49 protein-coding genes and 3 pseudogenes (1 of these 52 only partly in view) are annotated in these 57,336 nt (G+C 66.3%); 30 read left to right on the forward strand and 22 right to left on the reverse strand.

All coding sequences use genetic code 11. The annotated features are described in order from the left end of the window. From R4I43_RS21515 to R4I43_RS21550, 8 genes are all read left to right on the forward strand, one after another. A partial coding sequence (locus R4I43_RS21515) for a class I SAM-dependent methyltransferase (RefSeq protein ID WP_324267478.1) occupies window positions 1-728 on the forward strand: 728 nt, incomplete at its 5' end. Then, entirely contained in the window at window positions 725-1,564 is an 840-nt protein-coding gene (locus tag R4I43_RS21520; RefSeq protein WP_324267479.1) for a class I SAM-dependent methyltransferase, read from the forward strand. The genes R4I43_RS21515 and R4I43_RS21520, both read left to right, overlap by 4 nt. After that, window positions 1,561-3,597 (forward strand): glycosyltransferase, encoded by a 2,037-nt coding sequence (locus R4I43_RS21525; RefSeq protein WP_324267480.1) that lies wholly within the window; start codon window positions 1,561-1,563, stop codon window positions 3,595-3,597. The genes R4I43_RS21520 and R4I43_RS21525 overlap by 4 nt, the downstream gene beginning before the upstream one ends. Further along, on the forward strand, window positions 3,594-4,886 hold the full coding sequence (locus R4I43_RS21530) for an O-antigen ligase family protein (RefSeq protein ID WP_324267481.1): 1,293 nt from the start codon (window positions 3,594-3,596) through the stop codon (window positions 4,884-4,886). The genes R4I43_RS21525 and R4I43_RS21530 overlap by 4 nt, the downstream gene beginning before the upstream one ends. Beyond that, window positions 4,883-5,860 (forward strand): glycosyltransferase family 2 protein, encoded by a 978-nt coding sequence (locus tag R4I43_RS21535; RefSeq protein ID WP_324267482.1) that lies wholly within the window; start codon window positions 4,883-4,885, stop codon window positions 5,858-5,860. The genes R4I43_RS21530 and R4I43_RS21535 overlap by 4 nt, the downstream gene beginning before the upstream one ends. Window positions 5,861-5,872: 12 nt before the next feature. Then, on the forward strand, window positions 5,873-7,108 hold the full coding sequence (locus R4I43_RS21540; RefSeq protein WP_324267483.1) for a glycosyltransferase family 4 protein: 1,236 nt from the start codon (window positions 5,873-5,875) through the stop codon (window positions 7,106-7,108). Window positions 7,109-7,170: 62 nt separating this feature from the next. Continuing rightward, a complete protein-coding gene (locus tag R4I43_RS21545; RefSeq protein ID WP_324267484.1) occupies window positions 7,171-8,499 on the forward strand; it encodes a polysaccharide biosynthesis tyrosine autokinase in 1,329 nt (442 codons plus the stop codon). A 286-nt stretch (window positions 8,500-8,785) separates the two neighbouring features. Next, on the forward strand, window positions 8,786-8,929 hold the full coding sequence (locus R4I43_RS21550; protein WP_324267485.1) for a hypothetical protein: 144 nt from the start codon (window positions 8,786-8,788) through the stop codon (window positions 8,927-8,929). Window positions 8,930-9,001: 72 nt separating this feature from the next. On the opposite strand, the gene R4I43_RS21555 is transcribed toward R4I43_RS21550, so the two are convergent. Then, entirely contained in the window at window positions 9,002-9,589 is a 588-nt protein-coding gene (locus R4I43_RS21555) for a DUF1097 domain-containing protein (protein WP_324267486.1), read from the reverse strand. Window positions 9,590-10,346: 757 nt separating this feature from the next. Here R4I43_RS21555 and R4I43_RS21560 point away from each other — a divergent pair. The 4 genes from R4I43_RS21560 (at window position 10,347) to R4I43_RS21575 (ending at window position 15,258) form a co-directional block, all read left to right on the forward strand. Then, the gene (locus R4I43_RS21560) at window positions 10,347-11,108 is read left to right on the forward strand and encodes a 3-oxoacyl-ACP reductase (protein ID WP_324267487.1); all 762 of its coding nucleotides are present in this window, start codon (window positions 10,347-10,349) and stop codon (window positions 11,106-11,108) included. 1,012 nt (window positions 11,109-12,120) lie between these two features. Continuing rightward, window positions 12,121-13,092 (forward strand): ice-binding family protein, encoded by a 972-nt coding sequence (locus tag R4I43_RS21565; RefSeq protein WP_324267488.1) that lies wholly within the window; start codon window positions 12,121-12,123, stop codon window positions 13,090-13,092. 242 nt (window positions 13,093-13,334) lie between these two features. After that, window positions 13,335-14,090 (forward strand): DUF5819 family protein, encoded by a 756-nt coding sequence (locus R4I43_RS21570; protein ID WP_324267489.1) that lies wholly within the window; start codon window positions 13,335-13,337, stop codon window positions 14,088-14,090. Further along, window positions 14,080-15,258 carry an HTTM domain-containing protein gene (locus tag R4I43_RS21575; protein WP_324267490.1) on the forward strand — a complete coding sequence of 393 codons (1,179 nt, stop codon included), beginning with the start codon at window positions 14,080-14,082 and terminating at the stop codon, window positions 15,256-15,258. Before R4I43_RS21570 ends, R4I43_RS21575 begins: the two co-directional genes overlap by 11 nt. 209 nt (window positions 15,259-15,467) lie before the next feature. On the opposite strand, the gene R4I43_RS21580 is transcribed toward R4I43_RS21575, so the two are convergent. Both R4I43_RS21580 and R4I43_RS21585 read right to left on the reverse strand, forming a co-directional pair. Then, window positions 15,468-16,058 carry a TetR/AcrR family transcriptional regulator gene (locus R4I43_RS21580; RefSeq protein ID WP_324267491.1) on the reverse strand — a complete coding sequence of 197 codons (591 nt, stop codon included), beginning with the start codon at window positions 16,056-16,058 and terminating at the stop codon, window positions 15,468-15,470. Window positions 16,059-16,110: 52 nt separating this feature from the next. Further along, the gene (locus R4I43_RS21585; protein ID WP_407691291.1) at window positions 16,111-17,430 is read right to left on the reverse strand and encodes a pyridoxal phosphate-dependent decarboxylase family protein; all 1,320 of its coding nucleotides are present in this window, start codon (window positions 17,428-17,430) and stop codon (window positions 16,111-16,113) included. Between the two features lie 447 nt (window positions 17,431-17,877). On the opposite strand from R4I43_RS21585, the gene R4I43_RS21590 reads away from it, so the two are divergent. After that, entirely contained in the window at window positions 17,878-18,096 is a 219-nt protein-coding gene (locus R4I43_RS21590; protein ID WP_324267493.1) for a hypothetical protein, read from the forward strand. Between the two features lie 244 nt (window positions 18,097-18,340). Here the strand turns inward: R4I43_RS21590 and R4I43_RS21595 are convergent, their stop codons facing one another. Next, on the reverse strand, window positions 18,341-18,631 hold the full coding sequence (locus R4I43_RS21595) for a YrhK family protein (protein ID WP_324267494.1): 291 nt from the start codon (window positions 18,629-18,631) through the stop codon (window positions 18,341-18,343). 382 nt (window positions 18,632-19,013) lie between these two features. Between R4I43_RS21595 and lysX the strand changes: the two genes are divergently transcribed. Then, entirely contained in the window at window positions 19,014-22,307 is a 3,294-nt protein-coding gene (lysX, locus tag R4I43_RS21600) for a bifunctional lysylphosphatidylglycerol synthetase/lysine--tRNA ligase LysX (protein ID WP_324267495.1), read from the forward strand. 23 nt (window positions 22,308-22,330) lie between these two features. On the opposite strand, the gene R4I43_RS21605 is transcribed toward lysX, so the two are convergent. Next, window positions 22,331-23,395: an alpha/beta hydrolase gene (locus R4I43_RS21605; RefSeq protein WP_324267496.1), complete on the reverse strand. Its 1,065-nt coding sequence runs from the start codon at window positions 23,393-23,395 to the stop codon at window positions 22,331-22,333. 319 nt (window positions 23,396-23,714) lie between these two features. Here R4I43_RS21605 and R4I43_RS21610 point away from each other — a divergent pair, with 319 nt between their 5' ends. Beyond that, window positions 23,715-24,872: an alpha/beta hydrolase gene (locus R4I43_RS21610; RefSeq protein ID WP_324267497.1), complete on the forward strand. Its 1,158-nt coding sequence runs from the start codon at window positions 23,715-23,717 to the stop codon at window positions 24,870-24,872. A 13-nt stretch (window positions 24,873-24,885) separates the two neighbouring features. Here R4I43_RS21610 and R4I43_RS21615 read toward each other — a convergent pair. From R4I43_RS21615 to R4I43_RS21625, 4 genes and pseudogenes are all read right to left on the reverse strand, one after another. Then, a pseudogene (locus tag R4I43_RS21615) lies at window positions 24,886-25,410 on the reverse strand (IS110 family transposase); the annotation flags it as partial. 301 nt (window positions 25,411-25,711) lie between these two features. Further along, window positions 25,712-26,401, reverse strand: a complete 690-nt coding sequence (gene ku / locus R4I43_RS21620; protein WP_324267499.1) for a non-homologous end joining protein Ku — start codon at window positions 26,399-26,401, stop codon at window positions 25,712-25,714. Then, window positions 26,400-26,513: pseudogene (locus tag R4I43_RS34355) on the reverse strand (Ku protein); the annotation flags it as partial. The gene ku and the pseudogene R4I43_RS34355, both read right to left, overlap by 2 nt. 348 nt (window positions 26,514-26,861) lie before the next feature. Next, window positions 26,862-27,647 carry a TIGR03084 family metal-binding protein gene (locus tag R4I43_RS21625; RefSeq protein WP_324267500.1) on the reverse strand — a complete coding sequence of 262 codons (786 nt, stop codon included), beginning with the start codon at window positions 27,645-27,647 and terminating at the stop codon, window positions 26,862-26,864. Window positions 27,648-27,995: 348 nt separating this feature from the next. Here R4I43_RS21625 and R4I43_RS21630 point away from each other — a divergent pair, with 348 nt between their 5' ends. The 4 genes from R4I43_RS21630 (at window position 27,996) to R4I43_RS21640 (ending at window position 32,580) form a co-directional block, all read left to right on the forward strand. After that, window positions 27,996-29,426, forward strand: coding sequence for an amidase (locus R4I43_RS21630; protein ID WP_324267501.1), 1,431 nt, complete (start codon window positions 27,996-27,998; stop codon window positions 29,424-29,426). A 153-nt stretch (window positions 29,427-29,579) separates the two neighbouring features. Further along, complete coding sequence (locus R4I43_RS21635; RefSeq protein WP_324267502.1) at window positions 29,580-31,109, forward strand: class I adenylate-forming enzyme family protein; 1,530 nt, start codon at window positions 29,580-29,582, stop codon at window positions 31,107-31,109. A gap of 4 nt (window positions 31,110-31,113) precedes the next feature. Further along, a complete protein-coding gene (locus R4I43_RS34360) occupies window positions 31,114-31,320 on the forward strand; it encodes a diguanylate cyclase domain-containing protein (RefSeq protein WP_407691284.1) in 207 nt (68 codons plus the stop codon). Between the two features lie 240 nt (window positions 31,321-31,560). Continuing rightward, window positions 31,561-32,580 (forward strand): helix-turn-helix transcriptional regulator, encoded by a 1,020-nt coding sequence (locus R4I43_RS21640; RefSeq protein WP_324267503.1) that lies wholly within the window; start codon window positions 31,561-31,563, stop codon window positions 32,578-32,580. A gap of 96 nt (window positions 32,581-32,676) precedes the next feature. Here the strand turns inward: R4I43_RS21640 and R4I43_RS21645 are convergent. Next, window positions 32,677-33,461: pseudogene (locus tag R4I43_RS21645) on the reverse strand (integrase core domain-containing protein). Window positions 33,462-33,546: 85 nt separating this feature from the next. Next, window positions 33,547-34,008, reverse strand: coding sequence for a nuclear transport factor 2 family protein (locus tag R4I43_RS21650; protein ID WP_324267504.1), 462 nt, complete (start codon window positions 34,006-34,008; stop codon window positions 33,547-33,549). An 87-nt stretch (window positions 34,009-34,095) separates the two neighbouring features. Here R4I43_RS21650 and R4I43_RS21655 point away from each other — a divergent pair, with 87 nt between their 5' ends. Both R4I43_RS21655 and R4I43_RS34365 read left to right on the forward strand, forming a co-directional pair. Next, the gene (locus R4I43_RS21655; protein WP_324267505.1) at window positions 34,096-34,662 is read left to right on the forward strand and encodes a TetR/AcrR family transcriptional regulator; all 567 of its coding nucleotides are present in this window, start codon (window positions 34,096-34,098) and stop codon (window positions 34,660-34,662) included. 51 nt (window positions 34,663-34,713) lie between these two features. Then, window positions 34,714-35,025: a helix-turn-helix transcriptional regulator gene (locus tag R4I43_RS34365; RefSeq protein WP_407691285.1), complete on the forward strand. Its 312-nt coding sequence runs from the start codon at window positions 34,714-34,716 to the stop codon at window positions 35,023-35,025. Window positions 35,026-35,399: 374 nt separating this feature from the next. Here R4I43_RS34365 and R4I43_RS21660 read toward each other — a convergent pair whose 3' ends face one another. Then, a complete protein-coding gene (locus R4I43_RS21660; RefSeq protein ID WP_324267506.1) occupies window positions 35,400-36,335 on the reverse strand; it encodes an AraC family transcriptional regulator in 936 nt (311 codons plus the stop codon). Window positions 36,336-36,591: 256 nt separating this feature from the next. On the opposite strand from R4I43_RS21660, the gene R4I43_RS21665 reads away from it, so the two are divergent. The 5 genes from R4I43_RS21665 (at window position 36,592) to R4I43_RS21685 (ending at window position 40,816) form a co-directional block, all read left to right on the forward strand. After that, window positions 36,592-37,080 (forward strand): alpha/beta fold hydrolase, encoded by a 489-nt coding sequence (locus tag R4I43_RS21665; RefSeq protein ID WP_324267507.1) that lies wholly within the window; start codon window positions 36,592-36,594, stop codon window positions 37,078-37,080. A gap of 81 nt (window positions 37,081-37,161) precedes the next feature. Beyond that, window positions 37,162-38,346, forward strand: a complete 1,185-nt coding sequence (locus tag R4I43_RS21670; protein ID WP_324267508.1) for an MBL fold metallo-hydrolase — start codon at window positions 37,162-37,164, stop codon at window positions 38,344-38,346. A gap of 20 nt (window positions 38,347-38,366) precedes the next feature. Further along, complete coding sequence (locus R4I43_RS21675) at window positions 38,367-39,098, forward strand: NAD-dependent epimerase/dehydratase family protein (RefSeq protein ID WP_324267509.1); 732 nt, start codon at window positions 38,367-38,369, stop codon at window positions 39,096-39,098. A gap of 285 nt (window positions 39,099-39,383) precedes the next feature. Next, window positions 39,384-39,896 carry a sigma-70 family RNA polymerase sigma factor gene (locus tag R4I43_RS21680; protein WP_324267510.1) on the forward strand — a complete coding sequence of 171 codons (513 nt, stop codon included), beginning with the start codon at window positions 39,384-39,386 and terminating at the stop codon, window positions 39,894-39,896. 350 nt (window positions 39,897-40,246) lie between these two features. Next, window positions 40,247-40,816, forward strand: coding sequence for a TetR/AcrR family transcriptional regulator (locus R4I43_RS21685; RefSeq protein WP_324267511.1), 570 nt, complete (start codon window positions 40,247-40,249; stop codon window positions 40,814-40,816). A gap of 286 nt (window positions 40,817-41,102) precedes the next feature. Here the strand turns inward: R4I43_RS21685 and R4I43_RS34370 are convergent, their stop codons facing one another. Next, a complete protein-coding gene (locus tag R4I43_RS34370; RefSeq protein ID WP_407691286.1) occupies window positions 41,103-41,357 on the reverse strand; it encodes a TetR/AcrR family transcriptional regulator in 255 nt (84 codons plus the stop codon). A 131-nt stretch (window positions 41,358-41,488) separates the two neighbouring features. Here R4I43_RS34370 and R4I43_RS21690 point away from each other — a divergent pair, with 131 nt between their 5' ends. Together R4I43_RS21690 and R4I43_RS21695 are read left to right on the forward strand one after the other, a co-directional pair. After that, the gene (locus R4I43_RS21690) at window positions 41,489-42,304 is read left to right on the forward strand and encodes an oxidoreductase (RefSeq protein ID WP_324267512.1); all 816 of its coding nucleotides are present in this window, start codon (window positions 41,489-41,491) and stop codon (window positions 42,302-42,304) included. Window positions 42,305-42,370: 66 nt separating this feature from the next. Next, on the forward strand, window positions 42,371-42,883 hold the full coding sequence (locus tag R4I43_RS21695; protein WP_324267513.1) for a nuclear transport factor 2 family protein: 513 nt from the start codon (window positions 42,371-42,373) through the stop codon (window positions 42,881-42,883). 779 nt (window positions 42,884-43,662) lie between these two features. Here R4I43_RS21695 and R4I43_RS21700 read toward each other — a convergent pair. From R4I43_RS21700 to R4I43_RS21720, 5 genes are all read right to left on the reverse strand, one after another. After that, the gene (locus R4I43_RS21700; RefSeq protein ID WP_324267514.1) at window positions 43,663-44,766 is read right to left on the reverse strand and encodes a PDR/VanB family oxidoreductase; all 1,104 of its coding nucleotides are present in this window, start codon (window positions 44,764-44,766) and stop codon (window positions 43,663-43,665) included. Window positions 44,767-44,789: 23 nt separating this feature from the next. Next, window positions 44,790-45,701 (reverse strand): metal-dependent hydrolase, encoded by a 912-nt coding sequence (locus R4I43_RS21705; RefSeq protein ID WP_324267515.1) that lies wholly within the window; start codon window positions 45,699-45,701, stop codon window positions 44,790-44,792. A 42-nt stretch (window positions 45,702-45,743) separates the two neighbouring features. Beyond that, window positions 45,744-46,610: an alpha/beta fold hydrolase gene (locus tag R4I43_RS21710; protein ID WP_324267516.1), complete on the reverse strand. Its 867-nt coding sequence runs from the start codon at window positions 46,608-46,610 to the stop codon at window positions 45,744-45,746. 80 nt (window positions 46,611-46,690) lie between these two features. Further along, window positions 46,691-47,827, reverse strand: coding sequence for an MBL fold metallo-hydrolase (locus tag R4I43_RS21715; protein ID WP_324267517.1), 1,137 nt, complete (start codon window positions 47,825-47,827; stop codon window positions 46,691-46,693). Window positions 47,828-47,831: 4 nt separating this feature from the next. Next, complete coding sequence (locus R4I43_RS21720) at window positions 47,832-48,743, reverse strand: SDR family oxidoreductase (RefSeq protein WP_407691287.1); 912 nt, start codon at window positions 48,741-48,743, stop codon at window positions 47,832-47,834. A gap of 151 nt (window positions 48,744-48,894) precedes the next feature. On the opposite strand from R4I43_RS21720, the gene R4I43_RS21725 reads away from it, so the two are divergent. Then, on the forward strand, window positions 48,895-49,536 hold the full coding sequence (locus tag R4I43_RS21725; protein ID WP_324267519.1) for a TetR/AcrR family transcriptional regulator: 642 nt from the start codon (window positions 48,895-48,897) through the stop codon (window positions 49,534-49,536). 584 nt (window positions 49,537-50,120) lie between these two features. Here R4I43_RS21725 and R4I43_RS21730 read toward each other — a convergent pair. From R4I43_RS21730 to R4I43_RS21740, 3 genes are read right to left on the reverse strand one after another with little or no spacing between them, the layout of a single operon-like run. Next, window positions 50,121-52,550: an alpha-L-rhamnosidase-related protein gene (locus R4I43_RS21730; RefSeq protein WP_324267520.1), complete on the reverse strand. Its 2,430-nt coding sequence runs from the start codon at window positions 52,548-52,550 to the stop codon at window positions 50,121-50,123. Next, window positions 52,547-53,941, reverse strand: coding sequence for a sulfatase family protein (locus tag R4I43_RS21735; protein ID WP_324267521.1), 1,395 nt, complete (start codon window positions 53,939-53,941; stop codon window positions 52,547-52,549). Before R4I43_RS21735 ends, R4I43_RS21730 begins: the two co-directional genes overlap by 4 nt. Continuing rightward, window positions 53,938-55,212 carry an MFS transporter gene (locus R4I43_RS21740; RefSeq protein ID WP_324267522.1) on the reverse strand — a complete coding sequence of 425 codons (1,275 nt, stop codon included), beginning with the start codon at window positions 55,210-55,212 and terminating at the stop codon, window positions 53,938-53,940. The genes R4I43_RS21735 and R4I43_RS21740 overlap by 4 nt, the downstream gene beginning before the upstream one ends. Before the next feature lie 177 nt (window positions 55,213-55,389). On the opposite strand from R4I43_RS21740, the gene R4I43_RS21745 reads away from it, so the two are divergent. Next, window positions 55,390-56,379, forward strand: a complete 990-nt coding sequence (locus R4I43_RS21745) for a LacI family DNA-binding transcriptional regulator (protein ID WP_324267523.1) — start codon at window positions 55,390-55,392, stop codon at window positions 56,377-56,379. Between the two features lie 5 nt (window positions 56,380-56,384). Here R4I43_RS21745 and R4I43_RS21750 read toward each other — a convergent pair whose 3' ends face one another. Further along, on the reverse strand, window positions 56,385-57,336 hold the 3' portion of the coding sequence (locus R4I43_RS21750; protein WP_324267524.1) for a PDR/VanB family oxidoreductase. 11 nt of this gene lie beyond the right edge of the window; only the last 952 of its 963 coding nucleotides appear in the window; its start codon lies beyond the right edge, outside the window — the gene reads right to left on this strand; the stop codon is at window positions 56,385-56,387.

Below are 57,336 nucleotides of genomic sequence, written 5' to 3' on the forward strand. Positions count from 1 at the left end.
GGCGTTATGAGGCGGGGCGTCGGTTGCGGTGGTTGCTGTCGGCGACACGTCCGCGGTCGATTGTGGAGGCTGGATCAGCGGGTGGGTTCTTTCTGGAGCAGGCCCGGCGCGCTGGCATCCAGGTTGAGGGCGTCGAGCCCTCAGAAGTCTGCGTGCGTTTCGCCCGAGAGGAGTCCGGTCTCCCGGTACGGCAGGGAACTTTCGAAACATCGCTCCCGGAGAGTCCCGTGGACGCGGTGTGCGCTTTCCACGTTCTCGAACATGTCGAGGATCCCCATGCCTTCCTCAGTGCCGCACGTCGCGCGCTGGTACCGGGCGGATGGCTCGCTCTGGAAGTGCCGAACATCGCCTCCCGCAGTGCCGCGCGTCAGGGCAGTTCTTGGCACGCGCTGCAGCCTGCGTTTCACCGCTGGCACTTCTCGCCGCAGTCCCTACTACGCCTGGTGAAAGACCACGGATTCAACACCAGACACAACGACACCGTTTCTGTCAGCTACTACCTGAAGCCGCGTTACTGGCTGAGCCCACGAGGCGCTTTGATGCTGGTCAAGGAGTGGGCTGGTAGCGGCAATCCTCTGAGGGCGCATCCCCAGCGTTTCGACCTCCTCAGAATTCTGGCTCAACTGCCGGCCAGCAGCTCAGCCCATGCCGCGAGTCAACGCACTCCTGTCGCAGCCAGGGTGAAACAACCCAGCAAACAGCCGGTATTTCGATCGGAGAAGCGATGACCAAGCCTCGAGCGCAGACCTGCTCGCTGTGCACGCAGTCCGAAGGAAGTGAAGCAGTCTTCGAGGGTCAACTGTACCGCTGTCAATCCTGCGGGTTCTCCTGGACCGCACATCCGGAACGCGTGGTGCAGGACGACCTCTTCGATGCCGGCTACTACAACCAGTACTTTGCCCGTGCGAACCAATGGCGTTATGAGGCGGGGCGTCGGTTGCGGTGGTTGCTGTCGGCGACACGTCCGCGGTCGATTGTGGAGGCTGGATCAGCGGGTGGGTTCTTTCTGGAGCAGGCCCGGCGCGCTGGCATCCAGGTTGAGGGCGTCGAGCCCTCAGAAGTCTGCGTGCGTTTCGCCCGAGAGGAGTCCGGTCTCCCGGTACGGCAGGGAACTTTCGAAACATCGCTCCCGGAGAGTCCCGTGGACGCGGTGTGCGCTTTCCACGTTCTCGAACATGTCGAGGATCCCCATGCCTTCCTCAGTGCCGCACGTCGCGCGCTGGTACCGGGCGGATGGCTCGCTCTGGAAGTGCCGAACATCGCCTCCCGCAGTGCCGCGCGTCAGGGCAGTTCTTGGCACGCGCTGCAGCCTGCGTTTCACCGCTGGCACTTCTCGCCGCAGTCCCTACTACGCCTGGTGAAAGACCACGGATTCAACACCAGACACAACGACACCGTCTCGGCTCGGTACTACATGCGGCCATCCCACTGGATACGTCCCCGTGGCCTGTTGACTCTGCTCGACGACTGTGCTGTCAGCGGTTACCCACGAATCGTCACCCGACAGCACGGTGACTACCTTCGCCTGCTCGCCCAACTCCCGGAGAGCCAGGCGCTGTCATGACCTCCGTCGATGTGTCCGTGCTGTTGGTGAACTGGAATACCTGCGCCGAGACCCGACGCTGTCTGGCTTCGCTTCCGGATGCCGTCACTGAGGGCCTGCACTACGAGGTGATCGTCGTCGACAACGGATCGACCGACGGATCGCTTGACATGCTGGCGGCATACAGGGACATCGTGTTGATCCGCAATAGCGATAACGTGGGTTTCGCGGCGGCGGTGAATCAGGCCTACGCGCACGCGAACGGTGAGCTGATCCTGCTGTTGAACAGTGACGTGCGCTTTCGACCGGGAGCTCTGGCTGCGCTCGTGCGATTCCTCCGCGATCGGCCTGAAGCAGCTGGTGTCGCTCCCCTCTATCTAGATTCACACGGCGCGGTGCAACAGCACTACATGCGCCTGCCCACGTTTCGCAGCGCGCTCGCGTTGGGCACCGCGTTGCGGTTTCTGCCGGGATTCCGGCACGTTTGGCGCGCGCATGTGATGGAGGGAGTGGACTTCTCGAAAACACAACCGGTGCCTCAGCCTTCGGCGAGTTGTCTGCTGTTGCGCCGCGGCGTGCTGGACCCCGAGCGAGTTTTTGACGAGCGTTTTCCCTTGTATTTCAACGATGTCCTGCTTGCGCGTACTCTCGCTGACGCCGGTCACCAGTTGTGGATGACTCCGCAGGCCGTCGTCACCCACACGCTCGGCGCCTCAACGGGGTTGCTGGGCGAGTCGAAACGCACAGCGCACCGCCTGGACGGCCTGATCCGCTACGTACGGCTCACCCAGCCCAGGCGCCGATTGCGGATCTTGCAGGCGCTGGTACTGCTCGATCGGCTAGCGCGCCGGATGTTCGGCGTACGCGGACAGCTTCGTCTGCCGGACCTCTGGGCCGCAATCCGGGGCGGCCTCGGCTCTCTTCCGGACATTGACCGCCGCGAGTGGGTCGTGATACTCAGCGGGGTTGGCTGGGAACGCTGGAGCGCCGGTGAACATCGGCAGCATGCCCTCGCCAAGACGCTCTCCGCTGGCAGACGCGTGCTGTTCGTCGATCCGCCTGCGCGGCGTCGGTGTTGGCGCCTGTCCGTTCGGCAAGTACAACCGGGCCTGTGGCATGCGATTGCTCCCAACCTGCTGCCGTGCGGCCGGTTGCTTCCTGCAGCCAACTGGATCAACCGGCGCATCGCAGCGGCACGGCTGAATCAGTGGTTGGACCGCCACCCAGGTGCGCGCCTGCTGTGGCTGGACGAGGACCTGAGCACCCCCGTTGCCGGTCGGCTCGGTGAACGGGCGCTCGTCTACGACGTGTCTGATCTGGACTGGACCTTCGCCCGCCCATGGAACCGATGGCACCACCGCCGCGAGATGCACAAGGCGGTCAACGCCGCTGACTTGGTCCTGACGTCCTCATCGGTGCTGCCGCGCTGGCTGCCGCCATCTCAGTATCCACCGGTGACCGTACCCAATGGCTGTGACCCCGCGCGGTTCTGCCCCGAAGGGCGAGTGACCGAAAGCGTCTCCAAACTCTCCGGGCCACGACTCGGATACGCCGGCGCCATCGATACCCGCTGCTTCGATGGAGAACTGATCGCGGAGGTGGCTCGTCGTCGTCCGGACTGGACGTTCGTGCTGACAGGGCCATCGACGCGGGCCGGACGCGCTCCATTGGCGAATCTGGGAAACGTGCACTTGCTGGGATCGAAGCACTTCGACGACGTGCCCGCGGTGCTACGGGCTTGTGATGTCTGCCTGATCCCGTACCGGCTGGGTGGGCTCGTTGACTATGTCCACCCGAAGAAGCTGTATGAGTACCTCGCTCTTGGAAAGCCCGTGGTGGCTACTGCTTTGCCAGCACTGGCCGAACAAGAAGACGTCGTCCATCTCGCGGATACCCCGGAGCGGTTCATCGTTGCTATCGATAAGGCACTCACCTCCAGTCGATCCGCCGATGCTGCGAGCCAGCGGCGTGCGGTGGCGATGTCTCACAGTTGGTCGGTTCGCGGCGAGCAACTGAGAGTGCTGCTCGGTGAACTCGAGGGGAGACGACGATGAAGGGACTGATCGCCACCTCGTCGGCGGTGGCTGTTGCTGCTGCTCTCGGTGCCGGCGGCACCTATTTGATGGAGTTGCTGCCCGGTGACGTCAACGGATTCCTAGCCGGTGCCCTGGTCTGCTGCATAGCGTTCGTTTTCTGGCCGTGGGCGGTGCTCCCGGTGGGAATTGTCGGTGGCGTCATCGCGACCAAGGTGACCGGGGAAACCGACGTGGCCACGATCGTATTGGTGCACACGGGCATCTTGGTTGCCGGTTGCCTGGCGCTGCTTGCGCGCCACCTTACGTCGTCCGCTGAGGACGGACCTCGCCGCACGATCGCGGACGGGCCCATGGCACTGCTTGGTGCCGTCGTCGCGGTGGCCGCGCTCTACGGGCTTGCCCGTGGCAATGCGGCCCAGTCGGTTCTGATCGCCACTTACCACATCGGTATCATCCCTGCCTACTTCTTCGCGGCAACCCACACGTTGACCAACCCGCATCGGCTGAAAGCGGCCGGCGTTCTCTACATTGCTGCTGCGGGGGCCCTTGCTGCGGTGGAACTGACCATGCCCGGCCGACATGGTGGCTTGCTTTCGGTGCTCGCGATCCCGATGCTGCTGATCGCCGCGAGCCGTGTGCGCGGATGGCGGCAGGGCGGGCTGATCAGCCTGATCGCCTTGTTCACCACCGACGTCATCCTCGCGTCCTATCGAGCGATGTGGTTGGCATTCGGGCTGGCGCTGCTGATCCTGCTGGTCCGAGGCACCGCCCGAGTCCGGCGCAGTGCCCTCATCGGGATCGGAACTGGAGCCCTGTTCCTGGCCACGGCTTCGGTTGCCAGTGCTGGCCTGCACCGACGCGCGGCCGTGCTTGCCGAATATGTCGATGACAGCAGCGGGTATCGGCTCTCCGAGATGTACGTGGGCTTGCGCGTGTTTTCCGACCGCCCGTTGATCGGTGAGGGCCTCGGTCAGACCACTCCGCAGGTCTACCTTCCCGATTTCATGATCACCGACGTCGGCCCGACTTATCACGTCTTCTGGGTCATGATTCTCGCCAACCTGGGTTTGATCGGCCTGGTCGTCGTGCTGTGGCCGCTGTGGCGTGCCCTGCGCGCCGGGTGGGTTGAGCGTGACGGTCACGCTCTGGCTGCGCTCGCGCTCACCTGTGGCTTCGTGGCTTCGGCCTGCCTTGCTGGCCCGACGGACGGGCATTGGGAACTCGGATTGCTGCCCGCGATCATCCTGCTGGCCCACCAGGTGTGGCCCTGTGACGACAGCTCGCACTTGATTGGAGTTCGGCCTTGACAATCGAGAGGAGAGACGACAGGCACCGCCCAGCCACCGATGGTCTGGACGCCACCGCCATTGTGGTCACTTACAACTCGCGAGACCACGTCACTCCCTGCCTTGCCGCTCTCACACGCGCCGGGGTGCTGGCTCGTGTCGTCGACAACGCCTCGACAGATGGTACGGGTGCACTGATCGCCGCCCATTTCCCCGGCGTGTCTATGGTGCTCAATCCGGTCAACATGGGGTTCGCCGCAGCCGTCAACCAGGCACTATCCGCCGTGGATACCGACATCGTGCTCCTAGTCAACCCGGACTGCGTGTTGCCGGAGCCGACCGCGCACGCCCTTGTCCACACGCTGCGAACACATCCCGATGTTGGCGTTGTCGGGCCCCGTCTGATGGACGCCGAAGGCAGGATCGCGATCAGTGCCCACCCATTCGAATCCCTGACCTCGCTACTGGCCAGTCGGTTCGGTGGTGGTCTCGTACCGGTGAGCGTGCGTCGGCTGCTGTGCGGCGAGAATAGGCGCCGCACTTACGACGCCTGCCGGCAAGTCGACACACCCGTCACAGTGGACTGGCTCTCGGGCGCGTGCCTGGCGGTGCGGACAGAACTGCTGAGGCAACTCGGTGGGCTCGACGAGCAGTACTTCATGTACTACGAGGACGAGGAACTCTGCTTGCGGGCCTGGCGGCATGGCGCACGCGTCTTGCACCTGCCCACCGTCCACGCCACGCATCTCGGGGGTGCAAGTAGCAACGACCCTGCTTGGCTGTGGCCCCACCTGTATCGCAGCCTGCTTCGGTTTTTCTCCCGGCACCGGCACCGCAGCTATCCGGCGGCGCGAGCAGCAGTGCTCCTTCGCTCCCTGATCGGCATCGGATTGTCGCTGGTACGCATGCCATGGAATTCCGGTATCGCGCGTTCCCGTGCCTGCGCATGGGCACGTGTGGCACGCATCGCTCTCACCGCATCCGTCCGCCAGTGAAAGGCAACCACCATGCACGTCCTGACAACCGTAGTTGGTCAACGCACCGAACACTGGATCGATCTGCTGACAACACTCATCGACCAGACCGGCATCGAACTCACCCTGTGTGCCGCCGACGTGTCACCGCTGGCTGCCCAATCCCTGGCCGAGCTTGACCGCGGCCGGGAACGCTTTCATTTCCACCACCTCCCCCACGTCCTGGGCGAGGGCCGCACCGGCCACATGGCGTCCGCTCTTTTCCGTCCCGGCAGCCTGCGCACCCTCCGGCAAGTACGACCGGATGTCCTCCATGTCATCGGCGAAGCCGCCTACCTGTCGACCTTCCAAGCGCTGCACCTGCGAAACCGCCACTGGCCGACGACGCCGATCACCCTGTACGCGGCGCAGAACACCATGATGCGCTTGCCATTTCCCTTCCCAAGTCTCGAGCAATACGCCTACCGCACTGTCGCCCACGCCTTCCCGATCACCCCAGCCGCGCTCGAGTTGTTGCGTGTCAAGGGCTACCAGGGACCAGCGAGCATTGTTCCGCTCGGAGTCGACACCACAGCATTCCAACCGACCCCCGCTGTCGGATCACGTCCTTTCAGCGTCGGGTTCGTCGGGCGCCTGGAACCGCACAAGGGCATCCGTGACCTGCTGCATGGTTCCGAGCTCCTGGACTGCGACCTGATCGTGGTCGGCGAGGGCAGCCTGCGCAAGGAGGTGGAACGCGCGGCGGCCCGACGCCCAGGCCGAATTCGGCTGTACTCCTGGCTTGATCACGGCGAGCTACCCTCGATCCTGGCGAGAATGGACGCACTTGTCCTTCCATCGTTGGAGGTTGTGCAACGCAATGTCGTGCCGTGGATCGGCATCCCGTTGCGAGAGCAGTTTGGCCGCGTTCTCGTTGAGGCGATGGCGTGTGGCGTGCCAGTGGTCGGCAGTGATGTCGGGGAAATTCCATATGTCGTGGAATCGGCAGGTCTGATCTATCCTGCGGGCGAAGTCTCTGCCATGGCCTGTCGACTGGCGCAGATCCGCGACGATCCCGATCTCGCTCGGCGATTGGGGGCAACCGGCCGAAGCAGGGCGGAAAAGCAATTCGCCTGGGCTGAAATCGCCAAGACCATGCACCACACGTGGCAGGAACTGGCCGTCACCGCCGAGCGTCTCAATGGTCATCACCGTCAACGCTATGTGATCAACGATAAGCGACCCGACCTTGTTCGGTTCGTGCAACCCGACGAAGGGAAAGCCCTATGAGCGTACTCTCTGACCCGGCAGTTCTCCTGCGCAGGGCAAAACGCCGGACTGGCATCGTGCTCTTGTCGACGATTGTCGGTGTCGCCGCAGGGTTCGGGGTGGCTGTTCTGATCCCACCCACTTACGAGGCCACCGGATCCGTAGTGCTTAACGGAGGCGCGGTCCGCGACCCTGTCACCGGCCAGTTTCTCGAAACCAGCCTCGCGCGGAACCTGGTGCCCACCATTGCTCGCCTGGCCGAGTCGCGCGAAGTGGGCCAGGCCGCGGCCGCCGAAGCGCGGGTGCCGACAGACATGGTGGTCGATCACGTCAGCGCCGAGTTCGAACAAGGCGTGCAGATCATCACGATCAAGGCCCATGCACCGACCGCAGCTCTGTCCGCGTCAATTGCCAACGCCGTCACCCATGCCCTCGGGCAGCACGTGGAGGAACATCCCATCGACGGGACCGGCTCGGTCGATGCGCAGCCGCTTGACCAGGCCACGCCGTCAATGCGACCAATTCTACCCAAACCCTTCCTCGACGCGTGCCTGGGAGGCCTGTTGGGATCGCTCGCTGGCATCGGTATGGCGCGCGCACGTGACCAGCTCGACGACAAGATCAGCGACATTGACGAGCTGCGGGGCGTGGCGGGTGCTCCGATACTGGCGTCCATCCCGTTCGATCGACGAGTTGCAAAGAGCCCGCTTTCTACCGATCGGCCATACGTTCCTTGGGCCGAAGCGTTTGCCCAACTGCGCACCAACTTGGAGTTCCTCGGAGTCGACTCCCGGCCCCGAATCGTCGCGGTCACCAGTGCGGCGGCTGGCGAAGGCAAGTCGATCACTTCCTGCAACCTTGCTATCGCGCTCGCCCGCGCCGGGCGTCGGGTCCTCTTGATCGAAGCCGATCTCCGACGGCCGGCGTGCTCCCGCTACCTCGGTGTGGATGGCACGGTGGGCTTGACCAACCTGCTGGCCGGCAACGTCGAGCCGGAAGAGGCGATCCAGCGATGGGGCGAGGAGGGACTGATGTTCCTTTCCTCGGGCTGGTCCGTCCCGAACCCGAGCGAGTTGCTCGCCTCCCGCAAGTGCCAGGATTTCTTGCGCGAAATGCGTGAGCAGTACGACACTGTCGTTCTGGACTTGCCATCGCTGCTGCCCACCGCCGATGCTGCCGTCCTGGCAGGCCGAGCGGACGGAGTCATCCTTCTCGCCCGGCACCGGCACACCAGGGCGAAGCAGATTCGGCGGGCTGTCGATGCCCTCACCAAGGTCAACGCACATCTGCTCGGGTGTGCCCTCAACATGGTGCCACCGCGCCAGGAGGCCAAGGGCTACGGCTATGGCTATCGCTTCGATCAAGTGCGGCGCCCAGAACACGACGAGGGGCTCCACCGCAGCCTGAACTAGATTTCCATATGATCTCGGTTGTTTCTTCGCTGGCAGACGCTTGTCTGGCGCGGTACTGGTGGCGTCTGCGCGAGGCTGCGCGAACGATTCGCCGTGGTGCTCATCATCGACACGCCACCACTGCTTGCGGTGACATGCGCTGCGGTGTTGGCAGCGCACGTCACCGGTGCCCTCCTCATTGTGCGGCACGGAGGCACTGGTCGGGACCACAGTGACTCCGCCGACGATCTCGCCCAGCGTGGTTTCACCCGTCGGAGAAGCTTGTCACCGCGGTTGGGTTCTCCGGGTGGCGGACCCGAAGAACCGCCGGGTCCGCCGGAGCACCCTGACCGACGCCGGTCTCGACCTCATCAACCGGATGGTTTCGGCCCATCTGGAGAACGAGCGGATGTTGCTCTCCAACCTGTCCGGGGACGAGAGGCATCCCTGAGGGAGTTGTTCCAGCGCCTCACTGCCGCGTGCGAGTGGTGCGGGGCGGCCGGTCGGCGGGTGCATGTGGAAGTCAGGCGTCGACGACCGTTTCGGCCGACCGGGGTGTCTGGCGGCCGAACGGCGTCATGATGGCGACGTTGAACCACCCGAGGAAGGCACCGAGCAGCCCGCCCAGCACCGCAGGCACCGAGGTGATCAGCGGCAGGAGCACGCTGTCGGCGGGCAGCGACAGGCCGCCGAAGTTCGTGTAGATCCCGATGAAGAACGTGGCCAGGCCCATGGACAGCCCGTTGAAGTAGGGGAGGCTCCCGGTGTCCTGCGCGAACGGCAGGAGTTGCATGATGTAGATGAGCGGAATCAGGGCCACCGGAAGGCCTATGAACCACGACACGTCGCCTCCCGCAACGATCGCGGCGTCGCCCACGACCGTTCCGACGAGCAGCGAGAAGATCAGTGCGATCGCCGCGCTGACGACGCCACTCAGGAATGACGGGACCACGACGCGGAGCACCGCCGGCTTCGCGCCCAGGGCGAAGTACTCGGCCCACACGATGAACGCCAGCCACAACGGCAGCGACCACGTGCCCAGCCACAGGCCGAAAGGTAGGGCGACCGCGACGGTCACCGGAACGGCCACCCACAGGGGAATGGACTTCATTGCTGCTCCTCTTGAGGATCATCTTCTTTGACCAACCTCTTGGTGCGCACTCGGCCGGGCCCGGCCGGCACGTCGCACTGCTCGTGAACGGGCGGGTACCGGGTGAGCGGGGTCGAACGGGACGGGCCCCGTTCAGGCAGCGGGGCTCTCGTAGCCGGTCAAGAAACCGTCGAGCACGTCGTTGCCAGATTTCCAGCCGTAGGCCCGGTCCGCATTCCCGCGTACGACGAAAGTGGCGTTGTTGTAGAAGATTTCGTACGTTAGGGGTCGGGAGGGGAGCTCGGTCCCGTTCGTGTCGCATGCGCGTTTGAGTAGCTTGACCCGTACGTCCGGGGGCAGCGTGGCGGGTCGCTGGGCCCGATGGGGACTTGCGCGCCCACTACACGCCTTCTGCGTGCCGAAAGTGCTGAGGCAGAGGACATTTGCTGTCCCGTTGTCTCGTCAAGTGCCCTCCTGGGACTCCTTGACGGGCGAGGCTGATGTGCTTCCTGATCAGGTCACTGGAGCCTGCGGGATAGCGTTCCAGGTTTTCCAACCTGCCGCGGAGGGCTCTTGTATGGCACCCCGCGACGAGCGGCATCCGACGCCATGCCTGGGCCTGGTCCGAGTGTGCTCACCTCACGCGACTCAGCTCGTCAACGCGATCGAGATCTCCCTCCAAGCCGGCTGAAGTCAAGTGGAAGACCCTCACTGGTGCCCGCGGGCCACGGGTACTGCGGGTGTCGATGGCTGACTTCTGACCACTACCGTGCAGGGTATGGATTTCGCCGATCAGCTTGTCGTGGTGACCGGAGGTGGACGCGGACTGGGCGCCGCGTTGGTGCGTGCGTTCGCGAGGCAGGGTGCGCGTGTCGTGATCGACTATCGCCGCAGCCGTGAGCGAGCCGAAGCGCTGGCTACCGAGCTCGGCGAGCGGGCGATCGCCGTCGCGGCCGACGTCACCGATCGAGTCCAGGTCGATGCCCTCTTCGCCACGGCACGTGAGCGTTTCGGGACTCCGGTGACGACGGTGGTCAACAACGCTCTTGCCGACTTCGCGTTCAACGGCGACGCCCGTTCGCACGCCGACGCGATCACGTGGGGTGAGTTCGCCGGGCAGTTCGAGGGCAGCGTTCGCGGTGCGCTGCACACCGCCCAGGCGGCTCTGCCGGGCATGCGGGAACTCGGTGTGGGCCGGATCATCAATGTCGGCACCAACCTGTTCCAGAATCCGGTCGTGCCTTATCACGACTACACGGCTGCGAAGGCGGCGCTGCTGTCGCTGACCCGTACCCTTGCCGCCGATCTCGGTCCTGATGGCATCACGGTCAACATGGTCTCGGGCGGGCTGCTGCGCACTACCGACGCGAGCGCCGCCACTCCCGAAGAGGTGTTCGACGCGATCGCGTCGAACACGCCGTTGCGTCGTGTTGTGACACCCGGCGAGTTCGCCGACGCGGCTCTGTTCTTCGCCTCTCCGTGGTCGCGAGCGGTCACGGGCCAGAACCTGGTGGTCGACGGTGGCTTGGTCAACGCCTGAGCGGCCTTCGTGGACGGAACCCGGACCGCGCCGGCCGACTGGCGGTGCATCCGTCCACAACGGCACAACGTGTACCGCCCGGTGCAGAGGACGGGGCCGGGACGCCCGCGAATAGCTCGCGTTCGAGTCGGCCGTGTCAGCACGTCGCGCGATCGCTCGAGCTCCGATAGCCCGCGCGGGGCGCGGTCGAAGCACTCTTCCGGCGCCCGCGGTGCTCGTCGCTGGTCGGGATGTGACCGGTGTGCTCGGGTCTTCGAGGTGGATGGTGTGGCAGGCTGCGGTGGTCGGGGTGTGCGCTGGCCGACGAGCGGGGACACGGCTCAATCGGCGGCGGGCGTGGCGATGATGTCCGCTGGACGACCGTTGCGGATCTGCCGGACTTCTTCTCGGGAGCCCAGGCAGAGGGGTACGTCCACCATCTCGGCTGATCCTGCCCGAGGGCGTCTCAGACGTGGCCGGTCAGGAGAAGCCGCGGCGTCGCCGGTACGTGTCCTTCGGGGACTGGATTCGTCGTTCGGAGTATCGCGCTCGTTGTTGGGGCGCCGAGGAGCCGATCATCGCATGAATTCGTCTCGCAACTTCCTGAACGACCTCAAGTTGCCTCCATCGCTGTCCCGGCGAGCCCGCAGCCGGTCCCGCCTGCCCCGTCGAAGATCAATTAATTCTCGCGGGTGGACAAAATGAGTGCGGCAAGGCATTCGCCTTGACTTTCACCCAACCGCGATCACTCTAATGGATCACGTTCTGGCGTTTCTCCCAGTCTGGATCTTCTCCGCTGGCTAGTCTGACCCCCGCAGCCCCTTTCTCGAGGGGCTGCGGATCAGGCTTTCAAAAACGGCGGCCCTATCCGTGGGAGTGGGCTGGTCATTTGTCATCTGAGAAGTGCCCAAAGCAACTCGAGGATGGACACAACAATCCGCGATCCCTCGCCGGAGGAGTTAGGTCCCCAATGGCATCAAATGTCTCTGGTGCGCCTCGCTGGCGCACAATTTCCGTTTCCATGGTCCTGGCGGTGCTGCTCGTCGCCGCCGCCGTGATACTGACGTCGACGAGGGCAAATGCCATTGCCACGGCCGTACCCCTGGGCACGGCGGACGACTTCGCAGTTCTCGGCGGCGCGTCGGTGACCAATACCGGTCCTTCCGTGGTTACCGGAGACCTCGGGGTAAGCCCCGGGACGTCGGTTACCGGGTTTCCGCCCGGCATTGTGAACGGGGCCATCCATTCCGCGGATGCCGTGGCCCTTCAGGCTCAGACCGACCTGACTACGGCGTACAACAATGCCGCGGGCCAAGCTCCGGATGCCAGCCTTCCCCCAGATGCCGGCGGTCTGACGCTGGCCCCGGGCGTCTACAACGCTTCCTCCACCCTCGGGCTCACGGGCACCCTCACCCTGGATGCCGGCGGCGACCCCAACGCCGTGTGGGTGATCCAGGTCGGATCCGGTTTGACGACGGCCTCGGCTAGCAGTGTGTCCCTGATCAACGGCGCGCAGCCGTGCAACGTCTTCTGGCAGATCGGAAGTTCCGCGACGCTCGGCACGGGCACCGACTTCGTGGGCAACATCATGGCTCTGACATCGATCACCGCGAACACCGGAGCAAACATCGATGGCCGAGCGCTCGCGCGGAACGGCTCCGTAACGATGGACACCAACACGATCACCCGGTCGACCTGCGGTGGTGAGACGACCGGTGGTGAGACGACCGGTGGTGAGACGACCGGTGGTGAGACGACCGGTGGTGAGACGACCGGTGGTGAGACGACCGGTGGTGAGACGACCGGTGGTGAGACGACCGGTGGTGAGACGACCGGCGGTGAGACGACCGGCGGTGAGACGACCGGCGGTGGAGACACGGGAGGCACCACGGGCGGCGGTGGTACGCCGCCGCCTCCGGAGGACAACGTGCCTGCACCTCCGGGCGGGACGCCGGAGGCTCCCCAGCCCACGCCCGTTCCGGGACATCTTCCGGTGACAGGCTGACCCCGTGCGAGAAAGGTCGTTGCCTGACCGCACCTGCTAGTTCGTTTGCTCCCGGGGCGGTCGCCTGGACGAAGGCCAGGAGCGGCGCGCGGCGGCTCACCGCCGTCGCGCGCCGCCAGGGCAAAACCCGGAGGAAGGCACTGCTCACAACCGGGGTCCACCGTGACGCCGCAAGGCGCCGTGTCCCCGGACGCGAGCGCCGACGGCGTTGGGACGCGGATGAGAAGCTCAGGAGAACTCAGATGAGGGAAGGGCCGGCCGGCCGCGTGCTGGGTGGCAGCAAGTCAGTTGCCATGACGGAACCGAGCGGTGGACTCGATGATGGAACGAACGCCACCGGCGCGGTGCAGGCTTGGGATGAGGTTGACCCTCCAAGGGCTCCAGGACCTCCACGGCGACTCCGCCTGCTGGGGGCGGCAACGGGCTTCGCGATAGCCCTGTGCCTGGCGCTGTCAGTCTTCCACGTGCTTCTGATATTTCTGCACGTGGCCCCCTCGAACACGATTTCGCGGCACTATCGCGCGGAGATCAATACCTGGATCTACCCGTACTTTGAACAGAACTGGCGGCTTTTCGCCCCGGAGCCGCAGTCAGTCACTCGGCAGATTTCGGTGAGGACCGTGCAGTCTTCTCCGGGCGGCGCCCCGCAAGTCAGTGACTGGTTCGATCTGACCGCCGTGGACAACGCTGCCGTGGAACACAACTTGTTCCCGAGCCATACCAACCAGAACATGCTGCGCCGGGCCTGGGACGCCTATCTCGACCTGCACGGCAGCGGGGATCAACCGCGTTCAGAGCGCGCCCTGATGATGCAGAAGTACTTGCGCAACATTGCGGTGGACCGGCTCACCACGCACCGGCCAGGCACGTACGGGGCCATCCAGCTGCGGGTGATCACGCGACCGATCGCAGCGCCCGGCACAGCCGGCCGCCTCCAACCGAGCTCGGCCGAAACCAGGTACCTGCCCTGGTGGAAGGTGGAACCCAATGGCGACTGAGCCGACACCACTCGCAGAATCCTCTCCGCGCACCACGGCTTCGAGGACTGGGAACGCAAGCACGCGCCGAGCTTTCGAGCGCTTCGATGCGTTCTGCACTCGTCTGGCGGAGGAAGCAACGGCCCTCCACGCGGCGGCAGTGCTGCGCATCGGGTACGGACTGCTCTACCTCGTCTTCCTGCTGAGGGAGTTCCCCCACCGTGACGAAATCTGGGGCCCCGGTTCGCCGTGGACGCCTGCTCTGGCGACCCAACTGTCCGAACAAACCGGGTGGATCAGCATCCTCACGCTGTCCGATAGCCGGGCGTACTTCGAGGTCTGCTATGCATTGGCCCTGATCACGTCCGCGCTTTTCATGCTGGGCTGGCGAACCCGGGCAGTGTCCGTCCTGTTCGCGGTGGTGGTGATCTCGTTCCACGGGAGGGCCATCTTCATGTCGGACGGAGGAGACAACCTGATCCTCCTCATGGCCATCTACCTTTGCTTCATCGCGTGCGGTCGACGGTGGTCCCTCGATGCGCGCAGGGCCCGGCTTCGGGCTTCCGGGGGCGAGGCCCGGCGTTCCACAGGAAAACCGGAGGCGTCGGACCCCTGGTGCCAGTTCCTGTCCGTCCGCCGGCAATTGACCACGGTGCTGCACAACTGCGGGATGTTCGTCATCGCGGCTCAGATCTGCATCGTGTACGGATCTTCCGGGCTGTTCAAGGTCCAGGGCGATGCCTGGGAGAACGGGACCGCGCTGCACTACGTTCTGAACCTCGAACTTTTCCAGCCATGGCCCGCGTTGTCGCTCATGATCGACAGCAGTCAGATGGTTGTCGCCGTAGCCAGCTACCTGACCGTGCTGCTTCAGGTGGCCTTCCCGTTCGTCCTATTCAGCAGGTTGAAGCTCGTCGTCCTGACCATGCTGCTCGGCATGCACGTGGGTATTGCGGTACTCCTGGGACTCCCGCTCTTCTCCGGCGCGATGATCATCGCGGATGCCATGTTCGTTCCCTACCGCTTCTACCGGTTCCTAGGACAGCTCTGGCGGCGCACCTTCGCACGGCCAGGTGGGTTCGAGGAGTCCGGTAACTCGATCCCGGTAGAGCCGCACTCGTACCGCCACGGGCCGGCTCGGCCGGTTGAACAAGAGTCTGCAGGTCGGACACCGTCGCTGCGGTGCTAGAGTGCCTGCCGTGCATTGGTGAAATTGCACGCGTTCTTGCGTCCGAGGGGCGAGTTGCGCACTAACTACACGCCTTCTGATTCGCGAAAGTGGTTGAGGAAGAGCGTTTTTGCTGTCCCGCCGTTTTTCCACCTGGGGTGCAATGGCGGGACAGGCGGATGCTTCGGCGGGCCCGGGCAGCTCCAGCCAGGCTGACGCGCGAGCGTTGGTCATGTGGCGAGCAGGGAGAGGAAACCGTCGAGTTGTGCGGTGAGGGTCTCTGTGGTCTCTATGGTGCACATGAGGGTTGCGGTGATCTGGGCGCCGAGAAGAGCGGTGAGCAGGTGTCCGATGATGTCTTCGTCGGGGATGTGGGTGCGGATTTCTCCCGCTTCGCGGGCTTCGGTGAGGTACCGCTGCAGGTCTCGGCGCCACTGGCGCATGGCTTGCTCGTGGCGCTCGACGAGCGCAGGGCGGGTGAGCGCCTGCTGCCAGAACGGAATGATAATGCGGGCTTCGTCCCGGCTGGTGGCCTCCAGCGGGAGGATCTCGCGGCAATAGGCGCGCAGGGCGGCGACGCCGCGCTTGCAGCCGGTGGCGGTGGCCATGCGTCGTCCAGTTTGGACGTAGATGTGGTCGAAGGCCGCGGTCAACAGGTCGTCCTTGGTCGCGAAGTAGGGTTTGACGGCGCCGTTGCTGTAGCCGGCTTCACTGCTGATGGCGGCCATGGTCGCCGATTCCCAACCGGTGCGGGCGATGATGCGCCACGTGGCTTCGATGAACTCAACGCGGCGTTGGTCGTGGTCGACGACCTTGGGCATGTCTGCTTCCCTCCAGGGGATGCTGCGACGTTGGGTGCTGCTATCTGATCGGCTACTGGTCGACGGTTTCGGAGAGAAGGCCTAGGACCTGTTGGTGCAGCGACGAGACGTAGTGCTCAGTTTCGGGCTTCATCAAAACGCTGCGCAGGATGCGACCGTGGGGCAGGTCGGCCTGCACGTGATGGCCGCGTGCAGCCAGCGCGGCGGCGTCGACGGTGTAGGTGGCTACGAACAACGACCGCTCGGACGGCAGCTGCATGCCACGGGTGAGGACGTGCGTGCTGGCTCGGTCGATCTCAGAAAGGCGGTCTCGAGTGGGGTAGTAGCTGAGGATGTCCAGTTGTGGGCGCTGGTAGAGGTTCAGCTGCTCGCTGGCCTCGATGTGCTCAGCCCAGGCCATGGCAGCGCGTCGGCCCGGCCGCAGCACTGCCCCCAGGCCGTCGGGGGTCAGCGGCAGCAGCCGCAGGGTCAGCCACAGCGCCGCGGCCGCGGCGCCGGCGCGCGAGCATTCCAGGGAGATCTCGCCCAGGTGCAACTCGTCGGAGGTGAAGTAGGTGTAGGGGGAATCGTGCAGGTAGTGCCGGGCCACGTCGGGATCGTTGAACAGCACCGCGCCGCAGCCGTAGGGCTGCAGTCCGTGCTTGTGCGGATCGATGACGACCGAGTCGCACTCGGCGATGGCGATGAAGGGCGCGGCAGCGACACCATCGGAGCTGTCGTCGGCGATCAGGCGAAAGAAGCCTCCGTAGGCGGCGTCGACGTGCACCCTGACGCCGTAGCGGCGGCATAGCGCGACGATCTCGTGCACCGGGTCGACCGCGCCCAGCCCGGTGGTGCCCGCTGTGGCCACCACGGTGCCGATCCCACCGCTGCGCAGCAGCTCCTCCAGTCGCTGCAGGTCCATCGTGCCGTCGGCCGTCGTGGGGACCGCGATCCCCTTCAGGCCCAGCAGATGGCACATGCGCGCGTGGGTGTAGTGCGCATCGGCGCTGTAGGCCACGGCCTTGTCCGGGTGCGTCTGGCGAGCCACGAACAGCGCTTCGAGGTTGGCGATGGTGCCGCTGCTGGTCAGGTGCCCGAGATGCTGGTCGAACCCGAACATCGCTGCCAGCTGGGAAACGACCTCCTTCTCCATGCGCGCGGTCGCCGGCCCGCCGTCCAGGGCGTGATTGTTGGGGTTGTTCAGCATCGCCGTCACATAGCCGATCACCGCTGCCGGGTGCGGCGGCTTGAGCATCTGACCCACGTACCGCGGGTGGAAGAACGGGTAGTTATCTCGCAGCCGGGCACGCAGTTCGGCGGTGGCCTGTTCCAAAGCGTCCGCCTCCACGTCCAACGACGGGTGGGGGGCGAAACCTCCGTACTCGCTCATCCAGCTAGCGGTCTCGGCAACTGCGGTCCGCAACTGGTCGCCTAGCTCGTCCGCGCCGGCCGGCCCGCTGCGCAGCAGGCGCTCAGCGCTCTCCCGCTGCGGATCAGCCTCCTGCGTGGCGGTGTCCGGGGTGTGTGGGGTGGTCGCCACGTTGATGCTCCTCTACTCACAGCGGGCACAGCCGTTTTTCTATATCTATAGAATAATATGGTACCGACGGTAGCGCGAACCCGTTCGCGGGGCAACGGCGGCACCGAAGGCGTCAGCAGCTCACGGAGGCTGGCGAGTGGACGCAACCGGCAGGCGAGGTAGTCGGACATCTCGCGGCGTGAGCAAGGCTTCGGTCTTGAGCGGCACCGTGGAGGTAGCGGAGGTCACTCACGTGAAGGGTCGAAATGCCCGGCCCGCGCGAACTGCCTGATCATGGCGGGTCCTGGCATATTGAGGTTGGTCGCGCAGTTGTGGCTCATCGCCGGAGTGGTGCTGCTGGCGGCCGAGGTCATCTCGAGTGAGCTCGTGCTGCTGGTGCTCGGCGTCGCAGCGGTGGGGGCTGCCGGAGCCACGTGCTGGGCGCACCGCTGGCGCCCGGGGCGACCCCTGGTGTGCATGGCAGCCACCCTGCTGCTGGCATACCTGCTGCACCGGCTGTGGGTCCGCTCGGACTAGTGCTCGCCTTGGTCATGACTGATGCCTCACCGAATTCAGCTTCGGCGTTCCAGGCCTCGTGCAGCTCGATCGGGCGCCCATGCCGGGGCGGGCGCACAAATCAGCCCGGCAACGAGATGACCTATCGCAGCTGTACCTGGCCGCCACCGCGTGGTGGGCCAGCGGGTCTCGATCCGAGGCTGTGTAGCCCGGCAGCTGTGTCAGCGCGTCGACCACAACCGGCCCTGCCGCACTGGGGGCACGACTAGAAGTCGTGGTCGGATTCGGGAGGACCGGCCGCCTGGATTCGACGCAGGTGGACGTGTCGGAGGAGGCGGATGCTGGGACGGATCGCCAGTTCGATGCTGCCGAGGAGGAACATCCAGGTGCCGAGTGTGAACATGGACGGCTGGAAGAACATGATGCTTCCGGCGATGAACCAGGCAGCGATGAGCATGTCGTTGACGACGCTCGCCGTCTCGTAGCGGTGACGGAGGAGGCGCTCTCCATGACCGATGTGCCACCTTCGAGGAGGTGAAGTGGTTGAGTCATCCATACTTCCAGCGTCGACCCGGCGGCCCGCGTTGTGGAGAGAACTTCGTCATGGGAGCTGCCCGACATTCCCCGTCCAACGTTCAGGAGCACGAGCGCGATCCGCAGTGGATCAAGGGGCGGCGAGCCAAGTCGATGCTGCTCGCTAGAACGTGGCCGTCCCGCACTTACCGGCGGAGGCCGGGAGCGTGGTCCTGGGTCCCATTCGGCCGGATAGTCCTCTGTGGGCCGACATTGGAGAAAGGTGCGGCAAGATCGGGAATCGCGTCGCCTGGGTGTCGGGGGCGCGGTGCACGGCGGTATCCCGGTCGTAGATTGGAGTCGGCGCCGACGCGGTGAGCGGCCCTCGATGACCTCACCGCCGATCCACGGCTAGGAGGGACACGGTGATCCAGCAGGATGAGAGCCGGAGGCTCCGGTGGCGCAGCAGGATGCCGAGCATCACCGCTGGAACGGTGTTCCTCGTGGCGGTGCTGTGCGTGGTGTCGGCGGTGGGGCTGGCGCTCTTCGGCGGCGTGCAACCGGTGCGCACGTTCGTCGACAACGTGCTCTTCCCGGCTCCGCCGAACCTCGCCTACGGTGCCTTCCTCGCGGTGCTGGCCACGGCGTTGAAACGTCGGAAGCGGTTGGCGTTGTGGATCCTGATCGGCGTCCTGGCGCTTCAGGTCATCGGCGACATCGTGGTGCTCGTGGCGCTGGAGGGCCACGCCGAGACGCTGTGGATGGACGAGTTGGGCGCCCGCTACCACGTGCCTATCGGCCACGTGTGGACCTTCGGGACCAACATCCTCGTCTCGATCTTCGCGTTCGTGCCGCTGTGGCTGGCGCGCGGCGAGTTCTACGGCCGCGCGACACGAGGCAGCGGATACCGGGCCGGAGCGGTGTTCGCGCTGCTCATGGCGGTGTTCATGAGTGTGGGCTACGGACTGGTCACGCTGTTCCCGGGCTCTCTTCAGGGGGTGTGGTCAAGGGTGGTCTGGACCGCTGAGCGGGTGCTCGGCGGTGCGATCGACTTCGACATCACCTCCGCCGGGCACGCGCCCGGGTGGGTCAACCTCGTCCTGGGTCTGTTCGGCACCGCTGCACTGTTCACCGCGCTGTTCCAGCTGCTGCGGGCGCAGCGCCTCGCCGCCGCGCTCCGCCCGGAGGAGGAGCAGCAGGTCAGGCAGCTGCTCGCCGAGCACGGCGAGCGCGATTCGCTGGGCTACTTCGCCACCCGCCGGGACAAGGCGGTGCTGTTCTCCGACAGCGGCAAGGCCGCGATCACGTACCGGGTGGTCACCGGGGTGTGCCTGGCCAGCGGAGACCCGCTGGGCGATCCGGAGGCGTGGCGACCGGCGATCGACAAGTGGTTGGCGATGTGCCGGCAGTACACCTGGACACCGGCGGTGGTGGGCGTCAGCGAACCGGGTGCCACCGCGTACGCGCGAGCGGGGATGAAGATCCTTCAGCTCGGTGACGAAGCGGTGCTGCACGTCGGCGAGTTCGGGCTGGACGGCCGGGACATGCGCCCGGTGCGACAGGCGGTGAACCGGGTCGAGCGCGCCGGGCACACCGTGCGCATCCGGCGACACCGGGAGGTGACCGAACCCGAGATGGGTGCTATCGCGCGGCTGGCCGAATCCTGGCGCGACACCGAGAGCGAGCGCGGCTTCTCGATGGCGCTGGGGCGGCTCGGTGATCCGCAGGACGGCGATTGCGTGCTGGTCGAGGCGCTGTCCGAGCGCGGAGAGCCCGTTGCGCTGCTGTCGCTGGTTCCCTGGGGTCGCGCCGGGTTGTCGCTGGACGTCATGCGCCGCGACCACGACGCCGACAACGGGGTCGTCGAGTTCATGGTCTGCTCGCTGGTGACGACCGCGCCGCGACTCGGGGTGGAGCGGATCTCGCTGAACTTCGCGATGTTCCGCGCAGCGTTCGAGGAGGGCGCGCGGATCGGAGCCGGGCCGGTGCTGCGCGCCTGGCGCGGGCTGCTGCTGTTCCTCTCCCGCTGGTGGCAGCTGGAGTCCCTGTATCGGTCGAACGTGAAGTACCGGCCGCACTGGTTCCCGCGCTACGTGGCCTTCGCCGAGCGGCGCGACCTCGGGCGGCTCGGTGTCGCCTCGGCGATCGCGGAGGGCTTCCTGCCCGCGCCGAAGAGGAGATCCACACCGGACCAATCGGTCGCGATACCCCAGGTGGTGGCCGAAGTGCCCAGCAGCGTCGCCTCGGAGCAGCAGCAGGTGCGCCAGGACAAGCTCGCCGCCTTGCGCGCCTCCGATGTCGACCCCTATCCAGCGGTGGTGCCGCGCACCGAGCGCTGCCGGTCGGTCACCGAATCCCACCGGGCACTGTCGCCGGACACCAGGACCGGCCGTCGCACCTCGGTGGCCGGGCGCGTGGTGCTGGTGCGCGATCACGGCGGGGTGTGCTTCGCGACGCTGCGGGACTTCTCCGGAGACCTGCAGATCATGCTCACCACCAAGGATTCCGGGGTCGAGCTGCAACAGGCCTGGCGGCAGCGCGTGGACATCGGCGACCAGGTGTCGGTGACAGGTGAAGTGGTCACCTCGCGACGCGGCGAGGTGTCGGTGCTGGCGAGCGACTGGCAGCTCGCGGCGAAATGCCTGCAACCGCTACCGGACAAGCACCGGGGTCTGGTCGATCCCGAGAGTCGGGTCCGGCAGCGCCACGTCGACCTGATCATGCGCCCGGACGCCCGCGAATCCCTGCGGGCCCGCGGTGCCGCGGTGCACGCGTTGCGGGACGCGTTGGTGCGGAGGGATTTCCTGGAAGTCGAGACGCCTGTGCTGCAACCGGTGCACGGCGGTGCCAACGCGCGGCCGTTCATCACCCACAGCAATGCCTACGACATGCGCCTGTACTTGCGGATCGCTCCGGAGCTGTACCTCAAGCGGCTGTGCGTGGGCGGCGTGGAGCGCCTGTTCGAGATCGGCCGCAACTTCCGCAACGAAGGCGTGTCGCACAAGCACAACCCCGAGTTCACGATGCTCGAGGCCTACCAAGCGTTCGGCGACTACGCAACGATGCGCGAGCTGTGCAGAGACGTCGTGCTGGCCGCGGCGACCGCCGCACGCGGGGTACCGACCGCGGTCGGCCCGCACGGTGAATACGACCTCGATCGCGACTGGCCGGTGGTACCGGTTAACGAGGCGGTCTCGAGGGCGCTCGGCGAGGAGATCACCGCCGACACCGAACTGCCCCGGCTCCGGAAGCTGTGCGACGCGGCCTCCGTGCCTTACCAGCAAGGATGGGGGCGCGGCGCGCTGCTGCTGGAGATGTACGAGAAGCTGGTGGAGTCGCGAACCAGCGAACCCACGTTCTACACCGACTTCCCGGCGGAGGTCTCGCCGCTGACCCGGCCGCATCGGGCCGACCCGCGCCTGGCGGAGCGCTGGGACCTGGTCGCGTTCGGCGCCGAGCTGGGCACCGGCTACTCCGAGCTGGTCGACCCGATCGAGCAGCGCCGCCGCCTCACCGAGCAGTCGCTGCACGCCGCGGGCGGAGATCCGGAGGCGATGGAACTCGACGAGGACTTCCTCGCCGCCTTGGAGTACGCGATGCCACCGACCGGCGGCCTGGGCCTCGGCGTGGACCGGTTGCTCATGCTCATCACCGGCGGATCCATTCGGGACACGCTCGCGTTTCCACTGGTCAGAGTCGACACCGCTGGTCGGCGATGAACGGCTTCGAGGACTAGCGGCGATCAGTGGCGTGGTGGTGGGGCCTTGCCGAAGTTCTCGCCCGCGAAGGCCAGGAGGTAGGGCAGGCCGATGCGGGCGGTGCGCCAGGTGTGCCATTCGCCCGGTTCGATGCGCACCGCGACGTTCGCGCCGCGGCCGGCGAGCTGGTCGCCAAGACGGTAGGCGAGGTCGACGTCCGTACGTGCGACGACCCCAGCGTGCAGCATCACCGCGAGCGGCTGAAGCAGCTCCAACGTCGGGAGGTAATCGCGCGGCGTGTTGGCCCGCAGCAGGTCCGGGTGGCCCGCCAGCAGGGCGGTGTCGGGGTCGTCGGAGGGCTCGGTGGCCAGGATCACGGAGTAGGTGTTCTGGTGGCGCAACCCCAGGTTCAGCGCGCAGAACGCGCCGCCGCTCATCCCACCGATCGCCCGTTCTCCCCGGTCGGGGAGGGTGCGGAACTGGGCATCGATCGCCCGCGGCACGGTGGTGGTCAAGTACGACTCCAGTTGAGGGCCACCAGGCACGTTCAGGCATTCCCAGTCGGTGCCGGTGCCTGCGGTGGCGTCCACCGCGACCACGATCACCGGGGGCGCGGCGTGGGCGTCCGCCATCGCCTGCAGGGTCTGCACCGCTCCGCCGGGGCCGAGCCAGTCGTCCGGGCCGCCGCTGGGATAGCCGTGCACGAGGTAGACCACGGGGTACCGCTCGGTGGCTCGCGCCGGATCGTCGTAGCCGGGCGGGAGAAGCACCCGGGTGCGACCGGTCGGGATGCCCAGCTGTGGATCGGGCAACGATGCATCGGCCACCCGCACCCCGCCCGGCGCTGGAAGCGACTCCGGCGGGGTCTGCTCGGCTTCGCCGTTGCCGCCGCTGGCGAGCAGCAGCAACCGTGCGAAGTCGTCCAGTGACCGGACGTAACCGACGTAGCTGTTGACCCCGGCCGCACACGTCAGCACTGCCAGAAGAACCGGGACAACAAGGGCGATCCGGCGCATCCGCCGCCGCAAGAGCACCACGACCGCGGCGGCCGTCAGTAGGCCGAGCGCCACCACCAGCACCGTGGACTCCAGCGGACTGCGCCCGCCCACCTGTTCGGCAATCGAAGGGGGGAGCTGCGGCCCCGGACTGATACCGCTCGTCAATGTCACCCGCACGAGGTCGATTATTGCCCAGCCGGCGGAATCTGCGTACTGGCGGTCGATTTCGTCCGAATCGCCCGGTTTTCGTTTCTGGCCCGGTAGTTCGCCCCTCCGGGGAATAGTTCGTGAGCACCGACGGAGCCACGAACGACGACGTCCGCTCACGACCCCGCCCGCCGCTGAGATCCCGCAGAACGATCAGAAAAATACCGGTAGCCTGGCGAGCGTCCTCTTCGGGCGGGGCCGAAAAACCAGGAGGCTGTCGGGAATGTGGCAGATGGCCGATTTCGGCGCGGATCTCTCACTGGTCGACTGGTGGCCGCTGCGCGCGGTGCTGCTGACTGCCGCGCTGCTCTCATTCGCGCTGCTGGCGTGGCGGTTTCGCGACCGCGCGATGCGCATGCTGCTCGTTCCACTCGTCGTGGTACTGCTCGCGGTGAACGTCCTTGCTGGGGCGAACGCGTACTACGGCTACTATCTGACGCTCTCGCAGGCGCTCGGAATCGCAGGCGAGGGCCAGGGGTCGCTGGCGATGCTCAACGCGCGGACTGCACCACCGGCTGCCGGTGTCGTGGTCGCGGTGGACATCCCGGGACGCGATTCGGGATTCCAGGCACGTCCGGCCAGCGTTTACCTGCCGCCCGCGTGGTTCGCCAGCCCGCGCCCACGACTGCCGGTGGTCGTGCTGCTGCACGGGACTCCTGGCAGCCCGACGGACTGGCTGGACGGCGGCGAGGCGCGGCAGACGGCCGACCGGTGGACGGCGCAGCACGGTGGTGTCGCGCCGATCGTCGTGCTGCCCGACATCAACGGCGGTGTGTTCGACGACACCGAATGCCTCGACAGCCCGCGCGGCGCCGCTGAGACCTACCTGGCCGCCGATGTCCCCCGGTTCGTGCGCGCCAGGTTCCTGGCCCGCGATCCCGGCCGGGACTGGGCGGTGGCCGGGCTCAGCGAAGGGGGAAGCTGCGCGATCATGCTGGCATTGCGCCATCCTGACGTGTTCGCGACGTTCGGCGACTTCGGCGGCCTGCTCGGTCCCCGCGACGGTGACAGCAACGATCCGGCCGGCACTGTGGATGCGCTGTACGGCGGGTCCCAGCAGGAGTTCGACGCCCACGAACCCGTCTGGCTGCTCTCGCACGCCAGGTTTCCCGGGCTGCACGGGTTCTTCGCGGTCGGAGACGCGGACGCGGAGCCACGAGCAGCCGTCAGCCAGCTCGCCGAACTGTCCCGCAAGGCCGGGATCGACACCGAGGTGGTCGTCATTCCCGGCGGTGAGCACACCTTCGACGTCTGGCGCGCGGCTTTCGCCGACGCCCTGCCCTGGATCGCCCGCAAGCTCAAGTTGACACCGTCGTCAGGAGCGGGCCGCCGGTTCGGGCGCGCCTGGCGACCTCAGCGACGTCGTTGGTCAGGCCTCTAGGTTGTGTTCTGCAATCGACTCGTCGTCGAGCGAGGGCGAGTACAGCCTGGGTATGGCGTTTGCCTTCCGCGCGCTTGCGCCTGTAATACCGTCGCGAGGCTGTGCAGTGCTGGATGCTCACGAGCGATGAGGTGTAAAAGACCCGCAGCAGGCGACGGCTATATCGGCGTGGCCGGTGGAGATTGCCGCTGATACGGCCGGAATCGCGGGGTACTGGTGCCAGGCCGTCGGTCTTGCCGTCGCCCCGGTACATCGCTGATGCGCGGTGCACCACGCGGCCGGGTATGTAGAGCGGTCGCTGATCGTGATTGAACAGCACGCTGATCAACAAAGCAGCACCACCGGCGTTGAGATCTACCGCCCAGGTCACGTGGTCGCCGAGCGCAGCCACATCGCCCAGCAAGCCGAGCAGTTCGCACTCATCGTTTGCCACCCGCCGGGAAAGCAGCCGCCGGCCCTCTGGGTCGATCACGACACAGTGATGATGGGCCTTTCCAGCGTCGATACCGGCCCAGATCTCCGTCACGGTCACCTCCACACAGTTGGTACGTGGCTCCCAGCAGACGACCTCGCCGACGCTTCCTTACACAGCGATCTTGTTCGCGCATCCCAATCAGCAGCCGAGTCGTCGAGGAGCACCAGGCGGCCATTCCCCTACGGCCATCAGCGGCAGAAGTACCGAAGCCATACCCGGTGTCCCTGGGGTGCCGAGACCCTACGACTGGCCCCGTTCGACCCGCGATCAAGGTAAGGAAGTACCGACGGCGAACACGACAGCGCCCCGCGCCACCCGCCAAGGCGACGCAGGGCGCTTCGTCGTCCGCTCGCCCCTGCCGCCTTCACCCGGTCTCACGCTGCCCAGCGCTGCGCGCCTGGCGGGCCTGGTCGAGGCTGACCCGCAGCGCCTCTTCCAGATCCGCAGCTTCCTGCGAGCGGGGCTGCGGGACGGCGATCTGGCGGTGGGCGAGCTTGGCATCGATCAGCGCCTGCAGCGCCTCGCGTGAGTGGTCCCGGTAGCCGGTGGGGTCGAACGTCGCGCTCGACAGCGACAGCACCAGCTGCTCGGCCATCCGCTGTTCCTGCTCGCGGGCCTGCGGAGCCTGGTCGGTGAGCCACCCGAAATCCGGTTCGCGCACCTCATCCGGCCACAACAGCGTGACCAGGCTGATCCCCGGCCCATAGGGCCGCAGCAGCGCCAACCGCCCCCGGGTCCGGATCGCCACCCGCCCGAGCCCGACGCGACCGGTGTCGGTCATGGCGTCGCGCAGCAGGCTGTAGGCGCCGACTGCGACCTGGTGCGGCTGCAGGTAGTACGAGCGGTCGAACAGGATCGGATCCACCGCGCCGGCCGGGACGAACTCGGCCACCTCGATGGTGTGCGCACTGGGCAGCGGCAACTCCGCCAACTCGTCCTCGGTCAGCACGACCATGTGGCCGTCGGGGAGCTCGTAGCCCTTGGCGATCTCCCTCCCACGGAACCCGGCGGTCCTCCGCGGTGCAGACCCGCTCGTGCCGGACTCGGGCCCCATCGGCTCGGTGAACCTGGCGGAAGCTGATCGATTTCGACTCCGTTGCCACTACCAAACCGACCGGGATCGTCACCAACCCGAAACTGATCACACCGTTCCACAGCGCTCTCACAGCGCCAGACTGCGCCCGGCTGGCAGGACCCGGCCAAGGCCTTTCGACTCTTCACCCCTCGCACAACCTCGGTCGAGTCTGACCGGGCCTGCCTGCGTGGCGGAAGGACGACCAGGCCGCTGGCCGCCCGCCAGTCCAGTGACATCGACGAAGACTCGCCTCATGCAGGCCCATACAACGGCATCAGAGATCTGCCGAGGGTCACCGATCCGTCCGATTTGAAGTTCAAGACGGCCGTGGACCTGAGCCGACCGGTGGTGGTCGACGTGCGGGTGGACGACGCGTCGGTCCGCCGGCCGCTGGCGTCCGAGCTGCCCACTGAGGGCTTTTGCGGCTCCGCACGGAAGATCACGACGATGGTGGTCGACCTTTACCGGGTGGACCGGCGAACGCTTGCGCGATGTCGAGCCACTTGTCCGCCACGGGGCCCGTTGCGACGAGGTCCAGGTCGCTGCGATGGCGGCGCTGCGTGACCCGCAACGAGAAGTCGTAGGCCGAGCCGCGGACAGCGTTGTCCGCGCGGGGAGAGCCGTGCTCCCAAACCTCGCCCGAAGGCAGTCGGAGGGAAACGAACACGTCATCCTCCGGGGCCGCAAAGCCGTTGGTGTTGAACGCGAAGGAACGGGCTCGGACGCCGAGATGTACGACATGCCGCACGCGGTCGGTCGGCTTGGAAGCAAGGCCCATGGCTTGGGCGACGTCGAGGCCGTGCGCCCACGTTTCCATGAACCGGGCGGTTGCCATCGAGGTCAGGCTCATCGGCTGGTCGAACCACGGCAGCCTCTGGCCTTCGGACTGGGCGCGGAGGGTCTTCGCGAGCAGCGTTCTGGTTGTGTGCCACCGAGTCAGCAGTTCGATCCGCGAGGTCTTCGCACCGGTCGAGGCCCCGGCGTCCACCAGCGCGTTGAGGTCGCCATCCGCTCGCAGAACCAACTCGTTCCAGCCCTGCTGGTCGGTTGCCGCCATGACGGCCGCCTCGTCGGTCCACGCCAGGTGGGCGATCTGGTGGCCTATCGTCCACCCCTCAGCCGGCGTCGGAGCAAGCCACTGCTGGTCCGTGAGACCCGCTACCAGTGACTCCAGCTGGTCGCCTTCCACCTCCAGGTCGGCGAGGACTTCGTCGAGTTTGCTCATGCGGGCTCCTGTGCGAACGCAGATTGACGTGTTCAGCGTCGCGCCCCCCGCCGACCAGCGGAATACGGCATTCGACCGATAGCCGCCCCGCAGTGTCGGCCCGCCCACCGCGAGGGCACGTACGGTGAGCGACCGGCTACCGAAGGGAATATCGGTTGATTGACGTATGGAGTCCTGTCCGTCGCGCAGTGACTCTCTAGGCGAGTTCGACGCATCGCCAGAGCAGACCTTCGGCGGACTCCAACTGCGGACCGCGGTTCTGCGGACGGATGCTGCTACCGGTGCACCAAGGCCGAGTCGGACTGAACAGATCCATGAACTACTCACTCCCTTATCGAGGAGGCTGCCGTGGGCACAAATGAGATCTGCCTTATGGATGCAACCGAATTGGCTGCGGCGATCAGGGAAAAGCGCCTTTCGCCGGTTGAGGTCGTCGACGCGTTTCTCGACCAAACGGACAAGGTCAATCCCGAGGTGAACGCGTACTGCCTGGTTCTTCACGACCAGGCGCGTGCGGAGGCTCGCAAGGCGGAGGCAGCGGTCATGGCCGGTGAGGAGCTCGGCCCCCTGCATGGCGTGCCTGTCGCCATCAAAGACATCACGGTCGGAAAGGGTGTGGAGACCACCTTCGGGTCGTGGGCGTTCGAGGGCCACGTGCCCGACACGGATGCGGTCATCGTGGAGCGCACGAAGAAGGCCGGCGGAATCCAGATGGGCCGGACCAACAGTCCCGAGTTCGCGCACTCGGGGGCATCCTCGCGCAACCTTCTCCACGGGGCAACGCGGAACCCCTGGAATCCCGCGCATTCCTCGGGTGGTTCGTCCGGTGGCTCAGCGGCCGCAGTAGCGACGGCGATGGCGCCTGTGGCCGAAGGGACCGATGGCGGAGGGTCCATCCGCATGCCCTCGTCCTGCTGTGGCACCTTCGGCCTGAAGCCCCAGTTCGGTCGAATCCCAAGCGGAATCCTGGAGACGCACTTCGAATCGCTGCTCAACTTCGGGCCAATGACCTGGACCGTGCGGGACGCCGCCCTGCTGATGTCGGTTTGGGCCGGGCCGGACGGGCGCGACGCGTATTCGCTGCCGGACACCGGCGAAGATTACGTCGGTGCCCTTCAGGGGGACGTCAAGGGGCTCAAGATCGCCTATTCGCCCGACCTCGGCTGGGCGGTGGACCCGCGAGTGAAGGAAGTCGTGGAGAAGGCGGTGGGCACGCTGGGCGACCTCGGATGCAAGGTCGAAGAGGTGCCGGTCACGCTCACCGAGGAGACCTACTCGGCAGAGATCGGAAAGTGGGCGACGCTGAGCACTGCGCTCTTCGAGAAGTACGCGACCCCGGAGAATCGTCCTCGGATGACGCACTTCGTGCTCGAACTCTTCGAACGGGCAAATGCGATGTCTGCCGTTGACTACCTCAACCTGGATATTATTCGTAGCCGGTGGTACGACCAGGTGGAGAGCATCCTGGCGAACTACGACTTCCTGGTGTGCCCGACGCTGGCCAGTCTGCCTCCTTCGATCGACACGATCTCGTTCGGCCCGCAGGTCGTCGGCGGAAAGCAGGTGCACGCCTGGCTCGGCTGGGCGCTCACGTGGCCCTTCAACCTGTCCATGCACCCGGTCGCGAGTGTTCCCGCCGGGTTCGCCGAGGGGACTCTTCCTGTCGGGATGCAGATCGTCGGACGACGCTTCCGCGATGCTGACGTGCTTCGTCTCTCGGCGCGCTTCGAAGAGGCCGCTCCTTGGGGCCATCTGCGGCCCGAAGTCGCCATGAGGTGACCCCGTTCCTGCCATGGCCCTGACAGATCCCGCATTCGCATAGGCATGGGTAAGCAGGGCGGCATCGCAACCGCCGGTGGGGGACAAGGTCACCTTGCCCCCCACGGCGCCGCCCGCTTCGGATAGACCTGCGAGCAGACTTGGAGTGTTCAAATGACGTCGACGATCGGTGAGATCGTGCCGGAGGCGGCGCGGCGGTTCGGCAAGCGCACCGCGCTGGTGATCGAAGGTCGCGGCTTCTCGTTCCTGGAACTGGAACAGGAATCCAGCCGCATGGCAAACGGACTAGTGGCAGCGGGAGTGGTCGCCGGCGACCGGATCGCGCTTTACGGCCCCAACTGCTGGGAGTGGGTTGTCGCCTACTACGCGATCGCGAAGACGGGTGCCGTCGTCATCCCGATCAACGTCATGCTGACGCCTGAGGAAGTCGGCTTCGTGATCGAGGATGCCGGAGTACGAGCCGTCGTGGCCTCCGCGGAGAAGGGAGCGCCTCTGCTGGACCTGCGCGGGACCGCGAATCTCTCCAACGTCATCCTGTGGGGCCAACCGGTAGACAAGGGTGCGAACGGATTCGAAGGCTGGCGCGCAGGTGGAAAGCCGAACTTCGCGCCCGTGCACCGGCAGCCGAGCGATCTTGCCGCGCTCTGCTACACCTCAGGCACCACCGGGCGCCCCAAGGGCGCGATGCACAACCACCGCGCTGTGATCGGTGCGGCCATCGGTACCTGTGCAATGGCGGCGCGAGGTCCCCAGGACCGGATCGTCAGTGCGCTGCCGATTTCGCATGTGTATGGATCCTGTGTGTTGAACGCCTCGGTGATGGCCGGGTCGTGCCTCATCATGATCCCGCGCTTCAACGAGACGGCCGTCCTGGAAGCGATCAGCGAGCATCGTGCGACGCTCATGGACGGAGTCCCGACCGCCTACTACTACTTGCTGGCGCACCCGGACTTCGCGAAGACCGACCTTTCGAGCCTGACGCGCTGCTGGGTCGGCGGCCAGACCCTCCCCGCGGCCAAATCGATCGAGTTCAGCGAGCGGACCGGCTGTCCTGTCCACGAGGTGTGGGGGATGACCGAGCTCGCCGGGGTCGCCAGCGCCAACCCCATCATCGGCCCCAACAAGCCCGGGACGATCGGCATCCCTTATCCCGGCAATGCCATGCGCGTTGTGGACATGAACGATCCCGGCAAGGAAGTCCCCGTGGGCGAGCGAGGGGAACTGATGTTCGGTGGGCCACTCGTCATGCAGGGCTACTACGGCGACTCGGCGGCAACCGCGGAAACCGTCGAACCCGACGGCTGGGTCCACACCGGTGACGTCGCGACGATGGATGAGGACGGATACTTCACAATCGTCGACCGCAAGAAGGAGATGATCCTGACGGCGGGCTTCAACGTCTACCCGGCCGAGATCGAGCGCGTGCTCTGCATGCATCCCGCGGTGGCGGCGGCTGCCGTTGGCGCAGTACCCGACGAGGCCAAGGGCGAACTGGCCAAGGCCTACGTCATGCTGAAAGCTGGCACACAAGTAACACGCGAGACGCTTACCCAGCACTGCCGCACGCACCTTGCCGCATACAAGATCCCGCGAGCGCTCCAATTCGTGACCGAGTTGCCGGTCACCTCGTCCGGAAAGATCATGCGCCGACTCCTCAGCGACTACGACGACGGCAGCCACTAGTGCCTTGCCGGGCAACGTCGGCCAAGACCGTCAGCATCGAAAAGCGCTACCGGCACAAGGACGGACACCCGATCGCGGTCTTGATCCTGTCGAGCGAGATCAAGCCAACGATCAATACGGCCACCTCGTCGGCGACCATCTCCTGACCGCAGCCGCCCAAGCGCTGCTGGGCGGCGTGGAACCCGGCGCCACGGTGGCACGGAAGAAGTAACACACGAGCCCACCATGTGATCTGCCCGGAGCGCTCGTCCCCAAGCGGAGCTTCTGGTTTTCGCGCCGGATCCAGTTCACGCCAAGGCAGCACGCTGGTTTCGCAGGTCCAGACTGCCAGTTCATGGCGCTGGGACGGGTTAGGATGATGCCGACGACCAACACAGAGTCGATCCGTCGCGGTGCGGCCTCGGGATGCCAGGAGACGTCCGCACCTGGCGTCGACGCGGCTAGGAACGCCATGCAGATCGAGGGCTTGCTTCCTGCGATGGCTGGACAGGACCAGGACGAGGTTCCCCAGCCGGACGACTTGCATGCGCGCGCCGCCGCCGCGATGCGGGCACTCCGAGAATCGATACCGTGGGCGGCGTATGCCTTGTCTGCCTGGAATGCCGGCTCGGGCACACATCGGCACATCACCCTGGCGAGCGAGGGCTACGAGCCACACGTTCAGCAACACATCAACGACGACTACGTCGCGAACAACCCCGCCTTTCACCTTCTGCACACCCGAGTCCCGCGCGCCCTCCGCTGGCGAGACATGGATCGGGACTGGGACCTTAAGTTCGCGAACACGGAAACCGCCGAGGCATTCCTCCTTCCCGCAGGATTCAAGGAAGGCACGACCTTGTGCCTCCGGCTTCCGGACGGACGGTACACTGGCGCGCTGCACGTCAGCTGGGCGAAAACGAGCGACGCCACCGAGGAGGCGCGCAACATCATCGATGGCTTTCGCCCCTTGCTTGCCAACGTTTGCGACCTGCTTGGGAACGCCCAACGCGGGCTCGAACGTATGGGCCCCGATGCCTATGCAGTGCTCGTGTCCAGCGAGGGCAGGGTGTCCGAGATGCCGGGCCGCTCCGCGGGGCCATTGCTTTCTGAAGGCAGCCAGCTGAGGGAACTGCTCTCCCGGCATCCCAGGATGCTGAAACGGGGGCGGTACCTCTGGGGAAACCCGGTTGGGGGCTGCCACCGGATTGAGATCATCCCCTGTCGTGGTCAGGTAACTCTGGTTACTGAGCGAGCTATTCCGTGGCCTTTCGGCTTGACCCACCGAGAGGCACAGATTCTGCACCTGATTGTCGATGGATATTCCAACCCGCATATCGCGGCCCAGCTGTACATCACCTCGCGAACCGTGTCCACTCACGTCGAGCACATCCTCAAGAAGCTGAGTTGTCAATCCCGCGCTCAACTCGCGGCTGTGGCCGTCAGCTCAGACATGTTGCTCGTTGACGAGGCACTCGGCACCGGGCTCTGAACCCGCGGACTCCGCCCGGGTACCTCCGGGCGGGTTCTCGCGAACGGCTTGGCGGTTTCCACCGTGGGGCGAGTGGCGCGCCAGGACTGCTGCCAGCTAGCCGTATGAGGGCTGGACGTTGGTTACGCCTGTCGGGAGTGGTGAGGCTGGTGGCCGACCGCCTGCCCCGGTGTGTGGTCGGTGGTAGTTGTAGTGGATGTTCCAGACCGTGATCGCTGTTGAGCGGGCAGCCTCGCAGGAGAAGTCGCGGGCGTAGAGCAGCTCCTCGGCCAGAATGCGCTGATAGCGCTCCACTTTCCCGTTGTGCCGCGGCGTGTACGGCTTGGTTGTCGTATGCCTCGCCTGGTTGCCGACGATTCGAGCGAAGTCGCCAGAGCGATAGCACGCACCGTTGTCTGTGACGATCCGGTGGATATGGTCGATTCCGTGGTCTGCGAACCAGATCTTCGCTCGGGCCTGTGGCCGGGCCAGCGGGCAGTGATCTTCCCTGGCTTACGGTTGCTGTCTCCGCCGGGATCGATAAACCGGCGCCTGCCCAGGCCGAGTCTGGCCAGGTGCCGGGTCACCGTGCGGCGATTGATCGAGAACTCGATGTCAGCGAGATCGTCGGCGATGCGCTGGGCGGGCCACTTGTAGTCGCGTCGCCAGGTCTCGATCCTCTCGACGACCCGGGCGGGTGTGGCGTTGGGGCTCCGGCGTGGTGCCGACGATCGATCGAGCAGTCCGGCGTCACCGTGACGTCGCCACCGGTTGACCCACTTCGACGCGCAGGCTCGTGAGATTCCCATCTCTGCTGCGACATGGGCGATCGGTCGGGTTGGACAGCGTTCGACGAGGCGACGTCGTCCCTCGATGGAGAGGGGCGCGTTGGCGTGGAGCACAGCGTTTCCTATCGGCTACACGAGCTCGGTGGGCTAGACGGTCGTGTTGCCTGAGCCCACCGACTTAGGGGCGTGGTGTCGGGCACTACCGGAGGGGGATGTCGACGCCGTACTCGTCCGTGGGCCGGGGGCCGTGGATGCGCCGATCAGCTTCAGTGATGGCAACGTCGTTGATGCTCGCTTCGCGGCGCCGCATGAGGCCGTGCTCGTCGAACTCCCACAGTTCGTTGCCGTAACTGCGCCACCACTGGCCTTCTGCGTCGTGGCACTCGTACTGGAAGCGGACGGCGATCCGATTCTCGCGGAAGCCCCAGAGGCTCTTACGCAGCGCGTAGTCAAGTTCGCGCTCCCACTTCCGGGTCAAGAACGCGATGATCTCCTCGCGGCCATGGACGAACGTGTCCCGGTTCCGCCACGTCGAGTCCGGCGTGTAAGCCAGGGCCACCCGGTGCGGGTCGCGGGTGTTCCATGCATCCTCAGCCGCCTGGACCTTCTGCAGGGCCGTCTCCTGCGTGAACGGTGGGTACGGCGGGCGATCTTCCGACATTGCAGCCTCCTAATGTTGAGAACGTTCGTTCTCTACCGGTGGGAGTCTACGATAGGGAACGTACGTTCTCAATGCCAAGGAGGCCGGATGCCAGCCCCGATCACCGAGGAACAGAACCGCCTGGACCGCGAGGCCCTGCTCGATGTAGCCGAAAGGCTGTTCTACGAGCAAGGGATCCAGGCGGTCGGCATGGATGAGGTCCGTGCTGCATCCGGTCTGCCGCTGAAGCGGATCTACCGACTTTTCGCGGCGAAGGAGGACCTCGTGGTGGCGGTGCTCGAGCGTCGCGATCAGCGATGGAGAGCGAGCCTGACCGCCCACGTGGAGGCGGTCGAAGATCCCCACGAGCGCGTACTCGCGATCTTCGACTGGCTTGCCGAGTGGTTCGCAGAACCCGGCTTCCGCGGATGTGCCTGGATCAATGCCCACGGCGAACTCGGACCCGCATCCGAGGCGGTGCGAGCCGAAGTCCGGTCACACAAGCAGGCATTTCACGACCAGATCGCGGTGTGGGTCCACGCCACCGGGCTAGCGGTGGTTGAACCGGTTTTCCTACTCGCTGAAGGAGCCATCGTGGCGGCCGGCATCAGTGGCGACCCCGCCCCAGCCCGCCACGCGCACGCAGCCGTCGCGACGCTGCTCGGAACACCTTGATTACAGCCACGTCGTCAACAACCTCTCTGCCCGCAACAGCTTAGAGGTCCGATGTCAGACCTGCCTTTGTCGAAAACCTCATCCGAACAGCTCGCGGTGCACCCACGGACCCTGCAGCGACGTCTGGCTAAGGAAGGCGTGAGCTGCCAGCGTCTAATCGACCGCGAACGCAGGGTGCAGGCCGCGAAGAACATCGCTGATTCCCGGTTGCAACTCAGCCAGGTTGCTATTCTGCTCGGATACACTGAACAGAGCACCCTCAACAGGTCTTTCCGCCGCTGGTTCGGAAGCACACCGAGGACTATCGCAAACACCTACAACGGTCGGCCGCCAGAGAGTGAGGACGACCTGAGGACCAGCTAGGCGCCTTCCTGGTTCGCCATTCCGCCGCGAACCGTCCCCCTTTCACACGCTCATCCAGTGTCTGGGGCTCGTCAGGATCGATTTTCATTGGCGGAGGAGAGGAACGGTCCAACCACTCTCTTCTCTCGGCCCTCGCCGGTGGCCGTAGCAAGGACCGAGGTAGCGGAACCTGTGGCTTCCGTAGTTGCGTCCAGCCGCACAGTTGCTCGACCAGCATCGTGACCAACGACAGCGTGAGTTACCCGTGTGCGACGGTCCGCCGAACAGGTCCTGTGCGTCATGGCTGGGTTCAGGGAGGGCGAAGACCGTGGGCCACAGCGTGCGAATTGAGTCGACGTGATGTTCGCTTCGGTCGTGTCGGCAACCGAGGTGGTTTAGCGGCGCCCGTAGGCCTGGGGTGATATGCCTTTCCAGCGTTTGAACGCGGTGGTGAAGGCTGGCGTGGCAGCATAGCCGAGGCGGCGGCCGATCTCCTCGACGCTCAGCGCTTTGGTGGCCAGCAGTTCCTCGGCGAGGTGTTCGCGGACCTCATCGGCCAGCGCCCGGTAGGAGGTGCCTTCGGCGGTCAGCCGCCGGCGCAAGGACCGGGAGCTCATGTGCAGCTCGGCGGCCATGGTCTCGATGTTGGGCATGTCCCCGGGCTGGGCCACGAGGCGGTCGCGCACTTTGCCGGCGATGCCTGCTCGGGCCCGCCGCTCTGCCAGCAGTCGGCGGCACTGGTCTTCGGTGACCGCTGCGGTGTGGGCATCGGCCTGCGGCAAGGGACGATCCAGCAGCTCGACGTCGACCACGGCGGCGTTGTTGGCGGATTGGAAGGTCGGCCGCTCGCCGAACGCCTTCTCATACGGTGCGGCCGCAGCGGCTACCGCGTGGCGGAAGTGAACCTCGAAGACCGCACTCGGGTCCGACAAGAGCTGGCGCGCCAGGTGGATGCTCGAGGCCATTTCGCGTTCCACCAGGAAGCGGCGGACGTCGGAGGGCAGGTGCGAGCCGTCGAGCACCAGTCGTATCCCGTCGTACTGCTCGATGGCGGACATCCGGGTGAAGGCGAATGTCAGGTTCACGTACCGCAGGCCGACGGCGATCGCGGAGCGCAGATTGGGGCTGCTGGACAGGGCGAAGCCCCAGATGCCGTGGGTGGTCAGGTGGTAACGCATCCCGGCCTCGATGCCCAACGGCACGTCCTCGCCAAGAGCGGTGAGCAGGTTGCGGATGATCTGCAGCTCCTGGTGGGCGGTCACGGTGGCCTGAGGATCGGCGAGCGCATCCGGGACCAGACGGGTCCCACGCAAGCTGACTTCCTGCGGCACTCCGCGTTCCACGCCTAGTCCGGTCAGCACCAGGGCGCTCGCCGGGGCGCGAGGCAAGTCCCAATCGCTCATCGAAGCCTCCTGTGTGCCTGTCCGAAAATATTAAATCCTTGGCCACGGAGCGGCTCCCGTTGAACGCCAACGATCTTTAACGTCGACGTAACGCCACCCGCTTCCCAGCTCAGGACGGCTGTGGCCTCCGAGACGACTGGTCCTGGCAGTAGACCACGGCCTCGTGGATCCAAGGAGTGCAGCGATGAAGGAACACCGGTTCTCCGGCAGTGGCGGGGTCACGCTCCACACCCGCGAATGCGGCGAGCCGGATGCGCCCACCGTGGTGCTCGTCCACGGCTACCCCGACACCGGCGAGGTCTGGAACCCGGTGCTGCCACACCTGACCACCCGCTACCACCTGGTGACCTACGACGTGCGCGGGACCGGTCGGTCCGGACCGGGCTGGTCCTACGGCGGCTACGAACTCGACCGGTGGTCGGCGATCTCAAGGCCGTGCTGGACGTCGCCGCCGCTGCGAGAACGTGCATCTGGTCGGCCACGACTGGGGAGCCATCCAAGACTGGGAGTCCGTCATCGGCTCCGCATCAAACGGCTCTCGGGCGGCCTGGCAGCCGAGAAGGTGGTCCGGCCGTGTTCGCTGCGGCCGAGCATCGGCCCCGACTGCCTCACCCGCAACGGCCGAAAATGCCAGGCCACCGCCGCAGTCAACCGGTTGGTGCCTCCTGGTTGACGGCGAAATGGTCAATAAGACATTCCCACTGACCTGCGTTCGCCCCCCGAGTACCGGGCGATTCCCGATTAGGAGATCCAGATGGACGCGAACTCCACGACTGCGCACAAGCGGGTCAACCCACTGCCCACAGCACCTCTCGTCGCCCCTCCGGCCCAGGCCCACCCGCTGGCCATCCCGGTCCCGGAGGTCGTCGAGCTGGGCGCGCCGATCACGACGTTGGAGCGCATCTACCGCACCGAGGGCGGCTCAGGTGCGACCCTGCGGATGGCTCGCACCGCCGCGACCGACTTCAAACGCGAGTTCACCGCCACCGGCACGCCCGCGCACGTGTCCACCCACGATCTGATCACGCTGCCGTACCCGACGAAGTTCGGGCTGTGGCGCGCCCCCGCGTCCCCCTCGCCGTTCCTGTTCATCACCAACCGGTTGGTGATCGTGCGCTGGGCCGACACCGACGGCCGACGCAGGACACTGCTGTGGGAACCCAGCGACACCGAGCTGGACGGCAACACCCCCTACTTCGCAACGCTGCAGGCCCGCACCCCGAAGCCGTTGCTGGGCATGATGGTCCACTTCAAGGCAACGGTGCTCGAGCGCCTTTCCGAGGTGGGCATCGATGCCGCCGAGGTCGACTACGTGGCCTTCGACCACCTGCACACCCAGGACGTGCGCCACCTGATCGGCACCACCAAACCGCAGGCCGACATCTCACCGAACGCGCCGGTCCCGGCGTGGCTGCCCAACGCCAAGCTGGTGGTGCAGCGCACCGAACTGGAGGCCATGCGCGACCTGCACCCGCTGCAGCGGCCGTGGTATCAGCCGGAGACCTACGTCGATCTGGCCCCCGAGCGGATCCTGCCCATCGACGGCGATCGGCTGCTGGCCCCCGGGGTGGCCATCATCCGCACTCCTGGGCACGCCACCGGCAACCAGACCCTGGTCCTCAACACCGACACCGGCGTGTGGGCGCTGTCGGAGAACATGATCGCCACCGAGTGCCTCACACCGGAGCACAGCAAGATCCCCGGCGTGAAGGGGTGGGCCCGCAGCTGGGGCCAAGAGGTCATCCTCAACGCCAACGTCCTGGAAACCACCGCTGCGCAGTACAACTCCTGCGTGGTGGAGAAGACCCTCGTCGACCGCTCCCAGCGGGACAGCCGGTTTCTGCAGTTCTTCCCCACCAGCGAGCTGACCGCTAGGCCGATGGTCAGCCCCGGGACCAGCCCCACCTTCGTCCACGGCAGTCTGCGGCACGGCGCGTGATGCGCGTTTTCATCACTGGCATGGGCGGGTTCATCGGGCGCGCCCTGGCCACACGGCTGCGCGCCCGGGGCGATGTGGTCCGCGGGGTCGACTTCATCGCCGACCCGTCGGCGCAGGTGGTGGCCGGCGATATCAGCACCCCTGGGACTTGGCAGGACCATGCCGCCGACTGCGATCTGGTCGTGCACACCGCCGCGGTGGTCTCGAACGCCGTTGACCCGGACACCTGTTGGCGGATCAACGTTCTGGGCACTCGCAACGTGGTGGAGGCGGCCGCACGGGGCGGTGCCCGACGGCTCGTGCACCTGTCGTCTGTGCGTGCCTTCTCCGACCTCCGTTTTCCTGACGGGGTCACCGAGGATCATCCCGTGCGTCCGGACGGCAACCCGTACGTGGACACCAAGATCGCTAGTGAGCAGGTCGTGCTGCAGGCCCACGGCGTCCGCGAAATGCCGGTCACGGTGATCCGCCCCGGGGATGTATACGGTCCTGGTTCCCGACCCTGGACGCTGATCCCACTGGAGCTGATTCGGGCCAACCGGTTCGTGCTACCGGCGATGGGCAAGGGGATCTTCAGCCCGGTCTACATCGACGACCTGCTCGATGGTCTGCTGTTGGCCGCCGCGCACCCGCAGGCGGCCGGTCAGGTGTTCACGATCAGCGGTGGAACTGAGGTGCGCTGCCGGGAGTTCTTCGGTCACTCTGCCGCATGCTCGGCAAACGCGGTCCTGTGGTTGTGCCCACGCCGGTGAGCCTGGCCCTTGCTGAGGCGGTCGCGGCCGCATCGAGGCTTGCTCGCGTCCGCACGGACGTCAACGCCGTCTCGATGCGGTATCTCACTCGCACCGGCACTTACTCGACCGCCAAGGCCCGCCGCGTACTCGGTTACCAGCCCCAGGTTCCCCTGAGGGAGGGCATGGCTCGCACCGAGGCATGGCTACGAAAAGAGGGCCTGCTGCCTTAGCTGGTGGCTAATCGTTGAACCTTGACCGTGTAATTGATCTCCCGCCCCAAACGCTCACGAGGTTGGACAGCTAATGCGCAGCCTTCCCGTCACCCCAGCTACTAGCAATACTGGTCATATCGCCGGCCAACGTAATAGGGTCATCGACCTTCCAGCGGATTCGTGGCGACTGGTTCAGGCCGCACAACACGAGGATCGCGATGCATTCGCCGATCTCTACAACATGTACTCCCCATACATCTACAGATACCTTCTTTCTCGCGCGAAAGAGCGGATGCTGGTCGAAGACCTCACGAGCGAGACCTTCATCCGGGCTCTTCGAAGCATCCGGACCGTTAGCTATACGGGCAGCGACATCGGTGCGTGGTTGACGACGATTGCCCGTCACCTGCTGCTCGACTATCTGAAGTCATCGCGTCATCGCCGTGAAGTCGTCTCCGTGACGACCTACGAAGAGGCAATGACAGATGACACGCCCGAGGAAGCCGCACTGCGTGCTGAAGATCATGCGCGACTGAGAAACTGCGTCGCGCAGCTCACTGATGATCAGCGTCAGTGCCTCGAACTGCGCTATTGCGCTGGCTGAAACAGCTGCCGAACTTCGACGTGATGTCAACGCCGTCAAGGCGCTCCACCACCGAGCCCTCCGGAAGCTTGCCGTCCTGCTCGACGTTGATGCCTCTCGCCGATCGGCATCCGCCTGAGAGAGCAAGCCCCACACCACTGCCGACCTGCTTGAATCGTGTGCGTCAGTCCAGGGCACGCGCCGGAATGGGGCATTCCCACCAGCTGGACGCCCGTCGCCCTATCGTCTTCCCCTCAGGGCTATTCGGGCTGAAGGTTTCCGATCGGCTGGGGGCGGCGCCGGATGTCGCTTCGCAAACCTTCGTAAACCGATCGGTTTTCATTCGGATGGAATCGAGCTAACCTCGCAGTGTGACCACCAAGGCGAAGCCAAGTACTCGGGAGCGGCTGCTGGAGGCGGCGGCCACGCTCACGTACCGCGACGGGGTGGGCATTGGAGTCGAGGCGCTGTGCAAGGCGGCGGGTGTGTCGAAGCGCTCCATGTACCAGCTGTTCGAGAGCAAGGACGAACTGCTCGCGGTGAGCCTGGAGGAACAGGCCTCCGCCTACGTGGCGATGACCCTCCCTCCGGCGGACGACAACCGTTCACCCCGCGAGCGGATCCTGCACGTCTTCGAGGGGGTGGAATTGCAGGCGGGTGCGCCCGAGTTCCGAGGCTGTCGGTACTTGGCTGCGCAGATCGAGCTGAAGGACCAGAGTCACCCTGCGAGCCAGGTGGCATACCGGATCAAGGGGGGGTTGACGGCCTTTTTCCGTGCCGAGGCCGAACGGGGTCGGGCGAGCGATCCCGACCTGTTGGCCCGTCAGCTGATCCTGGTTTTCGATGGTGCCAGTGCCCGCGCGGGGATCGGTGCCGACAACCTGACAGGGCTCATCGCACCCACTGTGGCCACCCTGCTCGATGCGGCGGGTATGCGCTGACGCATCGCCTTTCCGGGCAGGTTCGGTGACTGGTGTGTTCTCCGGGCCGATGCCGCTCCTACGGCTTGCTTCATGCCCTCGCTCCCCAGGGTTCGGGCGGAAGTCCGGTGATCGTAAGGGAATGGATGAGCAGTCGAGCCCGCGTCTTGTCGGCATCGGTGCCCAGCGGCAGGGCCTGGTTTCCCAGAGTCTCCAAATGACCAGGACCGCGTCGATCTGATCACCGCCTCGTGTGTCGAGGTCGACCGCGTGCGGGCTGCCCGCCGGTGGGAAGGCTCGCGCCCCTTCATCCTTTGGCTGCGCTCTCGCGAGTCCGGCGGGCGTCTTCCGTGCTCCTCGTCAAGGCGACGGCGATCGCCTTCTTGCCCGGGAAGAGTCGGAAGAAGTACGGCTGCGTGACGCCGACACGCTCGGCAATCGTCTCGGTAGAGGTGCCGAAATAGCCCTTGAGGGCGCACTCGGCGATCGCACTGCGGAGCTGACGCTCTCGCGTCTCTCCTGCCTGCCCATCAGTCCCGTGCCGCCGTGTTGCGGGCGCCAATCAGCTCAACCTGAAGACAGCCGGTGGCGCGGCCCGGGATCAGATCCCTACTTGCTTGCGTACGGAAACCGATCGGTTTACAGTGACGAGATGGAAACCGATCGGTTTCCAACGCGAGTTCGGGAGCGCGCATGACGACGACAAAGCGGCCGGTGGCCCTCGTGACGGGGGCGTCCTCCGGCATCGGCAAGCAGACCGCGCTCGCGCTGGTCGCGGCGGGTTTTGAGGTGGCCGGCACGGGCCGCGACACCTCACGCCTCACCCCGCCGCGGGGCGTGGCGTTCTTCGATCTCGACGTGGTGAGTGGCAAGTCGGTGACCGCCGCGGTCGGGCAGGTGATCAGCCGGTTCGGGCGGATCGACGTCCTGGTCAACAACGCCGGTATCGGCTCGATCGGCGCGGCCGAGGAAACTTCCGTCGAGCAAGCCCAGGGTGTCTTCGATACCAACGTCTTCGGGGTCATGCGCATGGTGAAGGAAGTCCTGCCGCACATGCGTGCCCAGGGGTGCGGACGCATCATCAATCTTTCGTCCGTGCAGGGCTTTATCCCGGCCCCCTACATGGCCGTTTACGGCGCCTCCAAGCACGCGATCGAGGGCTACTCCCAGTCCCTGGACCACGAGGTCCGGCAGTACGGCGTCCGTTCGCTCCTCGTCGAACCCGCCTACACCAACACCGGATTCGAGGCCAACAGCGCTAAGCCCGACACCTCCCTGCAGACCTACGCCGACCAGCGGTACATCTTCGACCGCCTGATGACGGAGGCCATCAAGGACGGTGACGACCCCGCCGTCGTCGCCAAGACGATCGTCACAGCCGCCACCGAAACCAAGCCGAAGCTGCGCTACGCCGCCGGCCCTATGGCCGGACGCGCACGCATGCTCCGCTTCGCTCCCACCTGGGTCCTGGACAGGCAGATCCGCACGATGAACAAGCTGGCCGGCTGACATGCCCTGCCTCGCGCGCCCCGCTACCCACAAAGCCGTTCGCGCTGTTAATAACGGGAGAGACCCATGTCCGAGACCCTGCACTCCGCCGCCGCTACCGTCGCGATCTGGCGCTCCGCCGAGGAACGCGGCGACGTCGACGCCGCGGTCGCGTGCCTGAGCCGGGACGTCGTGCTCAGCTCGCCGCTCACCGAGCAGTTCCGCTTCGAGGGATCTGACCAGCTGGGTGACTTCCTGACATCGGCGTTCGCGGCGGTCAAGGACGTCCGGTACCACACCCAGACCGGCGGGGGCGACACGTACGCGCTGGTCTACCGGGCGCGGGTGGGGTCCCAGTCGTTCGAGGAGGTGCAGTTGCTGCGGCTCGACGGCGAGGCGAAGATCGAGGAGATCACGCTCTTCGGGCGTCCGATGCCGGCCCTCACCGCCCTGATGTCCACCATGGGGCCGGAGCTGGCCCGCAAACAGGGCCGCAGGGGTCTCGCGGCGCTGATACGCGCCAGCACCGTACCCGTGCACGCGATGGTCACCTTCGGCGACCGCAGCATGGTCGCGAAGACCCGACTGGCAGCCCGGTAGACCTGAGAGCGCCAGGTCCCCTGGCCTTTTGGCAGCGTTCCCCTTCCATGAACTGTCAGGACGCCTCCGACCTGGCCGGCCACTTCAGTCGGGTGCAGAGCGTCATCATCGACCCGGACGGCTCCTACAGGGGTGATCGTGTCGACCTCGCACGGGACGCTCCTGCCGGTGACTGGCAGGGCATCCCTCGGTGCTCCCGGGTGAGGGGGTTCCTTCCGGTCATCGACGGCGAGCACTTCATGGTCCGCCCGGTGGGCGGCGAGCCCACGCACTACGGGGCGGGCTCCGACGGTGTCACTCTCAGCGCCGACGGCACGCGCTTCTACTGCTGTCCGCTGTCCAACCGCCGGCTGCACAGTGTGATTCCACCGATGCCCTCGCCGCTCCGGACGCACGGACGCGAGGTGGCATCGACGGTCGAGGACGTCGGGCTGCACGCTGAGCCTAGAGAGCGACGACAAGGGGCGGACCTACGGCGGCGACTTGGAACACAACGCGAACTGGCGCAGGAGCCCGAACGGCACCTACCGACCCTTGCCCGGGACGCGATCTGGTCTGGGTCGACACTCTGTCTCTCGCCTCGGACCGGCAGCTGTAGGCCATCGCCCAACCAGCTCAACCGGCTGTCGCCCTTCGGCGAGGGCAAGGCCTGCACCGCAAGCCCTACCTCCTGGCCCGCCTGTCGAGCGACGCGGGGCCGGTCGAGCTCGTGTGACTCTGCGGCTTCCGTCAACGGTTGTCTGATCGCTGTCCCGATACTGTGAGCGCCCGGCCATCCATCACATCTCCAGTACCAACCGTTCGCCCTCCGGTGCACGCGAGACGCAGGGCAGCATGGCGCCGGCCGCGCGTTCGGCGTCGGTGAGTTGGCGGTCACGATGATCGACCTGGCCATGGGACACCTGTACCCGGCAGGTGCCGCAAAATCCCTGACGGCAGGAGAACGGCATGTCCGGCCGGGCTTCGTGGAGAACGTCCAGGGCGGAGCGGTCGGCCGGCACCGGGAGCACCCGTCCAGTGTCGCCCAGTTGAAGTTCGAAGGGACGGCCGTCCATGATCGGGGGCGGGGCGAAACGCTCGAAGTGCAGGGCGGAGGCGCGGCTCTCACCGAACGCCTGCCGGACGCCGTCGATCATGGGTGCGGGCCCGCAGCAGTACACCGCACCCTCTGCCGGGCTCAAGCTCAACATCTCGGCTGCTTCGGGCACGCCGGACTCGTCGTCTGGAAGGATGGAGACCCGGCCAGGGGCTGCGACCGCGAGTTCGGCCAGCTCAGCCGCGAAGGGCATCGAGCCGCGGCTGCGGCCGGTGTGCACGAGTCTCCAGTCGAGCCCGCGCCGGGTAGCTTCCCGAGCCATAGGCAGGATTGGGGTGATCCCGATGCCGCCCGCGATGAGCAGGACGGAGGCATCGGCGGCGAAGGGGAAGGCGTTGCGGGGCCCGGCGATGGTGACCCTCGTACCCTCTTGGAGCGCGTCGTGTACCTCGGTCGAGCCGCCTCCGCCGTTGGCGATGCGGCGCACCGCGATTCGGTACGCGTACCGGTCAGCCGGGTCGCCGCAGAGCGAGTACTGGCGCTTGCGGCCGGAGGGCAGGTGCAGTTCGATGTGGGCGCCGGGCTGCCAGGGCGGGAGTTGTTCTCCCCCGCCGGATGCTGCCAGCCGCAGGGAGACGACATCCTCGGCCTCGTGGTGCTTGGTGACGACCACCAGTTCCCGGATGGCGGGCTTTCCTGTGGCCGACGGGCGTTTTGGAGAAACGCTGCGCTGTGCGAGGCTCGTGACCGCGTTGTCGCTGAAGGCTGCCAGCCTCTGCATGAAGGAGTCGCTGCCCGGCCTGCCGTACAGATCAGGCGGCGGAGTGACGGGTGTGCCGGTGTCCATGGGATGCCTCACTGGTTGCCGGGTCAATGGGAAGCCGCTCGGGCAGCCGGGGACACGGCCAGGTACGCGACGGCCTGTTGAGTCGAGCCCTCCTGGGTCGGGTGGTAGCGAGGGAGGAAGTAGCGCAGCACCGAACGGGTGAACGCGACCGGCGGGGGCAACAGGTTCTTGCGGGCCGCGACCAGGTAGTCGCGGAAGCGGACCTTGACCCGGTCATCGACTTCGGGGTCGGCGCTCATCAGGAAGCGGACCCCGCGGATCCACAAGCGGATCAGCACCGGAGCGGTGACGAGCATGCCGGAAATCCGGCGCCGGTACCGGGGGTCGAGGTGCACCAGCAGGTCAAACGCGACCGAACGATGCTCGACCTCCTCCGCGCCGTGCCATCGGAACAGGTCCAGCATCGTGGGGTCCGCGCCGGCCTCGTCCAAGTCCTCGTTGCTGAGAATCCAGTGGCCCATGAACGCGGTGAAGTGCTCGAAGGCCGCGATGAGGGCGAGCCGTTGGAGGAGGTGCGCGTGTGTGGCGGCCGCCGTCAGCTCAGGCCGGTCTCCGAGCACTCTCCGGAAGATCCATTCGGACTGCCGGGTGTACGGAGTCGGGTCGAGCCCCTTCGCGAGCAGGTGTTCCAGGACCTCTTGGTGGGCCTCGGCGTGCAGCGCTTCCTGTCCGATGAAGCCGCGGACGTCCTCGCGCAAGCGGTCATCGGTGATCAGTGGCAGTGCCTGCTCGAAGGTGCGCACGAACCAGCGCTCGAGCTCGGGGAGCAAGAGGTGGAGGACATCGAAGGTGTGGGTTGCGAAGGGCTCGCCCGGCAGCCAGTGCAGCGGTGTGGCATCCCAGTCGAAGTCGACGTCCCGGGGATGCAAGACCAGGTCGTGGTGGTTGATGGGGTCGGTCTGGCGTTCCACGTGGTCATGTGCGTCATTGGACATAACGGGTTCTCCAATAGGCGATCGGTACCTGCGAAAGGGTGGTCAGGGAGTCGGTCTGTGCTGCTCGTCTGTCGGATGGGGTGTGGTGTGGTCCGGAGTGGGGTGGGAGCCGTCTTCGATGCCAGCGGCGAATTCCGCGATCCGGGACGCGATCTCCTCGGGGTGGCTGAGCTGTACCCAGTGCCCGGCGTCGATCGGGTGCCTTTGCACCTGGCGCGCCCAGCGCTCGATCCCGTTTGACAGCACCGGGGTGACGCAGAAGTCGCGGGTTGGGATGACGAGCTGAATCGGAACGGAAGTCGGTCGGTTCCGGGGCCGCAGCAGGCGGGGCAGCATGTTGGCGCGGTACAGCGCGGTGCCGAGCACGGCGTCGCGGACTAGCGTCGGCGCGGGGTAGGGGGTGTGGCCGGGCACGCCTTGGGAACCGGTCAGGAAGGCGCGCCAGCGGTGCCCCAGTGCTCTCCAGGTCAGGGCGGGGAGGAACGGAAGGTGGAAGTAGGCGATGTACCAGGACCGTGCGGCCTGCCAGAGCATCTTCGGCAGATCCGGATGCGTCGGCCGGACGCGGGCGCGGATCAAATGGCCGACGTGGTCCAGGCAGGGGCCCGAGATGGAGGTGAACGAGGCGATCCGCCCGGCCAGGCGAGTGCTGGTGACCGACTCCCAGGAGTGAATCGATCCCCAGTCGTGTCCGACGAGGTGCACGGGGCGGTCGGGGCTCACGATGTCGAGGACCGCTTCCAAGTCGGCTCCCAAGCGGGACATCCGGTAGGCGCGCAGACCTCTGGGCCGGTCTGAGGCACCGGCTCCCCGGACGTCGAAGGCCGCGACGTGGAAGCGGTCGGCCAGGCGCTCGGCGACCGGGCGCCACACGGCGCTGGTGTCCGGATAGCCGTGGACCAGCACCACGGGAGGAGCTGTGGGCTCTCCCCATTGACGGGCGGCCAATTTCACGCCGTCCGCGACAATGTGGCAGGTTGCTGGGGCGGTCATCGGTCACCACCGTCAGGGGTAAGTTCGCCGTAGTTCAGGCCTCCGTGGGTGAAGCCGGGCAGCACCGGCCACTGCCGCTTGAAGGGGGCTAGCTCGGAGGAAGGCAGGATCTGCAGCCAGCGCGGATCGCGCTGACTGCGGCTGGCGAGGGTTTTCTCCTTGACCATGGAGTCGTATTGGTCGAGAGAGTCCTCGAGGGTGTTGGCGTTGGGCACCACCTCGCGGCCGTAGAACGCGGCGTGACGGCGCACCCCGGGGATGCGGGAGAGGTCGGGCTGCCAATTGTCGGCCGAGATTCCGTTCTCGGAGGAGACCCACACTCCGTCGGGGGTGTTCAGCACCAGGGAGTGGTTGCCGTCCGTGTGGCCGGGGGTCCACAGCAGGCTGACGCCGACACCGAGTTCGACATCGCCGTCGAAGGCGGTGATGCGCTCGTCCGGCACCCCGTCCATGCCTCCGTCGACGTACCAGGCCCACTGCATCGGATGCATCGATTCGAAGGTGCCCAGTTCCTTGCGGTGCACCAACAACTGGGCTCGCGGGAACAGCGCTTCGCGGGGCGCCCGTTCGCCGGGAATGGTGCTGTTGGTCCCCATGATCATGCGCACGTCCTGGACGTGCAGGTGGTCGAAGCTGACGAAGTCCACGTCCTCGGGTCGCAGACCGCAGGAGGGCAGGACGGTGTCGGGGTCGTTGTAGTAGCGGGCGAAGACGTGGTCGGTGAGGAAGTCCCCGGCTAGGCGCTTGAGTTGGGCGTAGAACGGCGCTTGAGCCGTTCCGGCGGCGACGGTCGGCTCCCACACCAGTGTTTTCGGCTCACCGTCGAAACCTTCGAACTGCACGACGAGCATGCGGTTGATGATGCTCACGAACGGGTTGATGGCGAGCGCGGCGCCGTGGAAGCCGAACCGGGTGGGGTAGGGGGCGGCGGCGATGTCGAAACTGCGGACCGCGTGGGCACGGCCCTGCTGGACGAAGCGCTCACGGTAGGCGGTCGCGGCGTCGCGCACGGCGTGCAACCGGTCACCGCGGGGCCACACGTCGTGGACACCTTCGAATTCGGGGATGGGGCAGGGAGCGGCGGCGTCCTGGGTCTTCTTCGCGTTGGGCGCCGGCTTGGACGTAGTGGTCACGGGCTCATCCTTCGGGATTGCTGGCGGTCTGGGTGCGCTGCTCGTAGGCCGCGCGGACCGATCGGTCGGACAGGGCGGCGCTCTGGTCGGGGACAAGGAGGCGATGCAGGGCGTCGCGGGCACGGCCGGGAAGCAGTGCGGCCAACCAGGTCAGGGCGGCTACCTGGCGTGGGATGAAAACCTCGAATCGCGGGCGCAGCACCACGTCGAGCACCACGTCGGCTACCTGGTCCGCCGTCAGGCGCTGGGTGGGGCCGGTCGCGGTACCCACGGCCAGCTCGGTGTCCACAACGCCGGGCATCACCAAGGACACGTGCACGCCGGTGCGGCGCAGTTCGGCTCGGACGGCTGTGCTGTAGCCGTGGATGGCGTGCTTCGTCGCCGCGTAGGTCGCCTCGCCGACCGGGGCGACCTTGCTGGCGGCGGAGGCGATGTTCACCACGTGGCCGCGACCGCGTTTCCGCATCTCCGGGATCGCGAGTTTCATCCCGCGCAGCACGCCGTGGACGTTCACGTCGAACTGGCGCAGGGCGGCTTCCTCCGGTTCCTCATCGAAGGGGCCCACCCACATGATTCCGGCGTTGTTGACCAGTACGTCGATCGGCCCCAGCTGGGTCTCGACGGTGCGCAGGAAGTCGTCGAAGGACGAGGTGTCGGTGACGTCGAGAGACAGCCCGAGCACTCGGCCATCGGGATGCGCGCCGATGGCACCAGCCGTTTCCTTGGCAGCCTCTGCATCGAGATCGCCGATCGCCACGGCGGCTCCGGCCGCGGCGAGCCGAGCCGCGATGGCACGCCCGATTCCGCGGCCGGCCCCGGTAACTGCGATCACGCGACCGGTCAGCGGTTTTGCGCGGGGGAGCCTGCCGCGGCCTCGCCGGCTGGAGGTGTACGGGTTCCTGGACGGTGCTGCCACGGTCGAGCCTTTCCCTGCGCTGAGCATGAGGCGGAACGCCGAGGAGCAGGCGCCCCACGACCATCTGACACCACGTCATGTCAGATGAACTGACAAGGTAAAGTGTCAGTTCAGGGCATGACGATGTCAATACCTCTACGAAGGGAAAAACATGACCGGCACAGGGACCGCCGGGCGGCGTTATCGAGGACGCGATGCGGCGCAACGACGGCAGGAGCGCCGCACCCGCCTTGTCCAGGCGGGCCTGGACCTGTTCGGCACGGTCGGATACGCCTCGGTGTCCGTCAAGCAGGTCTGCTCGCATGCCGAACTGACCGAGCGCTACTTCTACGAGTCATTCCGGGACCGCGAAGACCTGCTCGTCGGGGTCTACAACGACGTGGTCGCTACGATCCGAACCGAAACGGACCGGGCCGTAGCCGCTGCCGCGCCTGATGTTGAGGCCCAGCTACGCGCCGGCCTCGAGGTTTTCATCCGCACCCTGACCAGCGACGCCCGCATGGCCCGCCTGGTGCTCATCGAGGTCGTGGGTGCCAGTCCTCGCCTTGAAGTGCGCCGCAGGGAGGTCTTGCACGAATTCGCCGCACTGGTCGCCGCCGTCGTCGGACCGGTCCCTGCCCCGGAAGCCTCCTCGAGCCGGCTCAGCATGACGGCGATGAGCCTGGTCGGCGGAGTGAACGAACTCCTCGTCGACTGGACCCTCGGATACCAGAACGCCACCGTCGAAGAATTGATCGACCTGTCCTACACCCTGTTCCTGGTGGCCTACCGAGCCATCAGCGATCAGGCCTGATCGATCACAACTGCCCGCGGTGCCTTTCGACGTCCAGCCGGGGCCAGGGCACCAAGGGGCTCAAGCCGGCTCGGTGTCGTTGTGCTGGTTTAACTGCGGCAGGTTGGCGGCCCGAAGATTTTCACCAGGGCGTCGCAGACGGGGTCCGAGCTTGTCGAACGGTGCACCAAGAGGTCGGTGTTTCGGAGTCGCCCAGGGCCCGGTCGAGTTCGCGAGGCAACGAGTCCAGCATGGGCCGCCTTGGACACCGCATCGGGCTGGTGCCCGCTGACGTCGTTCGGTGGTGAGGCCGGCGTCGGCGGCGGTGTTGTGGCGAGCTTCGCGGCCCTTGGACAATGCACGGCACCTGCCTGGAAAATGTACATGGGAGATAGGGGATTGAGTTAGCTGGCGGCCTCGAACTTGACTGAGGGGCCTTGCGGACGTGTCTCTCGGCCACACGATCACCAGGGCGTGCGTGGGCCGTGCCCGGGATTCGTGCAGAGCAGTCAGTCGCCGTCGCGAGTGCCACCGCCGAGCGTACCGATTCCGCAGAACCCAGGGTGATCGCAGCGTCTTTGAGTGCCCGCGGATGCCCAGAATCATCAACTGCGCCGAATCAGTTTTTGGCGGTGATCACCGGCGGGGAGGGCGTGTCGTTCGCCGTCCAGATCGACGAAGACGATGGGAACGGGGCTCGTGATCTCGGCGTTTCCGTCTTCGACGCTGACCGAGATGGGGCCGTGCGGGGTGGGTGCCGTGCCCGCGAGGCCGGTGAGTGTCCCGGGGCGGGGCGCGACCCTGGCGATGGCAAAGCCTGGTGTTTCCGGTGTGACCCCGAGAATGTAGCGGGTCAGGTCTTTGGTCGGTGTGGCACTCCAGCCGTGACACGGTGTGCCCCAGCCCCATGCTTCGCCGAAGGTGTCGAAGCCGTCGCGCAGGAAGACCGTCCAGTCGCGCAGCGACGAAAAAAGCTCGTCGGTGCGCCCCGCGAGTGCGTAGGCGTCGTGGACGACATAGCTGAAGAATGGTTCGGCCCGCACGATCTGCGAGTCGGGGTCCCAATCGATCTCCCAGGAGCCTGCCGAGACGCGGTCCCATTTGGCTGTGTCGAGACCTCCGCCAACCGCTCCGAGCCAGGAGCGGGTCACGAGCCGCGTCGGTTCGCTGATCCGGTCGATGATCTCGTGCCACCGGGATTTCGGGGCGAGTCCTGAGACGATCGCGGCAGCATTAGTCGCCTGTGATGCGGGAGCGAGGCGCTGGCCCTCCGCGATGGAGTCCACGTAGAGGCCGCGTTGCGCATCCCAGAAGTCGTCGAATCCGCGAGCCGCTCGCGTATGGAGGTCGGTTGCCCAGCGCGCTGAGGCGGTGTCTCCGTTGAAGGCGCAGATCTCGGCGTACTCGCGGAGGGCGCGTCCCCACAGCGCCGTGAGCGCGGCGCTGCGGCCTTCGGTGAGGACGCTGGACCAATCGATGAGGTTCCAGTGTGGTACGTCCTCGATCGTCCCGCGTTCGTCGGTGAAGTCGGCGAACCAGTTGAGCACGCCGCGTGCGGCGGCGAGTGCGCGGGACACTTCGGGAACGAGTCCGGCGTAGCGGTGCAGCGCGTGGACGCCGTGGATCCAGTGCAGTGACCAGGATGGGATCGTGGTGCCGCCTGCCGCTTCGACATCGCCGGCGACGCTCATGGGGAGAAGTCCGTCCGGTCGGGGTGATCGTCCCAGCTCGACGTAGGCGCGGGCGGCGCGCCAGTCGTGGTTGGCGACGAGGTGCACCGCCTGGTGCACCACCCCGTCGCCGACCCAGGCGCGTTGCTCGCGAGTCGGGCAGTCGGTGAAGGCATCGCCGGAGTTCACGCGCGCGGTGCGCACTCCCGTCGTCCAGAGCGCGTCCAGTTCGGGGTCGGCGGAGGTGAAGGACGCATCTCCGGTGATGGGTTGCAGCAACTCCTGCACGTGGACGTCCGTGAGGGAGATCCGTCCGGCGGTGGGCGGCCGCACGTGGACCGTGGCCGAGCGCATTCCTGCTACATCCGGGGCGTGATAGGTGTCGGCCGATCCCCGGGCGATGTAGCGCAGACCGGAATGCGGCGAGAGGGGATCGGTCGTGTCGGCGAATCGTTCGTGGAAGGCGATGTCAACCACCGTGTCTTTGGCGGCATCGAGGCCGAAGACGAACGCGCCGACGACGATGCGTCCGAAGTCGATCTCGAACACCAGCTCCTCGCCGTCACCGAGCACCGCGTCGTGGGCGTCCACGTGCCGCAGGGGTTTCCGCGCCGAACGGGCCGAAAGCGCGGGATGTTCTTCGACCCGGCCGTATTCGATCGTGAACGCCGACATCGTGGCGGGCAGCATCGCGTCGCCGCCGAGTGGTGGGATGCTGCGCGGAAGCAGTCGCCCGTACGGGGCGACCGGAGGAATCCACCTGCCGGCCGCGCCACGGTGCGCCGCGCGAAGCGGGACCGCCGCAGGCCAATTGTCGTCCGGGAAGCCCGGTTTGGCCCAGTCTGCGGGCAGTCGTCGTGCGTCGAACCGCATCGCCGGAACACCGTCCATTCCGGTGCGCGGAAAGGGTTCCCACGCATCGGTCGGCAGTGCCCGCCACGTCGTGCCGGAGGTGAGGGAGACATCACCGATCAGGCCGTCGACGAACAGCGCCGGTGCGGTGCCGAGTCGCCCGGAGGGCACAGGGCGCTGCCAGATCGCGTTCGACTCGCCGAAGTAGGTCACGAGCACAGCGAGCACGTTCCGGCCGGGGCGGAGCTGCCCGGCGATCTCCCATTCGTCGTAGTGCCAGCGATGTGGCTGCGAACGTTGCGGTCCCCGTCCCACTTCGGTTCCATTGGCGAGAAGAACGTACCGGGAGTCGGCCGTGATGCGGACGACGGCCTCCGCAGGGCTGACCGGTAGGGTGAACGACCTCCGGTACAACACCCGGCTGAACTGCCCGTCCGCCTCGGTGACGGCAGGGCCGATCCATCCGCCGGCCACTTCGTGGGGGTCCCGCCCCTTCGCCGCGATGACCGTCACGGAGCCGGTTCCTTCATCGTCGACTGCCATGCGCCGTCGGGGCCGGTGCTGCTGCCGACGGGGTTGTTGACCTCGGAGTAGTGCTCGAGCCCGCCGCGGTGCAGGTAGGTCTCGGCCGGAAGGAACTCGTCGCCCAGCCGGGTGAGCCAGTGGTCGAGTTGGCGGTCGAGGTCGGCGAGAAGTGGGGCCGACGAGGGCTCGTCGCAGAGGTTGTGCAGCTGCAGCGGGTCCTCGACGTTGTCGTAGAGCAGCCAGGGGCCCTGGAGCGTGCGGATGTAGGTGTGCCGTGCCGTGCGCACCCCGCGGTACTCGCCGATGCCGTAGGTGCGCGCCCACAGGATGGGCACGGGCATGCCGATGAACGCAGAGGACGGTGGCGTCGCCCCGAGAACGTCCGTGCCCTGCACGGTGTCCGGTACCGGCAAGTCGCTGAGGCCGAGCAGGGTGGGCATGAGATCGGGCGTGTTGACCGGAACCGGGTTCCGGTTTCCCGACCGACCGAAACGCTGCGGATAGCGCACGAGCAGCGGGACCCGGACCGACTCGTCCCACGGGCAGACCTTGACGTCGTGCTGGATGCCCTGCGAGCCCATCATGTCGCCGTGGTCGGAGGTGAAGACGACGATCGTGTTCTCGGCGGAGCCGCTTCGTTCCACGGCGTCGAGCAGCCGGCCGACGCATTCGTCGAGCGCCGCGATGTGCGCGTAGTAGCCGCGCAGGGCTTCTGTCGAGGCTTCAGCCATCTCGGGTGGCACGTTGCCCCGCAGCTCGATCGAGGTATTTTCGTACAACGCGCGGAAACGCTCAGGGGCCGTGTGCAGGGGAAAGTGCGGCGGTCCGAAGGACAGCACGAGGAAGTAGGGGCGCTGGTCATCGCTGTCGGCGATGAACGCGCACGCGTCGGTGGTCTGGGCTTCGGCGTCGTACCCCTCCCAGTACTTGCGTTCGGTGTCCGCGCCTTCGTAGTAGAACGATTCGTTGTAGTCGTGGGTGCACTCGGCGGCCTTCCAGTGCTCGAACCCGAACTGCTTCTCGCGGGGTACCGGATCCTTGCGGCGCCCGTAGCGGCCGTCGGGGCTGCCGTGCAGATGCCACTTGCCGATGTAACCGGTGCGGTAACCTGCCTCGCGGTACACCTCGCCGAGGGTGGGGCCCTTCGGTTTCAGCTCCACGTCGTTGATGTAGACCCCGTGCTGTAGCGGGTACTGGCCGGTGAGCAGGCTTGCGCGGGCCGGACAGCACACCGGAGCACCGGAAATCGCGTTGCCGAAGTCGACCGATTCCGCGGCGAGCGCATCGATCCGGGGCGTCCGCGCATTCGGGTCGCCCGCGTGCCCCACCGATTGCGCGCGCCACTCATCGGTGAGGATGAACAAGACGTTCGGCTTCATGCGGATCCTTCCTTGATCGCTTCCGTCGTGGCGGGAGCCGGCTCCAGAGGCCGGTGGAGGCGGGGTATCCACAGCAACCCGACGAGGGCGGAGATGACGGCGCACACGAAGATCCCGATGAAGACCGTGCGCGGCATCGTGGTCAGCATCGTCGGCACGACGAGTGCGAGCGTGGCCGCGATGATGCGGGTGAAGGCCATGGTCGCGCCCTGAGTCGTGCCGCGCAGCAGGGTCGGAATCAGTTCCTGCGCCCACACCTTGTAGAGCGGTTCGCCGGCGAAACTGCTGCCCAGAACGAACAGGAAGACGACGAACAAGATCGAGACCTGAGAGGCCCCGAAGAGCGCGAGCGGTGCCCAGCTGACCAGGATGAGGACGGTTCCGAGAGTGGCGAACAGGCGACGCCACCGCGAATCGACGACGGTCATGAACAGCACGCTCGCCAGGAAGGAGAGCACCGTGGCGATCACCGCAAGCCGCGAGAGCGTCTCGATGTCGCCGCCGGCCAGCTTCGTCCACAGGTAGCTCTGGTACTTGCCGTTGATGCTGGCTCCGACGTTCCAGGTCGCGTAGTAGATCCCGGTCGCAAGCACGGCGAACACGATCGGACGTCGGAAGATCTGCCGGATGCGCACCACGGATGGTGTCACGGCGTCCGTAGGGGCGGCGCTGCGGGCGGTGAGCCATTCCTGCGATTCGGGAAGGCTGATGCGCAAGAGCAGAACGAGGACGGCGACCCCCACCAGACTCCAGAAAATGATCCGCGCGCCGGGGGCGCCGAGGTGCCCGACGAAGCTCACCACCAGCTGCACGGACACGATGCCGAGCCCCCACTGCACCTGGGACAGGCTCACCATGCTGCCCTTGCGCTTGCGCGGCGCCGCTTCGTTGGCCAGTGCCAGCGCGACCGGGAGGTCCGCGCCGATTCCGAGTCCGGTGAGGATCGCGCCGGGGTAGAGCATCCACGTCGCGCTCGCGGAACCGAGCACGGCGGCGCCGACCGCGAAGACCACCAGCGCGAGCGTCAGCACACGGCGCCGGCCGAATCGATCGCCCAGCCGCCCGCCGAACAGCGCTCCCGCCGCGAACGAAAACTGCTGGCAGGCCAGCACCGCGCCGATGATCGCGGGGGTGAGCCCGAGTTCACCGGCATAGAGCACGCTGATCGCGATCCCGGAGCCGACGAGAGCGGCGGAATCGAGGTAGGACGCCATTCCGGCTAGTACGGCTGTGCGCCATGGTCTGGACGGCGATGCCACTGGGGGTGCCATGCGAGCTCCTCATTGAGCTGACTGAATGTAGATCGATCTACGTTCGCTTGGAGTCGTCGTGTAGATCGGTCTACAATGCTGACGTCCCGGCGCTTGCATGTCAAGGCATGATGATGGCCGGTGAACGTGTGGAGGGGAGGCGTTGTGCGGGGCCAGCGAGCGGTCACGATTACGGACGTGGCGCGAACCGCCGGGGTGTCACGGGCGGCGGTGTCGAAGGTCATCCGTGACGCGTACGGGGTCAGCCCCGAGATGCGATCAAGGGTTGAAGCAGCTATCGAGCGGCTGGGTTACCGGCCAAGTGTGGCGGCGAGGGCGATCCGCGGTCCGAGTTTCACCATCGGGTTCGAACTGCACGAGATCGAGAACCCGGCATTGAACCGGATTTTGAGCGGTGCCGTAGCCGAAATCGCTCCCACGGATTACCAGTTGATCGTCGCTCCCGCGGTCGCCGGGGGCGAGGGACACCGCGCGATCGACGCACTCGTCGATCTGCGGGCCGACGGGCTCGTTGTGGTTGCCCCGCACGCGGCGTCGGACTGGCTGGAGAAGCTGGCATCCAGAATGCCGGTAGTCCTGCTGTCGCGCCACGATCGCTCCGAGAACTACGACATCGTCACCGGTGACGATGTCGCGGGCGCCAGGCTGGCAATGCACCACCTCATTTCGCTGGGACACCACAGGATCGCCCACCTCACCCGTGGCGAGGAGACCACCACCCGGGAGGGCACACCCCCCGCGGTCCGACTGGAGGTCTACCTCGACGAGATGACGCAACGGGGCCTTGCCCGCCACATCAAGGTTGCGCGAGCCGCCACACCAGGCGATGCCCGCCGGGCGACGAGTGACCTGCTGGCTTCCGCGAACCCACCGAGCGCGATCTTCGCCATGAACGACGACCTCGCCATGGAGGCGCTGCACGTCGCGCAAGAACGAGGTCTGAGCGCATCCGATCTGTCGATCGTGGGCTACGACAACGTGCGCCTCGCGGGACACCGAGCCATCTCGCTGACCACTATTGACCAGTCAGGCGACGACTTGGGTCGCTGGGCGGTGCGCCTCCTCCTCGAACGGATCGATGGCCGCACGCAGGTGAAACGCGAGACGACCCAACCAAGTCTGATCGTGCGAAATTCCACCGACCACCCACGTTCCGAACAGCACTAACGCGATCAGAGATCGAGGACCAGGCGGTTACTGCTGGCGCGGGAGACGCAGATCATCATCACGTTGCCTTCCGCGCGTTCCTGGTCGTTGAGGACCGAGTCGCGGTGGTCGATCTCCCCGGACAACACCTTGGTCTCGCAGGTTCCGCAGATTCCCTCTTCGCATGACGACATCATCGACACACCAGCGGCTTCCACCGCCTCGAGGACGGAGATGTCCTCCGGAACCGTCAGCGTCGTGCCGGTCTGTGCGAGCTCGACCTCGAAGGTCGAGCGTGGGCCAGCGGCGAGGTCCTTCCTCGCGGAGAATCGCTCAACGTGCAGAGCCCCGCGCGGCCATTTGTGACTGCCGGCTTCGACCGCTGTGAGCAGCGGTTCCGGGCCGCATGCGTAGACGGCTGTCCGCCGTTTGGGCTTGCCCAGAAGCGAAGGCAAATCCAGCAGCCCGTATTCGTCCTGCGGTCGCACGCTTACGCGCTTTCCGTACGCCTGATACAGGGTCTCGCGGAACGCCATCGACGCTCGGGTGCGACCCCCGTAGACGAGCTGCCAGTCGGCGCCGCGTGCGTCTGCGGCCGCGACCATAGGCAGGATCGGGGTGATGCCGATGCCTCCTGCGATGAACAGGTAGCGCTTGGCTTTCACGAGCGGAAAGTTGTTGCGGGGACCGCGAATGCGAACCGAGTCACCTTCGGAGAGCACGTCGTGCACGTAACTCGATCCGCCTCGGCTTTCCGGTTCACGTAGCACCGCGACCTGCAGGCGAGAGCGATCCGCCGGGTCCCCGCACAGTGAGTACTGCCTGACCAAGTCTGCTCGGAGAACCAGATCGATGTGCGCGCCCGGTTCCCATGCCGGCAGCGCCCGACCCGCTTCGTCGCGCAACGTCAGCAGTACAACGCCTTCGGCGATCTCTTCTTTGCGTTCCAGCACGACGTCGTACTCGGTCTCGGTGCGG

This window comes from Saccharopolyspora mangrovi (assembly GCF_035320975.1).
Taxonomy (GTDB): domain Bacteria; phylum Actinomycetota; class Actinomycetes; order Mycobacteriales; family Pseudonocardiaceae; genus Saccharopolyspora; species Saccharopolyspora mangrovi.

Bases quoted from the DNA above. Each gene is read 5' to 3' on its own strand.
- R4I43_RS21520 (WP_324267479.1), top strand. From the start codon at position 725: ATGACCAAGCCTCGAGCGCAGACCTGCTCGCTGTGCACGCAGTCCGAA.
- R4I43_RS21525 (WP_324267480.1), top strand. From the start codon at position 1,561: ATGACCTCCGTCGATGTGTCCGTGCTGTTGGTGAACTGGAATACCTGC.
- R4I43_RS21530 (WP_324267481.1), top strand. From the start codon at position 3,594: ATGAAGGGACTGATCGCCACCTCGTCGGCGGTGGCTGTTGCTGCTGCT.
- R4I43_RS21540 (WP_324267483.1), top strand. From the start codon at position 5,873: ATGCACGTCCTGACAACCGTAGTTGGTCAACGCACCGAACACTGGATC.
- R4I43_RS21555 (WP_324267486.1), bottom strand. From the start codon at position 9,589: ATGAAGTCCATTCCCCTGTGGGTGGCCGTTCCGGTGACCGTCGCGGTC.
- R4I43_RS21560 (WP_324267487.1), top strand. From the start codon at position 10,347: ATGGATTTCGCCGATCAGCTTGTCGTGGTGACCGGAGGTGGACGCGGA.
- R4I43_RS21570 (WP_324267489.1), top strand. From the start codon at position 13,335: ATGAGGGAAGGGCCGGCCGGCCGCGTGCTGGGTGGCAGCAAGTCAGTT.
- R4I43_RS21575 (WP_324267490.1), top strand. From the start codon at position 14,080: ATGGCGACTGAGCCGACACCACTCGCAGAATCCTCTCCGCGCACCACG.
- R4I43_RS21580 (WP_324267491.1), bottom strand. From the start codon at position 16,058: ATGCCCAAGGTCGTCGACCACGACCAACGCCGCGTTGAGTTCATCGAA.
- R4I43_RS21585 (WP_407691291.1), bottom strand. From the start codon at position 17,430: ATGAGCGAGTACGGAGGTTTCGCCCCCCACCCGTCGTTGGACGTGGAG.
- R4I43_RS21595 (WP_324267494.1), bottom strand. From the start codon at position 18,631: ATGGATGACTCAACCACTTCACCTCCTCGAAGGTGGCACATCGGTCAT.
- R4I43_RS21610 (WP_324267497.1), top strand. From the start codon at position 23,715: ATGTGGCAGATGGCCGATTTCGGCGCGGATCTCTCACTGGTCGACTGG.
- ku (WP_324267499.1), bottom strand. From the start codon at position 26,401: ATGGGGCCCGAGTCCGGCACGAGCGGGTCTGCACCGCGGAGGACCGCC.
- R4I43_RS21625 (WP_324267500.1), bottom strand. From the start codon at position 27,647: ATGAGCAAACTCGACGAAGTCCTCGCCGACCTGGAGGTGGAAGGCGAC.
- R4I43_RS21635 (WP_324267502.1), top strand. From the start codon at position 29,580: ATGACGTCGACGATCGGTGAGATCGTGCCGGAGGCGGCGCGGCGGTTC.
- R4I43_RS21640 (WP_324267503.1), top strand. From the start codon at position 31,561: ATGCAGATCGAGGGCTTGCTTCCTGCGATGGCTGGACAGGACCAGGAC.
- R4I43_RS21650 (WP_324267504.1), bottom strand. From the start codon at position 34,008: ATGTCGGAAGATCGCCCGCCGTACCCACCGTTCACGCAGGAGACGGCC.
- R4I43_RS21655 (WP_324267505.1), top strand. From the start codon at position 34,096: ATGCCAGCCCCGATCACCGAGGAACAGAACCGCCTGGACCGCGAGGCC.
- R4I43_RS34365 (WP_407691285.1), top strand. From the start codon at position 34,714: ATGTCAGACCTGCCTTTGTCGAAAACCTCATCCGAACAGCTCGCGGTG.
- R4I43_RS21665 (WP_324267507.1), top strand. From the start codon at position 36,592: ATGAAGGAACACCGGTTCTCCGGCAGTGGCGGGGTCACGCTCCACACC.
- R4I43_RS21670 (WP_324267508.1), top strand. From the start codon at position 37,162: ATGGACGCGAACTCCACGACTGCGCACAAGCGGGTCAACCCACTGCCC.
- R4I43_RS21675 (WP_324267509.1), top strand. From the start codon at position 38,367: ATGGGCGGGTTCATCGGGCGCGCCCTGGCCACACGGCTGCGCGCCCGG.
- R4I43_RS21680 (WP_324267510.1), top strand. From the start codon at position 39,384: ATGCGCAGCCTTCCCGTCACCCCAGCTACTAGCAATACTGGTCATATC.
- R4I43_RS21690 (WP_324267512.1), top strand. From the start codon at position 41,489: ATGACGACGACAAAGCGGCCGGTGGCCCTCGTGACGGGGGCGTCCTCC.
- R4I43_RS21695 (WP_324267513.1), top strand. From the start codon at position 42,371: ATGTCCGAGACCCTGCACTCCGCCGCCGCTACCGTCGCGATCTGGCGC.
- R4I43_RS21700 (WP_324267514.1), bottom strand. From the start codon at position 44,766: ATGGACACCGGCACACCCGTCACTCCGCCGCCTGATCTGTACGGCAGG.
- R4I43_RS21705 (WP_324267515.1), bottom strand. From the start codon at position 45,701: ATGTCCAATGACGCACATGACCACGTGGAACGCCAGACCGACCCCATC.
- R4I43_RS21725 (WP_324267519.1), top strand. From the start codon at position 48,895: ATGACCGGCACAGGGACCGCCGGGCGGCGTTATCGAGGACGCGATGCG.
- R4I43_RS21735 (WP_324267521.1), bottom strand. From the start codon at position 53,941: ATGAAGCCGAACGTCTTGTTCATCCTCACCGATGAGTGGCGCGCGCAA.
- R4I43_RS21740 (WP_324267522.1), bottom strand. From the start codon at position 55,212: ATGGCACCCCCAGTGGCATCGCCGTCCAGACCATGGCGCACAGCCGTA.